The sequence below is a fragment of the Tersicoccus sp. Bi-70 genome (genome assembly GCF_001968825.1).
In the GTDB taxonomy this organism is placed as follows: Bacteria; Actinomycetota; Actinomycetes; order Actinomycetales; family Micrococcaceae; genus Tersicoccus.
In genome coordinates this window covers 451,960-509,297 of record NZ_MIEU01000010.1, presented here as the reverse complement: position 1 = coordinate 509,297, position 57,338 = coordinate 451,960, and the positions used below count along the sequence as shown (strand labels likewise).

The following is a 57,338-nucleotide window of genomic DNA, read 5'->3' as shown; positions in this document are numbered from 1 at the left end:
CCCTGGTCGGCGAGCCGGCAGGCCTGGGCCACCGGGGCCGTCTCGTCCAGGAGTCCGAGCATGACCGCGGTGCTCGATCCGTACGTGTCCACGTCGACGAGATACGCGGTCCCGAGGTCGGACGCGAGTTCGGCGGCCAGATTCACGGCGATGGTGCTGCGGCCCGGGGCGCCGGTGGGTCCCCACACGGCGATCACGACACCCGGCTCGTCACGGGCTTCATCACGGATCTCGTCACCGGGCTGGTCACGGGAGCCGCCGGTGGTTCCGGCGCGGGTGGCACCGCGGACGCCGTCGTGTCCCGAGCGCCCGGCCGCGTTCCCTTCCCCGCTCCCACCGTCCGACGCGTCGGACATCCCGCCGGTCTCGGCGTCCGCCTCGGGTCCCGGACTGCTCACGACCGGTCCGTGCAGGTCCGTCGGACCGTGCGGGTCGGACGGTCCACGCGGGTCGGACGACGTGCGCACATCGGAGAGCCCCGGCCGCCCCGGCGACTCCGAGGTGTCGACGGGCTCGGACGCCCCGCTCCCGGCGGTCGACCGTCCCGTCCGCTCCGGCGGGTTCGCGGCCGCGGTGAGGACGGCGGCGGCCAGATCCGCGGTCGTGATCGCCGGCGGAAGGACGCGCACGCCGAGGGTGGACAGCCATGCCGCCCGCTCGCGGTCCGCGGTCAGCGCCAGCACCGGGATGCCGGACGCGGTCATCCGCTCGAGCAGATGCCCGGGCAGGTCGTCGACCGCGTCGGCGATGAGGGCGACCTCCGCCAGCCCGCTCTCGCAGACCGCGAGCAGATCGGCCGGCTCGGCGCATCGCCGCACCACCGTCACCGGACCGCGGAGTCGTTCGAGCCCGGCGACGTGGTCGGCCGGGGTGTCGCCGAGGATCGCGAGCGGGACGCTCATCGGGCGGCCGGGTTCCAGACCACCGAGATCCTCGCCTGGTTACCCAGGGCGTTGAGGAGCTGCGGCATGGTCGCGTCGTCGACGAGGACCTGCAGGATCGTCTGCCGGGACGCGCCCAGGGCGGAGGTCGTCGTGGTGACCTCGGCGATCTCGGCGCCGGGCAGCAGCCGCACCGGCTTCTGGAAGCTGTTGGGACTGGAGCCGGGCATGGCGACCCACACGTCGACGCGGGCTCCGGCCACCGCCTCCCGGGGAAGGGCCTCGGTGATGGTGATGGCCACCGGCTTGCGCTTCAACGCATCGGGCCGGCCGACGGCGGAGAGGGCGACGAACTCGCCACGGGGCACGTGCCGCGTGACCACCGCGCCGTCGGCGGGCAGGCTGCCCGGAGCCAGGTAGGCCGCCTGCGCATCCCCGAGCCGCACGCGGGTGACGCTCAGGTCCTCGACGCGCAGCGGCTGCCCCACCGTCAGATCGGCGCGGGCCGTGTAGACCTCGGTGCTGCGGTCCAGCCCGGTGACGAGGGCGACCACGCCGGCGACGGAGGCGATCACGAGCAGGACGCCGAGCAGCAGCCGCGGATCCTTCCAGGACGGCCTTCTCAGACGCGGCGTCTCGGACGCGGCACGTGCGGTCACCGTGGTCATCGTTCTCCCCCTGCTGGGCCCATCCCCCGGGCACCGTGGTCCTCACTGTAGACGGCAGCAGCGTCGCAGTCACCGGGTCGGCGGACCTGTGGACAACGCACGGATCGGCCGGCCGGGGATGCCAGAATGAACCCGGAGATGACGACGGCCGGACTGGAGGTGGACGATGCCCCGTTTCCTCACACTCAGCGACGTCTGCGAGGAACTGCAGATCTCGTCCGCGCAGGGGTACGCACTGGTCCGCACCGGCGAGCTGCCCGCCATCCAGGTCGGCGGACGCGGCCAGTGGCGCGTGGAGCAGACCGTCCTGGACGCCTACATCGAGTCCAAGTACGAGCAGACGCGGCAGCAGGTGGCGAGGGACCGCACGCGCTGAGCCCGCATGCTCACCGGGCGAGCGAGCTGATCCTCAGACACCCGGCCGTCGCCAGGGTGGTCGTGACGCCCGTGCGATCCGGCCGCAGCTCGCCGGGGTGGACCGTCGTCAGATCGACGAAGTCGCGGCCCACGCGGTCGATCCGGCCGTGCACCGCCGTCGACCCCGGGCCGACGGCGAGCGCCGCGGTGACGAGCGCCCGGTCCCGGCTCAGTCCTCGCAGCGCTGACGCGAGGCTCAGCCGGTCGCCGACCGAGGACGCCTCCGGAGCGGTCGCACGGTGCAGGCCCTCCCACGATCGGCACCACGACGTCACGACGATGACGTCGAGCGCGCCCGAACGCAGGCACACCCAGGTCGACCCGGTGAACCCCACCGTGCCGTCCACCGTCTCGCCGTCGGCCTGCACCGTCCGTACCCGCTGACCCACACTCGCGCGCAGCCGGCCGGCCAACGTCACACTGCCGTGGTCGAGACGGGTGCGCTCGGCGATCTCGCTCTCCTGCGCACGATCCTGCAGCGCGCTCCACTGACTCTGCAGATCCTCGAAGAGCGCATCCCATCTCATGTCCACACCGTAGCGCCGACCCGTTTACCGAAGACACCCAGAGTGCTACAAATGAGGTCAAACGCTATCAAACGAGACGATGGACGGGTCGTGAGAGCGATGCGACAGCACCACGAGGACCGATGGACCGCCGCGCGGTCGGAGGCACGACGGCCGGCGGGATCGGGGCTGCCGGGGCTCGGCACGGCGGCCGCCGTGCTCGGTCTCGGACTGCTCAACGCCGGCATCGGCGGACTGCTGCTGAACCGGCTGCAGTCCGCACCGGCCGGGACGAGTCCGATCGACCGGGCGCGACCGGGCACCGACGTCCTGGAGGCCGTCGCGTCGGGGAACGCGCCGCTCGAGATCGCCGTCGGCGCCGCGGTATCGGCCATCGGCATCGCGATCACCGGCTGGTGGGTCCTCTGCCTGGTGGTGACGACGGGCGTCGAGCTCCGCCGCCGCCGGGCCGGCCGCGCGTCGGGTGCACCGTCCCTGCTGACGCCGGTGTTCATGCGCCGTCTGGTGGGCGCCCTGCTCAGCGCTCATCTGATGGCAGGGACCGCCGGGACCGCGGGCGCGGCCGTGGACGCCGGCCCGACGATTCCCGTGGTCGCGGCGGCGCCGGTCGCGTCGGCCTCGCCTTTCCCGGCCTCAGCAGTCCCGGCCATGTTCCTGTCGCCCGCAGCCCGGGCCGCCTCTGTCGTGCCGGCGAGCGATCCCGCGCCGGGCGCCGACCCCTGGTTCGTGCCGCGGGCACCGGCGCTCGAGGACGGCGCGCCGCTGGTCCGGCCGCCCTCACGGGATGATGCCGCCCCAGCGAACACGGCGACCGTCGTCGCCGGCGACACCCTCTGGACCCTCGCGGCCCGCCAGCTCGGCCCGCTGGCCACGGACCTGCAGATCGCTCGACTGTGGCCGCGCTGGCACGCCCTCAACCGGGACCTGATCGGAGCGGACCCGGGCATGATCCGACCCGGACAGGTGCTCCGGGTGCCCGCCGTCGCCGGCGGCCCGGAAGGAGCAGACCGATGAGGACCCGGGCGGGCGCCGCGGCGCCGCTGCAGCACGACCATCCGCTCGTCGAGGAGGAGCCGGCCGCCGGGTCGGCACCGCCGCCGATCACCACGCGGTGGGCACCGGCGCAACGGCTCGGCGCTCCCCCGGTCCGCCTCCGCCCCGATCGCCCCGCCTCGCTCCACCCGGTCGAGCTGGCCAGCGACGGCCGGAGCGACGGCCGGAGTGACGTTGGGGACGTTGCGACCCGTGAGCCGGCGCGCGTCCTGCCGCTGGAGGACGAGACGACCCGGCGGGTGATCGCGCAGACCCGCGCGGTGGGTCAGGCGATCCTCGAGGTCCTTGCCGGTGCCCGACCCGCTGGTCAGCTGGTGCGCTGGATGGACCCGACCGTGCACGAGGCCCTCGTGCTGAGGGCGGAACTCGTGCGGGCCAGCACGCTGCGATCCGACCACGCCCGCGGCCCGGCGGGAGCGCCGGGCCGGACCGGGACGACCGAGCCTCGGCGACCGCTGTTCCGTCAGGCCACCGTCCGCTCGGTGCACGCGTGCCGGGTGACGGCACGCTGCTACGAGATGAGCCTGGTGATCAGCGAGCCCGGACGTTGCCGCGCGATGGCGCTGCGCCTGGAACTCCGCCACCTGCAGTGGCGGGTGACCGCCCTGCAACTGGGCTGACGGCCGGATCGACCGTCGGCCCGCACCTCCAGCTGAACCACGGGACGCGAGAACGCAGGAGGGCCCAGCCGATCGGCCGGGCCCTCCTGTGTCTGCGGAACGTCAGCGCCGCTTCTTCTTGCTGGTCTTCCGGTTGGAGCCCTTCTGGGACGCCTTCGACGGCGCCGAGGTGCCGGTGGCCGAGGCAGGGGACCCGCTCGACCCGGAACCGGCCTGCGAGCCGCGCGTCGCGGTGGCCAGCGCCGCGGCGGCCCGCTCGACGTGCGTCTCGACGTCGCCGGTCTCCGTCGGGGCCGAGAGCTGCAGCTGCGCCGGGCGCTCGGGGGCCTCCAGGCCGGCCGCGGCGAGCGCCGCCTGGTCCGGCACGCCGTCCCCGTCCGTGTCGATCTGCTCGACCCGCACGTCCAGGTTGAACAGGAAGCCGATGGTCTCCTCGCGGATGGACTCCATCATCTGCTGGAACATGGTGAAGCCCTCGTTCTGGTACTCCACCAGGGGGTCGCGCTGCGCCATGGCGCGCAGGCCGATGCCCTCCTTGAGGTAGTCCATCTCGTAGAGGTGCTCCTGCCACTTGCGGCCGATCACCGAGAGCACGACGCGGCGCTCGAGCTCGCGCATGTTCTCGTCGCCGATGGCCGCCTCCCGCTTCTGGTAGGCGATCTTCGCGTCGGAGAGGATCTCCTCGAGGAGGAACTCGTGCTTGACGTTGCCCTTCCCGCCGGCCTCCTCGATGATGTCCTCCTGCGTGAGGCCCACCGGGTAGAGCGTCTTGAGGTTGGCCCAGAGCAGATCCCAGTCCCAGTCCTCGCTGTGGCCCTCGGCGGTCGCGGCCTCGACGACGTCCTTGATGACGCCGGTGAGGAAGTTCTCCACCATGCCCTCGAGGTTCTCGCCCTCGAGGATGCGACGCCGGTCGCCGTAGATGGCCTCGCGCTGCCGGTTGAGCACGTCGTCGTACTTGAGCACGTTCTTGCGCTGCTCGGCGTTGCGGGACTCGACCTGCGACTGCGCGGACTGGATGGCGCGGGAGACGATCTTCGCCTCGATCGGCACGTCGTCCGGGATGGCGGAGCTGTTCATCAGCCGCTCGGCCGCACCGGAGTTGAACAGGCGCATCAGGTCGTCGGTCAGCGAGAGGTAGAACCGGGACTCACCGGGATCGCCCTGCCGGCCGGACCGGCCGCGCAGCTGGTTGTCGATGCGGCGGGACTCGTGCCGCTCGGTGCCCAGCACGTACAGGCCGCCGAGCTCGAGGACCTCGGCGTGCTCCGTCTCGACCTCCTTGCCGGCCTTCTCCAGGGCGGCCGGCCACGCGGTCTCATACGCCTCGGGATTCTCGTTCGGGTCCAGGCCCCGCTCGTGCAGCGCCGCGATGGCGTTGAACTCGGCGTTGCCACCGAGCATGATGTCGGTGCCGCGGCCGGCCATGTTGGTGGCCACGGTGACGGCCTTCTTGCGTCCGGCCTGGGCGACGATCGCCGCCTCACGGGCGTGGTTCTTCGCGTTCAGCACCTCGTGCCGGATGCCGCGCTTGGCGAGCAGCTTCGAGAGGTACTCGCTCTTCTCCACGCTGGTGGTGCCGACGAGGACGGGCTGGCCGGCCTCGTGCCGCTCCGCGATGTCCTCGACCACGGCGTCGAACTTGACCATCTCGTTCTTGTAGACGAGGTCGGTCCGGTCCTCGCGCGCCATGCCCTTGTTGGTCGGGATGACGACGACGCCGAGCTTGTACGTGTTGACGAACTCGGCGGCCTCGGTCTCGGCGGTACCGGTCATGCCGGAGAGCTTCTCGTAGAGCCGGAAGTAGTTCTGCAGGGTGATCGTGGCGAGCGTCTGGTTCTCGGCCTTGATCTCGACGCCCTCCTTGGCCTCGATGGCCTGGTGGACGCCCTCGTTGTACCGCCGACCGGCGAGGATGCGGCCGGTGTGCTCGTCGACGATCAGCACCTCGCCGTCGAGCACGACGTAGTCCTTGTCGCGCTTGAACAGTTCCTTGGCCTTGATCGCGTTGTTGAGGAACCCGATCAGCGGGGTGTTCGCCGACTCGTAGAGGTTGTCGATGCCGAGGTAGTCCTCGACCTTCTCGATGCCGCCCTCGAGCACGCCGACGGTGCGCTTCTTCTCGTCGACCTCGTAGTCGACGCCGGCCTCCAGGCGCAGCACGACCTTCGCGAACTCGCCGTACCAGCGGTTCGCGTCGCCCGAGGCGGGGCCGGAGATGATCAGCGGGGTGCGGGCCTCGTCGATGAGGATCGAGTCGACCTCGTCGACGATCGCGAAGTGGTGGCCGCGCTGCACGAGCTCGTCCGGTGCCCACGCCATGTTGTCGCGCAGGTAGTCGAAGCCGAACTCGTTGTTCGTGCCGTAGGTGATGTCCGCCGCGTACTGCTCACGGCGCTGCGCGGGGTCCATGTTGGCCAGGATGCAGCCGGTGGACATGCCGAGGAACCGGAAGACGCGGCCCATCAGCTCGCTCTGGTAGCCGGCGAGGTAGTCGTTGACCGTGATGACGTGGACGCCCTTACCGGTCAACGCGTTGAGGTAGGCCGGTGCCGTGGCGACCAGCGTCTTGCCCTCACCGGTCTTCATCTCGGCGATGTTGCCCAGGTGCAGGCCGGCTCCGCCCATCAGCTGGACGTCGAAGTGGCGCTGGCCGAGCGTGCGCCCGGCGGCCTCGCGGACCGCGGCGAACGCCTCGGGCAGCAGGTCGTCGAGGGTCTCCCCGTCCTGGTACCGCTGGCGCAGGACGTCGGTCTCCTCGCGCAGCTCCTCGTCGGACATCTCCCGGAAGTCGTCCTCGAGGGCGTTGATCGCGTCGACGTACGACTGCAACCGCCTGAGCGTCTTCTTGTCGCCCGTGCGGAGAACCCGTTCGATCAGGGATGGCACAGCTGTTCGCTCCTGCGTGCTCGACTCGTCTGGACAGCGGCAGGCCGTGACGGCCCGCGCGCTGCGCCGAGTCTACGCGAGGCGGCTGGCCGGAAGCTCAGCGTTCGCTCACGGCCCGGGCGAGGCTCGCGGCCAGGTCGCCGCGAGGGGCGACGACGACGTCGCCGAGGCCGAGCCAGCCCGCCATCGTCGCGAGCTCCGCGGCCAGTTCCCTCGCGACCGCTTCCGGGCGCGGGCCGACCCCGGACGCGTCCGGCTCGGCGAAGGCGGCCTGGACGAGCAGGACACCGCGATGCCGGTCGGCCTTCAGGTCGACGCGGGCCACCAGCGCCTCCCCCAGCAGGAACGGCAGCACGTAGTACCCGTGCTCGCGGCGCTCGGGCGGGGTGTAGATGCCGATCCGGTAGTGGAAGCCGAACAGCTCCTCGACGCGTGGCCGGTGGAAGATCAGCGAGTCGAAGGGGCTGAGCAGCGCCCGGGCCTCGACGCGCCGGGGTCGCCGGGCGGCGGTGTGCAGCCAGTGCGGGCGGTCCACCCCGTCGACGCTGACGGGCCGGACGACACCCTGTGCGGCCAGCCGGCCGAGCGACTCCGTGGCGGCCTTGACCGGCAGCCGGAAGTAGTCGGCCACCGAGCGCGCGGTCGCCACGCCGAGCGCGCGGGCCGCCGCCTCGGTGAGCCGGTCGGCCGCCTCCGGCCGGCTGGGTTCGGGTACGTCCCGCAGCGCGGGCGGCAGCACCCGGTCCGTGAGCGTGTAGCGCCGCTCGAACTGCGGCGTCCGGCCGGCCGAGCCGACCACGCCCTGCTCGAAGAGGTGCTCGAGCACGCGTTTGGTCGGCGTCCAGTTCCAGCCCCAGGACACCCGATCCACCGCGTGATCGTGATCCAGCGCGGCGGCCAGGCCGGTCGCGGTCATCGGCCGGGACCGGCCGAGCACGTCGACGAGCCCGGCGGCGATGACCTCGTGCTCCTGCGCGGCCGGGGCGGACAGGCCCACCCACCGGCGCCGCTGCCACACCCGCAGATCCGCGAAGTGCTCGGGCCGGATGAAGCTGGCCTCGTGCGCCCAGTACTCCATCATGCGGCGGGGCTGCCGCTCGCTCAGGCGGGCGAGCAGGTCCCGGTCATAGGGGCCGAGCCGGGCGAAGACGGGCAGGAAGTGGCTGCGACTGAGCACGTTGACCGAGTCGATCTGCAGCAGCTGGATGCGCCGCAGCAGGGCGGCGAGGTGGGCGGTGGTGACCCGGCCGGCGGAGGGCCGCGCGTCGTGCGGCACCTCCAGGGCCTGCGCGGCGATCGCGATGCGTCGGGCGGCGGCGAGACTGAGCCGGTCGGTCACGAGCAGCGCCTCCTGGTGAGGGTTCCGGACGGGGTCCGGGCAGCGGTTCCCGGGTGAGGGTTCCGGACGGGGTCCGGGCAGCGGTTCCCGGGCGGAATCCTCCCGGGCAGCGGAACGGGCCGCGACCCGGAGGGTCACGGCCCGTTCGCCGATGCTACGCCGATCAGGCGGGCGTGCCTGCCGACCGGTAGGTCAGCTCCTCCTCCTGCACGTCGGCGTTCTCGTCGCACGCCTCGTCGAGCGAGATGACCCCGTACGTCCAGCCACGGCGCCGGTAGACGACCGAGGGGGTACTCGTCTCCTCGTCGATGAAGAGGTAGAAGTCGTGGCCGACCATCTCCATGGCGTCGACGGCGTCGTCCAGGGTGAGGCGAGCGGCCGGGAAGACCTTGCGGCGAATGGTGACGGGCGAATCGCCGCTCTGCTGGTCCGGCACGGTGTCGGCGGCACGGCCGTCGACGTCGTCCGCGGTCTGCAGGTACAGCGGCGTGTCCGGGCGGACGACCGGCAGGGAGGCGGTGGCCTCGTGCACGGCGGTGGGGCGCTGGTGGCCCTGGTGGTGGACCTTCTTGCGGTCGCGGGCCCGGCGCAGACGCTCGGCCAGCTTTCTGGCGGCGGCATCGAATGCGGCGAACTTGTCCTCGGACGCAGCCTCGGCCCGGATCACGGGCTTCAGACCGAGCACGGTGAGTTCGATGATGACCTCGGAGGGCTGCTTCGTCACCTTCGCCTCGAGGCGGTGCTTCTTCTCGACCAACGGTTCGATCTTGGCGATCTTCTCCTCCGCGTACTCGCGGTACCGGTCGGACACCGTGACGTTGCGACCGTAGATGGAAAAGTCCATGGTGATCTCCGCTCTGTAGTCGGTGACACAACGGCACCGGCTGATCCGACGGATGCCGTTCAGTGTTGCTTCCAACACCTGGCCCCCACGTTAGTTGAGCGGCACCGCATTTTCATCCGCCGGCCATCTGCCGGTCAGCCGGGAGGGCCCGGCCGCGCCCGGTCGCGGCACGTCCGCCCGGTCGTCCCGGATCCTGGTCGGGTCCCCGCTCGCGCCTCGTCTGCGGGGACGGCACGGCGGCGACGACGGCCGCCCCGTGCACGGCGATCCCGCCCGCGTCCAGGGCACGCCGGGCCTCGGCGAGCGTGGCCCCGGTGGTCAGAACGTCGTCCACGAGCAGCACGACACCGCCGGGCGGCAGCCGCGTTCCCGGCCGGGGTCCGGAGCGCATCCGCATGCTCCCGGTCAGCCGTCGCGCCCGGGCGCGTCGCCCGGCTCCGCGGTGCGCACCGCCGCCGGACACCCGTGGCCGCCACCGGGCGAGCAGGGCGCCCGGGCTTGGCGGGCCCGGCAGGTCCGGGGAGGCGCGGCCCGGGGCGGGCCACCACCGCACGCTCAACCAGGGCGCCAGGACCGTGCCCGGGGGCAGAAGACCCCGCCGCAGTGCCGAGCGCAGCAGCAGGCCGACCGGGTGGTAGCCGCGCCGCCACCGGGCCCGGCGGGAGCTGGGAACCGGGACGAGCAGCAGCGGACCGTCCCGGGGTGCGGCGCCGGGGCCGCCCGTGCGGGCGCGCGCCGCAGCGACCGTGACCGCGCGGGCGAGCGCGGCGGCGGCCGGGCCGGTGAGGTCCGTGCGGCCGTGGTCCTTCAGTGCCAGCAGCACGGCGTCGGTCCCGCCCCGCCGGTAGTTCCCGGCCGCGGTGACGGGAAGGACAGGGTCGACGGGCAGCCCGAGGGCCCCGTCCTCCGCGGCGAACGGCCGGTCCGTGGCGCGCCGCAGCCGGGCGGCGCAGCCCCGGCAGAGCGGGACGTCGATCCGTCCGCAGCCCGGACACCAGACCGGCACGAGCAGAGCCAGGAACGCGAGCACCGCGGCCTCGACCAGGTCCGCGAGCTTCCTCAGATGGCTGAATCGGCCGTGGGGGCCGCCACGGGGAGCACGGTGCCGTGCCGGCGTGCCGTCGTCGATGCCATCGTTCGTGCCATCGTTCGTGCCGTCGCCCATCCGGCCAGCGTGCGCGACCCGGGCCGTCGGGGACAGGTCGGGGAATGCGCCCGTGGACGACGCGCGCCTGGGGAGGGAGAAGCGGTCAGCCGGCGAAGGCGGTGTCGAGCACGCCGGTCGCCTGGTTGGACCAGCTGGTGTCCACCCGGACCAGCAGTTCCTGCCCGAACTGCAGGTAGATCTCCTGGGTGCCGTTGCCGCCGGCCAGCGACGTCGCCCCGCGTACCGGCGCGAGTTCCTGGGCCTGCCCGTCGAGGGAGAGCACCTCGGGGGTCACGCTCGCCTTGTCCGAGGCGCCCATCACGACGATCTCGGTGTCCCCGATCCACACCCCGGTGTTGACCGTGTGCGCGGACCGGATCGGCAGTGCCGAGGTCAGTTCGCGCGGCGTCCCGTCCGCGGCGCGGCGCACGCCACTGATCCAGATCGAGGACTTCCCGTCATCCACCGTGACGATGAGCGCGCGGGCCCCGTCGCGGGACAGGCGCAGGCTCGTGATGGTCCGACCGCGCAGCCACGGCGCGCTGACCTCGTTGACGCCGCCGCCGGGCCGGGCGGCCTGGGCGGTGTAGACGAGGCCGGCGCCGGAGCCGTCGGCGGTCCAGAGCCAGTCGAACGGGTCGAACGACGGGCGGGTCAGCGCGGAGCCGGTGAAGACGGTGCCCCGCGTACCGTCGGTGGACCGGCTGATCAGCCGGCGCCGGTCGGAACTGAGGTAGGCGAAGCGGCGCTGGTCGTAGCTCATCGCCGGATCGATCGGCTTGTCCGAAGCGACCGAGCCGACGCCGTCGATCGGGCGGTAGCCCCCGCCCTGGTAGAGCACCAGCTCGTTGCGCACGACGGCCACCTGACTGGCCGGCACCTGCTTCTCCTTGACCGGGGCGCTGCGGGCCGCCTCCCCGGCGTCGATGTCGAGGGGGCGCTGGTTGATCAGCAGACGGACCGAGCTGATGCTGTCCAGGACGCCCACGAGCGTGCCGGAGAGCTGGTTGAGCATCCGTTCGCGCTGCTTCTGGTCCGACGAGTCGAGCACCTGCTGCGGCAGGTCCACCTCCGCGGCGCCCGAGACGATCGGCACGGACGGCGTGTTCAGGGTGGTGCCCTCGGGGAAGGCGCTGACGACGGCGCCCTTGAGGTAGTCCGCGGGCCCGTTCAGGAGCACCCGCACGAGGGACGTGGTGACGCGGGGGCCCCGGACGAACCAGCGCACGTCCGGCACCGCGTACGTGTAGGTGGGGTCGTAGAAGGCGAGCGAGTAGGAGTCGAACAGCAGACCGAAGTCGCGGACCTGCAGCATGATGCCGTCGGGGATCTTGTTGATCCGCCACTGCCCGTCGACCTTCTGCAGGGTGACGTCGAGCGACTCCGTGGCACCGTCGGCCGCGTTCCGGTAGATGCCCTGGTCGTCGACCGTCGCGGTCACGGCCATGACGATCCGCACGGTGCCCGCGGCCGGGGTGGCGACGACGCGCGGCGTCGACGAGAGGACGAGCGTGCGCTGGTCCGGCTTCCACGTGCTGGAGAGCCCGGGCGTCAGGAAGCTGCGGGCGACCGCGTACTCGTCCTGGCTGCCGACGCCGGCGCGCACGAAGCCCTGCACGATCGCCTGCGGGGACCCGTTGTCCTGCGGCCCGGCGGGGGCCGGGCCCTGCTGGTTCTGCTGGCTGGCGTTGCCCGAGTCCTCGCTGAGCCCGACCGGCCCGTTCGTCGGGATGGAGGAGCACCCCGTCAGCGCCAGGGCGGCGGCGATCGCGAGGGCCAGGACGACGCGGATCGGTGTCGTGCTCATCGCGATACCCCCCGCCCGGTTCCGCCGGCCGGCGTGCCGGCCCGCTCGGCGTCCGCCGGGCCGTCCTTCCCCTGCCCCGCGCCGGCAGCGCCGGCAGCGTCGGCCGCGGCCTCGGGAGCACGCTCGTCGACACCGCGCTCGTCGACACCCCGCTCGTCGACACCGCGCTCGTCGACACCCCGCTCCCCCGCGGCCATCGCCGCGAGGTCGGCCGGGGGCGGCCCGGGACGGGCGTCGACCGTCTCCGCCGCACCGGTGTCGCCCCGGACGACGATGGACGCCCCGGGGTCGGAGGGGTCGAGGATGACGGCGCTCGTTGTGGTGTCCACGGCCGGCACGGGGGCGTCCGGGGGTTCGAGGGCCAGCGGCTCGTCCACCAGCTCCTCCCCGCGACGCCGCGGCAGCAGCACCCGGAAGTTCGAGCCGTGGCCGGCCATGCCCCAGGCCTGCAGGCGGCCCTGGTGCAGGTTGACGTCCTCGGTCGCGATGGACAGGCCGAGGCCGCTGCCACCCGTGGTGCGGGCACGGGCCGGGTCCGCCCGCCAGAACCGGTCGAACACGTGGGCGACGTCCTCGGGCGTCATGCCGATGCCGTGGTCGCGCACCGTCACCGCCACGACGTCGGCGGTCGCGGCGACGTGCACCTGGATGGGCCGGCCCTCCCCGTGCTCGATGGCGTTGACCAGCAGGTTCCGCAGCACCCGTTCGATCCGCTTGGCGTCCATCTCGAGGACGCAGGTCGGATCGTCGAACTGCACCTCGATGGCGGAGCCGACGTTCTCGGCGAGGATCGCCGTGCCGTCCTGGACACTGCGCACCACCTGGTTCAGGTCGGCGTCGCCGATGTCCAGGACCGCGGCGCCGGCGTCGAACCGGGACATCTCCAGCAGGTCCGCGAGCAGGTTCTGGAACCGTTCCACCTGGTGGTAGAGCAGTTCGGCGGAGCGCTTGTTGATCGGGTCGAACTCCTCGCGGGCGTCGTAGAGCACCTGGGAGGCCATCCGCACCGTCGTCAGCGGGGTCCGCAGTTCGTGGGAGACGTCGGAGACGAAGCGCTGCTGCATCCGCGACAGCTCGGCCAGGGCAGTGATCTGCTCCTGCAGGTTGCCGGCCATGTGGTTGAACGACGCGCCGAGGCGGGCGAGCTCGTCCTCGCCCTCGACGTTGATGCGTTCCTCCAGCTGGCCCGCGGCCAGCTTCTCGGCCACGTCCGCGGCGTCGGAGACGGGGGCGACGACGGCGCGGGTGACGAACCAGGCGATCGCGCCGACGGCGAGCAGCAGCACGGCGCCACCGACCCAGAGGGCGCCGTGGATGTAGCTGAGCGTGTCCTGCGCCTCGGAGAGGTTGTAGATCAGGTACAGCTCGTAGTTGGTGCCCGGGGGAACGCGGACGATCCGTCCGACGGCGATCGCGGGCACGTCCGAGGAACCGACCGGCAGGGCGATCGACTGGTAGTACTGCCCGTCGTCTCGCCGGACCGCCTGGCGCAGTTCCTCGGGGATGGTCGCGGACGTGATCTGCGAGTCGTCGCTGCGGGCCGTCTCGACCCAGCGCTGGCCCTGCTCCCCCGGCTTCTGCAGCAGCAGGAACATGCGGCGGGTGGAGCCGCTGTCCCCCTCGAGCACCTTCAGGGTGTTGTAGATGGTCTGCTGGCCGGTGGCCTGGTCGTTCGTCTCGGCCCGGTCGAAGATGGCCTGCACCTCGTCGAAACCACGCCGTGACTCCTGCTCGGCCTGGTAGAGCCGCTCGCTGAACAGGGCCGAGGAGATCTCGTGGGAGAGGAACGCCCCGACCATCGCGAAGGCGATCAGGGTCATGCCCATGGTGAGCAGCACGGTGCGGAACTGCAGGGAGTGCCGCCACCGGGAGACCAGCTTGATGCCGCCGGACCGGGTGGAGCGCCACAGGCGCTCGACGCTCGTGCGGCGGGGTCGGTGGCGGAGCAGCCGGATCCGGTGCGAGCCGGTTCCTTGGGGTCCACGATCGCCGGACCCGGTCGGCAGCGACGGCCGATCCGTTCCGCGGGTGCTCGTCGCAGACACGTTCTCTCCCCGTTCCTTCACGCCGGGTCCGAACCGGCGTGGGGTCACCGCGTCAGCTCTGTCCGGCCTTGTATCCCACGCCCCGGACGGTCAGCACGACCTCGGGAGCCTCGGGATCTCTCTCAATCTTGGACCGAAGGCGCTGAACATGCACATTGACCAGCCGGGTGTCGGCCGCGTGCCGGTACCCCCAGACCTGCTCCAGGAGCTGTTCACGCGTGAACACCTGCCACGGCTTCCGCGCCAGGGCGACGAGCAGGTCGAACTCGAGCGGCGTGAGGGCGATCGTGCGGGAGCCGCGGCGCACCGAGTGGCCGGCGACATCGATCGTCACGTCCGCGACGGTGAGGGTCTCCGGTGCACGGGTGTCGCCCGGCCGCAGGCGGGCCCGGACCCGGGCCACCAGCTCGGCCGGCTTGAACGGCTTGGGCACGTAGTCGTCGGCGCCGGACTCGAGGCCGCGGACGATGTCCGAGGTGTCCGACTTGGCGGTCAGCATCACGACGGGCACGTCGGACTCGCTGCGGATCTGCCGGCACACCTCGATGCCGTCCAGTCCCGGCAGCATGAGATCGAGCAGCACGAGGTCGGGCCGGCTGTTGTGGAAGGCCTCCAGGGCCTGTGCGCCGTCCGCGCAGAAGGACGGGTCGAACCCGTCGTTGCGCAGGACGATGCCGATCATCTCGGCCAGCGCCTCGTCGTCGTCCACCACGAGAATGCGTCCCTTCATGCCCTCCATCCTCACAGACCCGAGGCCGTTTTCCGTGTTCCCGGCCCTCGACGGCGAGGCGTGCGCACGGTCGACGGCGTCCCCCGCGGGACCCGACGAGCGGCCGGAGGGTGCCGGGGGCGACGACGGCCCCGGCACCGGTCGACCCGGCGCGGGTGGACGACGCATCGCTGCAGGTCAGCGGATGCTGGTCTGGCGGTGGGGGGCCGGATACGCTCGGGGCACGGGTCGGCTGCCATGGGCCGGCACCGGACGAGGGGGACATGACGCATGAGCGAGAACGGGTACCGGGACAGCGGCGGTTGGGCCGCTCCCGGTGGGGGTCAGGGGGACGGATCCTCGCGCGCACCGGGCTGGAGCGGAGCACCGACCGGCGAGAACGCCCCCACGGGCTGGGGAGCGGCGCCGGCCGGCTGGAACGCGCCCGGACAGAGTGGGAACGGCCAGGGCTGGAACGGCCACGGTGGGAACGCGCAGGGTGGCGGGCAGGGCTGGTTCGCCCCACCGAAGCCCGGCGTCATCCCGCTCCGGCCCCTGTCCGTCGGCGAGGTCCTCGACGGTTCCCTGCAGGCGGCCCGGCGCAACGCGAAGGCCATGATCGGCTCCTCGCTGCTCTTCAACGTCGTCATGGGCCTGCTCGTCATCCTCTTCGTCCTCACCGCCGGCGCACCCTTCCTGCGGATCGCGTCGATGGGGGCGAACTCCTCGACGTTCTCCCGCTCCGAGGCCTCCTCGCTGCTCGCCTCGATCCCGATCCTGCTGATCGGTGAGCTGCTGATCGCCGTCCTCGCCCTGGTCGGGGGCGCCGTGCTGCAGGGCGCCCTCGTGATCCCGGTCTCGCGCGCCGTCCTGGAGCAGCGCACGGGGTTCCGGCAGATGTGGGGCCTGGTCCGGCCGCGGATCGGGGCGCTCATCGGTCTGGCCCTGTTCCTGGCCGGGATCGGTTTCGGGGCGAGCATCGCCCTGATGGTCGTGCTGTTCGCGGTCGGTGCGGTCATCTCCTCGACGGCGAACGACGCCACGGGCGCCATCATCGTCTTCCTCTTGACCATGCTGGCGCTCGCCGTGCTCGCCGCGTGGGTCGGCACCCGGCTGAGCGTGTGCGGTGCCGTGGTGGTGCTGGAGAAGTGCGGCCCTGGGCAGGCGCTCGCCCGGTCCTGGCGGCTGACGAAGGGCAACTTCTGGCGGGTGTTCGGCACCCTCCTGCTCACGGTCGTCCTCGTCTACGTCGTCTCCGCGATCGCCGGGGCGCCGCTGCAGTTCGCCCTGCCACTGCTCACCGGCGTCCTCGCCCCCACCGGTGCGGGCCTCGGGTCCGGGGCGGTGGGCCTGCTGATCGCCCTGCTGGTCGCCTACCTCGTGCTGACGACGCTCGTCGGGGCCCTGACCACCGTCTTCCTGGTCGGGGTCACCTCCCTGCTCTACGTCGACCTGCGGATGCGCCGGGAGGGCCTGGACATGGCCCTGATGGCCGAGCACGACCGTCTCGCCTCCGGGAGCCACCCGAGCGCGCTGCCCGGGACCGCGTGATCCTCCCCGGGCCGGCGGCAGCCCTGGGCGCGGCGCTCCTGCTGCCCGTCTCCCTCGTGCCCGCTGACGTGCCGGTGGTGCCCGACGACGGCACCGCGCGGCGCTGGGCGCAGGACGAACTGGCCCGGCCCGAGTACCAGGACGCCAAGCCCGGGGTGGTCGAGACGGTCCTCGACGCCATCGGGCGCTGGTTCAGCGACACGGTGAACGGGCTCCGTCCCTCGGGCGCGAACCCCTGGTTGGTCGTCGTCGTGGCGCTGCTGATCGTGGGGATCGTCGTCCTCGTCCTCGTGGTCCGGCCGCGGCTGAACCGGGCGGCCGCCCGCCGCACGACTGTGTTCGACGGGGACCGGCCGATGGACGCCGACGGTCACCGCGCGCTCGCCGCCGCCGCCGCGGATCGCGGCGATCACGCCACCGCCGTCATCGAGGCGTTCCGCGCCCTGGTGCGGGCCGCGCAGGAACGCACGGACCTGCCCGAGGGCGACGGGCGCACCGTCGACGAGGTGACGCGCGACCTGTCCGCGATCTTCCCGGCCGAGCACGACGCCGTCGCCGCCGCGGGGCGCCGGTTCAACGACGTCCGGTACGGCGACGCCCCCGCGACCCGGGAGGACCACGCGCTGATCACCGCGCTGGACGGCCGTCTCGCCCACGCCCGTCCGCTCCGGTCCACCGTCGCCGCCGCACCGGCGGTGCCGCGATGAGCCACCCGGCACCGCCCACCGGCACCGCGCCGGAGCAGCTCGGCGACGACCGCGCGACCGGCGGTGCGGTCGTCCGCAGTGATGCGTCTGCCGGCACCGCGTCCGCCGGCACCGCGCCCGGCAACACGGGCGCCTCCGCCGGTGCCCGGACCGCCACCATGACCGGCGACGGCGTCACCTGGCGCACCACCGCGGTCCGCCGGCTGCGCGCGTGGCGGTTCTGGCTCGTCGTCGCCGCGATCGCCGTCGCCCTGGTCACGGTCACCGTCCTGCTGCGGGGGACCGGCACCGACCGCGGCTCGCTCTCCCCCGACAACCCCGCCCCGGAGGGCGCCCGCGCCGCGTCCCGCATCCTGCAGGCGCAGGGGGTCACCGTCACCCGGGCGGATCACCTGGACGCGGCACTCGACCGCGCGGGCAGCACCGGCGGAGACGGCACCCTCCTGCTCGACGACCGGAACGGCATCCTCTCCACTCGCCAGCTGGACCGCCTGGCGGACCGGGCGCGCACCGCGGGCACCCGCGTCGTGCTGCTGCAACCGGACCTGCGGATCCTCACCGCGCTCGCCGACGGTGTCCGGCTCGGCGGCGTCGTCAGCGACCCGTCGACGGACCGCGCCCTGAGCGCCGACTGCGCGGTGCCGGCCGTCCGTGCCGCCCGGGAGGTCGACCGCACCGGCCGGCTTTACCGCGGACCGGTCACCTGCCTGCGCAACCGTGCGGACTCGACGGCGGACGGCGGCGTGTACGTGCAGAGCGACGGCGGCCGGATCGTCGTCCTCGGCGGCGCGCAGACCCTCAGCAACGACCGGCTGGCCGCCCACGGCAACGCGGCCCTGATGCTGCACACGCTCGGCGCCCGCCCCCAGCTGACCTGGTACCAGCCCACCGTGCGGGACCTTGAGGCGACCGACCAGAGCCGCACCCTCGCCGACGTCACCCCACCCTGGGTCACCCCGGTCTCCGCGTGGCTGCTGTTCACCGCGGTGCTCGCCATGCTGTGGCGGGGCCGCCGCGACGGGCCCCTGGTGCGCGAGCCGCTGCCCGTCGTCGTCCAGGCCGCCGAGACCAGCCGCGGCCGGGCCCGGCTGTACCAGGACGCGGGCGCCGCCGAGCACGCGGCCGCGACCCTGCGGGCCGCGACCCTGGTGCGTCTCGGCGAACACCTGCGGCTGGGCCACGCGCCCGCCGCGGAGGCGATCGTCGAGGCCACCGCCACCGCGACCGGGAGGACCGTCCCGGACGTCGCCCGCCTGCTGACCGGCGAGCTGCCGACCCGCACCGCCGACCTGTTGTCCTACACCACCGCCCTGACCGACCTCGAGACGGAGGCCCTGCGCCGATGAGCGAACACCCGCACCCGCCCGCACCCGACACCACGCCGAGCTTCTCCGCGCCCGACGCCGCCGCGGCCGCACCGAGCACGGCGCCCGAGGTCCCCGGGAACGACCGCCGCGACGGCCACCACCCGGACCCGTCCGGAGACGCCGCGCGCGAGGCCCTGCTCGCCGTGCGCACCGAGGTCGGCCGCGCCGTCGTCGGGCAGGAGGGCACCGTCACGGGTGTCCTGATCGCCCTGCTGTGCCGCGGTCACGTGCTGCTGGAGGGCGTGCCCGGCGTCGCGAAGACGCTGCTCGTGCGGTCGCTCTCCGCCGCCCTGACGCTGCAGACCACCCGCGTGCAGTTCACCCCGGACCTGATGCCGGGCGACCTGACCGGTTCGCTCGTCTACGACGCCCGGACCAGCGACTTCACGTTCCGGCCGGGCCCGGTGTTCACCAACCTGCTGCTCGCCGACGAGATCAACCGGACGCCGCCCAAGACGCAGGCCGCCCTGCTCGAGGCGATGGAGGAGCGGCAGGTCTCCGTCGACGGCGTGTCCCGTCCGCTGCCGACCCCGTTCATCGTCGCCGCCACGCAGAACCCGGTGGAGTACGAGGGCACCTACCCGCTGCCGGAGGCGCAGCTGGACCGGTTCCTGCTCAAGCTGACCATGGACCTGCCCGGCCGGGACGACGAGATCGAGGTGATCCGCCGGCACAGCGCCGGCTTCGACCCGCGGGACCTGGCCGCCGCCGGGGTGCGGGCCGTCGCCGGGGCCGATCAGCTGGCCGACGCGCGGGCCGCGGTCGGCCGGGTACAGGTCTCCCCCGAGGTGCTCGGCTACATCGTCGACGTCGTCCGGGCCACCCGCTCGGCCCCGTCGTTCCAGCTCGGTGTCTCCCCGCGTGGGGCCACCGCCCTGCTCAACACCGCCCGCGCGTGGGCGTGGCTGAACGGCCGCGGGTACGCGACGCCGGACGACGTCAAGGCGCTCGCGCTGCCGACCCTGCGCCACCGCGTGGCCCTGCGGGCCGAGGCCCAGATGGACGGCGTCTCCGCCGACGGGGTGCTCAGCAGCATCCTCGCCACCGTGCCCGTGCCCCGATGACGGGTCCGCTGGGTCCGCGCGCGGTCGACGCGGGTCCCGCCACGCTGCGCCTGATCACGTTGCGCCTCGTCACTCCTCGCGGGATCGAGCACGACGCGGAGGCCGACCCGTGGCCCTGACCGGTCGGTTCATCCTGCTCGCCCTTGCCGGGGCGATCGTCGTGCTGCTCGCCCCGGGTCCGCTCACCCTGCTGCTCCTGGCCGGGGTGCTCGCCGTCATCGCCGCCGTCGATCTCGGCCTCGCCGTCTCCCCGCGCCGCATCACCGTCGCCCGGGAACTGCCCGAGAGCGTCCGGTTGACGGAGACGGCGGTCAGCGCCCTGGTGCTGACCAACCCGACGGACCGGACGCTGCGGGCTCGCGTGCGCGACGGCTGGCAGCCCTCGGCCGGCGCCGTCGACCCGCGGCACCGCGTCGTCATCCCCGCCGGGCAGGCGCGCCGCGTCCGCACCACGCTCGTGCCCGTCCGCCGCGGCGACCGGCACAGCCCGCACGTGACCATCCGGTCCGCCGGACCGCTGGGGCTGGCCGCCCGCCAGGTCACGATGCCGCTGCCGGGGATGCTGCGCGTGCTGCCGCCGTTCCACGCCCGCCGCCATCTGCCGTCCAAGCTGCGGCGGCTGCGGGAACTGGACGGCCGTGCCGCGGTGCAGATCCGCGGCGCCGGCACCGAGTTCGACTCCCTGCGCGACTACGTCCGCGGCGACGACGTCCGGTCCATCGACTGGCGGGCGACCGCCCGGCGGCAGGCCGTCGTCGTGCGCACCTGGCGCCCGGAGCGGGACCGGCGCGTCGTCATCGTGCTCGACACCTCCCGGACCGCGGCCGCCCGGATCGGCGACGAGCCCCGGCTGGACACCGGGATGGAGGCGGCGCTGCTGCTGGCGGTGCTCGCCGACCGCGGCGGTGACCGGGTCGACTTCCTGGCGGTCGACCGGCGGGTGCGGGCCCGGGTCGGCTCCGCCGACCCGGGCGAGCTGCTGCCCTCCCTCGTGCAGGCGATGGCGCCACTCGAGGCCGAGCTGATCGAGGCCGACTTCTCCCGGCTGCCGGGGCACATCGCCGCGGTCAGCGCCCACCGCAGCCTGGTCGTGCTGCTGACGTCGCTGGACTCGGGGGCCGCGGAGGAGGGGCTGCTACCGGTGCTGCCGGCCCTGTGCGAGAAGCACGTCGTCGTGGTGGCCGCGGTCCGCGACCCGCAGCTCGACGAGACCGCCGCCGAGCGCGGCACGATCAGCGAGGTCTACCGGGCCGCCGCGGCCGAGCGGACGCGCCTGGAGCGGGCGGCGATGACGGCGCAGCTGCGGCTGCTCGGCGTCGAGGTCGTCGACGAGTCCCCGGCGCTGCTGCCGCCCCGGCTCGCGGACGCGTACATCCGGCTGAAGGCGGCCGGCCGGCTCTGACCCGGTTGTCCGTATCAAGGTCACTGGGCAGGATGATCCCAGCAGGAGGAGGACGCATGAGCGGATCGCTCTACGAGCAGGTGCTGGGCGAGCGGTACACGGACCTGCACCCGCGCGTGCGGGAGTACTTCGCCCAGCCGGCCGGCACCGCCGTCCGCCACGACGGGGTGTTCGACGTCGCCGGCTGCACCGTGCCGGCGCTGCGGCCCGCGTTCGCCGCGCTGGCCGGCGAACAGATGTTCTTCCCCGAGTACGGCGAGGGTGTGCCGTTCAGCATCGTCAACCGCTCCTACGTGGACGAGGCCGGTGCGCCGTGCCTGGCCGCCGAGCGGATCCTCGACTTCGGTCACCGCACGCGGCGGTTCACCGATCTGTGCCGGCTCGGCGTCGACGGCGTGCTGCTGGACCTCGTCGGCACGCACCACCTGCTCCGCACGGGGCTGCGCCTGTCGGTCACGGACACCGGGGCGATGCGCCTGGCCTCGACCGCGGCGTGGGTGGGGCCGCCGAGCACCGGTTCGTCGACATCGCCGACGCCGACGCCGCGGGGACTGCCCGGCCTGCGGATGCCGCGCGTCCTCGCTGCCGGCGCATACACCGAGCAGGGGTTCGACGACGCCAGCGGCCGCTTCACCATCCAGACCCGGGTGATCCAGCCGCTGCTCGGCACCCTGTTCGTCTACGCGGGCACCTTCGACGCGACCCCGCACCCGGTCCCCTGACGCCCGGTCCTTTCCGCCGGCCCGGCCCGGCCCGGCGAGATGGTCGGCCGCCAGTTCGTCGCCAGCTCGTCAATGGATGTCCTGGAAAGCGCTTCCACGACCCTCCGGTGAGCATCTATCGACGAGCTGGCGGAGGGAGGGACACCGACACCAGTCAGGCGTCACGGGCGGTCGTCTCGAGGGCGTCCGCCGTCGCGACCAGCCGGCGCAGCAGTGCGGGCAGCCGCCCGGCGTCGGGCGCTCCGCCCGGGGACCGCGTGCCGGTCAGGGCACCGGCCGGCGTGCGGACGGTCACCGTCAGCTGGGACAGCCGCGTCGCGGACACGCCGAGACGCCGCCACGGGTCGAGGATCTGACCGGCCAGCTCGCTGACCTCCCGCAGTCCCCGGGTTCCGCGCTGATCGGACCCGGTCGGGTCCAGTCCTGCGGTCAGCGCACCGCCGTCGTCCAGGTACTCGCCGAGGGCGTCCGGCGCGGTGCTCAGGGCCGTTGCCGGCAGGGCCAGCGCGTCCGCCCCGATCTCGCGGGCCAGGGCGAGCGGCAGCGCGGTGGGTTCGACGGCGATCACGACCTGGTCGGCTCCCGCCACGCGCGCGGCCTCGACGGTCTGCTGCAGCGTCTGGCGCACCTCCGACCGGTCCACGGCGCGCAGGGTGCGGAACCCGCTCGCCGTCGCGACGGTTCCGGCGAGCACGGCGTCGAGCGCGGGTTCGTCGATCCGCAGGGTGATCGCCGCGCCCGGCACGGCGGTGCGCAGGGCGGCCAGGTGGGTGGCGAGCCCGGTGGCGAGGGACTCGACCAGGTCGCGGCGGGCGCCGTGGTCGCCGAGCACGCGCTGCCCACCGGCGAGGTCGATCATCGTCGCGAGGGTGACGGGACCGAGGACGCTCACGCCGAACCGGGCGGCCGGGGACTGGTCCGCCCCGGCGAGATCGGCCAGGACGTTGACGTCGGAGGCCAGCAGGGAGCGGGACCGGCGCAGGTCCTCACCGGGCCGTGCGGCCACGCGCCAGCCGTGGGGTCCTGCCTCGACCGGCAGATCCTCGAGCAGGGTCGCGGCCCGTCCGACGGCGTCGGCCCCGGGACCGCGGTCCGGCAGCAGGGGCAGGGACGGGAGGTGCTGGTCACCGAGCTCCCCACGGATGGCGGTCAGCGCCCCGGGCAGATCGGTGCCGGCGACGACGGTCGGACCGGTCGCGGTGACCGTGTCCGGTGAGGCGGCCGGAGTGGAGGTGGGCTCCGGGCTCACGCCCGGAAGTCCGCGTCGGCGGTGCGGCCCGTGGCGGGTGCGTCGGGAGCGGAAGCCGCGGTGGCGGCCCGTCGCGGGATGACCGGCAGCGGCGCGGTGCCCTCGGAGATCGCCTGGTGGTGCCGGATGACTTCCTCGATGATGAAGTTGAGGAACTTCTCGGCGAACGCGGGGTCGAGGTGCGCCTCCTCGGCCAGCCGCCGGAGCCGAGCGATCTGCATCGACTCACGCGTCGGGTCCGCCGGAGGCAGCCGGTGCTCGGCCTTGAGCACGCCGACCCGCTGGGTGGCGCGGAACCGCTCGGCGAGCACGTAGACGAGGGTCGCGTCGAAGTTGTCGATGCTGGACCGGATCTGGAGCAGCTCGTGCATGACCGCCGGGTCCACGTCCTCCCCGAGCGAGCTGGCGGACGGGTCGAACGAATCCATCATGGGTCCAGTCTAGGGGCGCGCAGTCCGGTGCCGGTCCCGCCCAGCGGCCGCCCCTGCACGGGGGCGAGCCACGGCGTCCGGTCCAGCCGGAACTGCCCGCGCCACGCCAGCAGCGCGACCAGCAGCGCCGGCAGCAGCCATCCGGACCACCCGAGGATCGTCGTCGTGAGCGGACTGAACGTCGTCCCGTAGGCGAGGAAGACGAGCGGGAAACCGGCCGCGGCGTTGATGGCGCCATGGGCCACGGCCGCCGGCCAGATCGACCCGGTGCGCAGCCGCAGCCAGCTGAGCACGGATCCGATGACCACCGCGAAGCAGATCATCGCCAGCACGCCGAGCCACGCGGGACCGCCCGGGTAGTTGTAGCCGAGCAGGATCAACGGCGCGTGCCACAGTCCCCACAGCGCGCCGGAGACGACGACGGCGGTCGGCACCCCGGCGGGCAGCAGCGCGGGCAGCAGCCAGCCGCGCCAGCCGAGCTCCTCCCCCAGCGCCGGGACGACGTTGACGAACGCGCCGATCAGCACGTTGAGGAACTGCAGCGCCACGACGGTGCCCAGGCTCACGCGGGACAGCGCCGCCGGGGCCACCTGCTCGAGGTAGGCCCGGAACCCCGAGAAGCCGGTCGGATCGGCGTGGTAGAACCCGAACAGGGCCCCGACGGCGAGCGCCCCGAGCACGAGGACGATCGCCAGCACCACGACACCGAGCAGCAGGAGCACGAAACGCCCGACGGGGCGCACCTGGCTGAGGCCGAGGGAACGCGGGATGGAGTCCGGCCGGTCCACCCAGCGGCTGACGACCAGCGCCGCGATCCCGGGCCCGAGCATGTAGACGAGCAGCAGCACGGACAGGGCGGGGCTGCGCAGGCCGCCGGCCGAGGCGAGGCCGAGTCCCACCAGCCAGGAGAAGCCGAAGGCGATCGCCAGGAAGACCAGGATCGGACGCCGTCGCAGGCGCCCTCCGGTCGAGTACGCGGTCGGGTCCACAGCCATGGATCGAGCGTACCGGCGGGCGGAAACCTCCACGCCACGCCGCGCGATGTTGTCCGCATCGGCTCTCACCCGGCTCCCGCGCGAGTCGTAGGGTCGGCACACCTGCCCGGCAGCGTTCCGGGTGTGCGCGTGCTCCCTGTCCGGGCCGGTCCTCTCCGTGCCCTTCCCCATCACCGCATGCCGTCATCACCGCACGTCGAGAGGTCCGTCATGAAGAATGCCCGCAGGAGAGCCTTGTCCGCCGCCATCGGGACGCTGGTCCTCAGTGGTTCCCTGCTCGTGGGCGCCGCGCCCGCGAGTGCGGCCCTCGCCCCCAGTTGCGTCTACCTGAGCCAGTGGCAGACAACAAGCTGGTACGGCGCCATCACCAGTCACGCCCGCGCGACCAATCATTGCTCCACGACGAAGCGGTTCCGGATGATCTGGGCGTGGGCGAGCGACGGCGACTGCCGTTCGGTCGCAGCCGGGCTGGGATACAGCGAGACCCGCGGCGGATGGCCACCGAAGGTGACCGAGCTGCGCAGCTGCTGAACGCCGCAAGCGACGACAGGGCCCGGGACGACGCATCGTCCCGGGCCCTGTCGCGTGCCGGCGTCGGCCGACACGATGCCGACGTGTCAGGCCGCGGCGAGGGATCGGGCCGTGTCGATCGTCGCCTGCCCGAGCACGCGCGTGCCCTGGTAGAGGACGACGGTCTGGCCCGGGGCGACGCCGCGCAGGGGCGTCGTCAGCGTGACGACGAGGCCGGCGGAACCGTCGTCGGCGATCCCGGACTGCACGATCTGCGCGGTCGCGGGCACCGGGTCACCGTGGGCGCGGACCTGCGCGAGCACGTCGAAGCGGGCGGAGGCACCGGTCCGCGGGTCGACGACGGCGTCCGGGATCGGGCGCCCGGCCCAGGAGATGCGGATGCCACGGATCTCGTCGACGGCGAGCAGCCGCTCGGGGCCGACGGTCACCCGGTTCTGCTTGGGCTCGATGGAGAGCACGAAGCGGGGCTTGCCGTCGGCGGCGGGACGGCCGAGCTTCAGGCCGCGCCGCTGACCGACGGTGAACGCCTGGGCGCCGGCGTGCTCGCCGACCGTCGCGCCGGTCTCGTCGACGATCTCGCCCGGCTGCATCTCGATCTTCTCGGCGAGCCACCCGGCGGTGTCCCCGTCCGGGATGAAGCAGATGTCGTGGCTGTCCGGCTTCTTCGCCACGGAGAGCCCCCGCTCGGCGGCCTCGGCGCGGACGGCGGCCTTGGTGGGCGCGTCGGCGAGGGGGAAGAGGCAGTGGTCGAGCTGCTGCTCGGTGAGCACGCCGAGCACGTAGGACTGGTCCTTGGCCCAGTCGCTCGCGCGGTGCAGCTCGGGGTGGCCGTCGGCGTCGCGGGTCACGCGGGCGTAGTGGCCGGTGCAGACCGCGTCGAACCCGAGGGCGATGGCCTTCTCCAGCAGGGCCGCGAACTTGATCTTCTCGTTGCAGCGCATGCACGGGTTCGGGGTGCGGCCGGCCTCGTACTCGGCGATGAAGTCGTCGACCACGTCCTCCTTGAACCGCTCGGAGAAGTCCCACACGTAGTACGGGATGCCGAGCTTCTCCGCGGCGCGCCAGGCGTCGCGCGAGTCCTCGATCGTGCAGCAACCGCGGCTGCCCGTGCGCAGGGTGCCGGGCATGCGGGACAGGGCCAGGTGGACGCCGACGACGTCGTGCCCGGCGTCGACGGCGCGGGCGGCGGCGACAGCGGAGTCGACTCCGCCGCTCATGGCAGCCAGGACGCGCATGGTCTCCTCAGAATGATCGTTGGGGGGTGGAGTCGGGCTCGGGCTCAGCGGCCGGCGGCCTGCAGGTCGGGCACATGGGCGGCCATGCCGGCAGCGGCGGCCTTCTCGACGGCGCCCGGGAGCACGTCGAGCAGCAGGGCCACGTCGTCCTCCGTGGACGTGTGGCCGAGGCTGAACCGCTGGGCGCCGCGCGCGGTCGCCTCGTCCAGACCGAGCGCCAGCAGCACGTGGGAGGCGCGCGGAACGCCCGCGCTGCACGCCGACCCGGCCGAGGACTGCACGCCGGCCGCGTCGAGCAGGAACAGCAGCGAGTCGCCCTCGCAGCCCGTGAAGGTGAAGTGGGCGTTGCCGGGCAGCCGCTCCCGGCCGGACGCGGGCCCACGCAGGACGGCGGCGGGCACCCGATCGAGCACACCGGCCACCAGCGCGTCGCGCAGGCCCGCGATCCGGGCGGACTCGGCGGCCAGGTCGCCGACGACGGCGGTCGCGGCCGCGGCGAAACCGGCGGCAGCAGGCGCATCGAGGGTGCCCGAGCGGATGTCGCGCTCCTGCCCACCGCCGTGCTGCACAGGGGTGACGGCGACGGATCGCCCGAGCAGCAGGGCGCCGATCCCGAGCGGGCCGCCGATCTTGTGGCTGCTGATCGAGGCGGCGGCCAGCCCGGTGGCGGCGAAGTCGACCGGCACGGCGCCGAAGGCCTGCACCGCGTCGGCGTGCACGGGGATGCCGTACCGCTCGGCGCGGCGGACGATCTCGGCGACCGGCTGGACCGCGCCGATCTCGTTGTTGGCCCACATGACGGTCACGAGCGCGACCGACTCGGGATCCTCCGCGAGCGCGGCGTCGAGCGCGTCGAGGTCGAGGATGCCGCGCTCGTCGACGGGCAGCCACACGGCCTCGGCGCCCTGCGTCGCCTCGAGCCACTCGACGGTCTCCGAGACGGCGTGGTGCTCGATCGTCGAGGTGAGGACGCGGCGGCGGCGCGGATCCGCGGCGTGGCGGGACCAGTAGAGGCCCTTGATCGCGAGGTTGTCGGCCTCGGTGCCTCCTCCGGTGAGGATCACCTCGGAGGGGTGGGCCCCGGCGGCGGCCGCGATCTCGTCGCGGGCGGTCTCGACGACCATCCGGGCGCGACGGCCCGCACCGTGCAGGGCGGAGGGATTGCCGCAGCGGGTCAGTTCGGTGGTGATCGCGGCCAGAGCGGGCCCGCAGAGGGGCGCGGTGGCCGCGTGATCGAGGTACGCGGGCACCGGTCCAGTCTAGACGGTGGCGTCCGCACCGTTCCCGGCGCCGTCATCCGCCGTCGCGGCGGCGCCGTCACGCCTCACCAGCGGCCGCGCACGGGCGTGCGGGTCTCGGGGTCGGTCGGGGTGGGCAGCGCCATCTCGGCACGCACCCCGAGCAGCCGCACCTCCCGGTCGGGCTCCAGTCGGCCGGCCAGGTCGACGGCCGCGGCGACGACGGCGTCCCGGTCCCGGGTCGGCTCGGGCAGCTTGCCGCCGTAGACCTTCGTGAAGAAGGGCGCGTACCGGACCTTGAGCGTGAGCCGGACCACCGGCCGCTCCTCGGCCTCGGTGTCCCCGTGCACGGCCTCGGCCAGCACCCGGATCGCGTCGGCGATCTGCTCGGGCGTCGTCAGGTTCTGCTGGTAGGTGGTCTCCCGGCTGTGTCCGCGGGCCACCCACGGGGAGTCGTCGACGACGCGCGGCCCCTCGCCGCGACCGAGGCCGCCGTACCAGGGGCCCATCCGCGGGCCGAACTCGGTCACCAGGTCCGGTTCGGGGGCGACGGCGAGCTCGGCCACCGTGCGGACGCCGAGCGTGCCGAGCCGTGCCGACACCTTGGCGCCCACGCCCCACAGCTCCCGGGTGGGCCGCTCCCCCATCACGGCGAACCAGTTCTCCGCGGTCAGCCGGTAGTGCCCGCGCGGCTTGCCGAAGCCGGTGGCGATCTTGGCGCGCACCTTGTTGTCCCCGATGCCCACGGAGCAGTGCAGTTCGGTCGCGGCGAGCACGGCGGCCTGGACCTGCCGGGCCACGCCCTCGGGATCGTCGGTCGTCACGCCGAGGAACGCCTCGTCCCAGCCGAGCACTTCGACGACGACCCCGGGCTGCTCGCGCAGGGTGGCCATCACGACGGCCGAGGCGGCCTCGTAGGCGGCGGCGTCGACGGGCAGGAACACGGCATCGGGGATCTTGCGGACGGCGATCTTCATCGGCATCCCGGACCCGACACCGAACGCCCGGGCCTCGTAGGAGGCCGTCGACACCACGGCCCGCTCGGTCGGATCCCCGCGGCCGCCGACGACGACGGGCCGGCCGGCCAGCTCCGGACGGCGCAGCACCTCGACGGCGGCGATGAACTGGTCGAGGTCGACGTGCAGCACCCACGGCCGCACCTCCCCGGCTGTCGGAGCGGCGGCCGTCCCCGCGTCGTCGTCGGTGCTGGTCATGGCTCGATTCTCGCCCGGGCGCCGTGGCCTGTCACGGGTCGGGCCACGGTCCGGGCCGTCCACCGGCGCCACTACACTGGTCGGCGTGTTCCGCATCCTCTTCGACTCCCCCGAGATCCCCGGCAACACGGGGGCGGCGATCCGGTTGGCGGCGCTGACCGGCGCGGAGCTGCACCTGATCGAGCCCCTCGGTTTCGACCTCGAGGAGAACAAACTGCGCCGCGCGGGGCTGGACTACCACGACCTCGCCGTCATGACCGTGCACCCGGACCGGGAGGCGGCGTGGGCGGCCCTGATGCCGGCGCGGGTCTTCGCGTTCACCGCCGAGGGCACCCGGACGCACAGCGACGTCGCCTACGAGCCGGGCGACGTGCTGATGTTCGGCCGCGAGTCGGTTGGTCTGAGCGCGGAGGCGAAGGCGGACCCGCACATCACGGAACTGGTGCGGATCCCGATGCTGCCCGGCCGCCGGTCGCTCAACCTGACGAACGCGGCGTCGATCGCCGTCTACGAGGCGTGGCGTCAGCACGACTTCGCCGGCGCCAGCTTCACCCGCTGACCCATCCTCAGCCGCGGCGGCGGCGGATCTCCTCCGTGGCCTGCGGCAGCACCGTGAACAGATCGCCCACGATGCCGAGGTCCGCGACCTCGAACACGGGAGCGTCGGCGTCCTTGTTGATCGCGATGATCGTCTGCGAGGTCTGCATCCCGGCCTTCTGCTGGATGGCCCCGGAGATGCCCGCGGAGATGTAGAGCTGCGGGGAGACGGTCTTGCCGGTTTGCCCCACCTGGGCGTCGTGCTCGATCCAGCCGGCGTCGGTCGCCGCGCGGGAGGCGCCGATCGCGGCCCCGAGCTCGTCGGCGAGCGCCTCGAGCGGCGCGAAGTCGCCGTTCGTCCCCCGTCCGCCGGCGACGACGACGCGCGCCTCGGTCAGGTCCGGGCGGGCGCTCGCCGGCTTGGGCGACCGCGCGGTGATGCGGGCGGCCGGCCCCGGGTCCGGGACCGTGACCGTCCCGGTGGTCACCGGGGTCGACTCCGACGCGGCCAGCGCGACGACGGCGTTCGGCTTGACCGTGATGATCGGGGTCCCGACGGTGACGGTCGCGCGGGAGGACCACGCCCCGGCCAGCACGGCCTTGGCGGCGGCCACGCCCTCGTCGGTGGCGCTGACCGCGACGGCGTCGGTGATCACGCCGGACTCGACCTTGATGCCGGCGCGGCCGGCGATCTCCTTCTCCTCGAACGAGTTGCCCAGCAGCACGACGTCGGGACCCACCTGCCGGATCGCCGCCGCCAGCAGCGCGGCCTTCGCGGCCACGAGCAGGTCCGGCAGCGGCTCGGCCGGGGTCAGCAGGCCCGTCGCGCCGTGCTCGGCGAGGCTGTCCAGCAGCACGGACTCGACCTCGACCGGTACCAGCACGGTGACGTCGCCGAGCGAGCGGCCCAGGGTCAGCAGCTCGCGCGCCGCCTTCGAGAGGGTGGTGCCGTGCGGGTCGTCCAGGTAGACGAGGGCGGTGCTCATGGAGATCTCCTCAGCGAGACGCGGAACGGGGCTGGCCCGGGACGGGAAGCAGTGCGCCGGTCAGAGCAGCCGGCGCTCGGCGAGGAAGTCGACCAGCTTGACGCCGGCGTCGCCGTCCTCGTCGGTGATCACGGTGCCCGCGGTGCGGGAGGGCCGCTCGGTGGCCTCGAGGACGCGGGTCCAGGACCCGGCGGGGCCGACCGCGTCGGGCTCCAGCCCCACGTCGGCGAGGGAGAGCGTCGTCACCGGCTTCTTCTTCGCGGCCATGATCGCCTTGAAGTTCGGGTAGCGCGGGTCGTTGGCCTGGTCGGTGACCGAGACCAGCGCGGGCAGCGGTGCCTCGATGCTCTCGGCGTCGGTGGTGCCGTTGCGGGTGGCGCGGACGGTGCCGTCGGCCACCTCGAGGCTGGCCGCGAAGGTGATCTGCGCCAGGGACAGGCGTTCGGCGAGCTGCGCCGGGACGAGGGAGGTCTCCCCGTCGGTGGAGGCCATGCCGCAGAGGACGAGGTCCGCTCCCCCGAGGTGCTCGACGACGGCGGCCAGCGCGCGGGAGGTGGCGGCGGCGTCGGAGCCGGCGAGCGCGTCGTCGGTCAGGTGGTAGGCGTCGTCGGCGCCCAGCTGCAGGGCCTTGCGGAGCGCGTTCGCGGCGTCGGCGGGGCCCATCGTCAGCGCCGTGATGCTCACGGTGCCGGCGTCGTCCGCTGCGGCCGCCTCCCGGATCCGGACGGCGGCCTCGAGGGCGTACTCGTCGAGCTCGGAGAGGGTGCTGTCGCCGCGCGCGAGCGTGTGGCCGTCACCACTGAGGTGGCGAGGGAACTGGCTGTCCGGGACGTACTTGACCAGGACGAGGATCTTCAAACCCGAGGTCTGCACGCTCCCTAGCTAATCACAGGGCGGGTCCCCGCACCGGGCCGCTCCTGAATCCCTCCCGGGAATGGATCGGGAACGCCGCAGCGCCGCCCCCGTGGTGGCGGGGACGGCGCTGCGATGACGCGGATCGGCGGGACCCGGGCTACTGGATGGTGGCCTCGCCGAGGGTCACGTCCGCGGTCTGGGTCTTCCCGTCGCGGGTGAACTCGACCTTGACGGTGGCGCCGGCGGCCTGCTCCCGCACCGAGGCGGTCAGCTCCTGGCTGTCCCGCACCGTCCGGTCGCCGACCTTGGTCACGACGTCGCCCTTCTTCAGGCCGGCCTTCTCGGCCGCGCCGCCGGAGACGACGCTCTGGATCTGCGCCCCGTTCGAGAACGCGGCACTCGAGGAGGAGGACCCGGGGGCGTAGGACTGCACGGTCGCGCCGAGCTGGCCGTGCGTGGCCTTGCCGTCCTTGATGATCTGATCCGCGACGCGCTTGGCGTGGTCGATCGGGATGGAGAAGCCGACACCGATGTTGCCCGCGCTGCTGCCGGACTGCGAGGACCCGGACGAGGCGATCGCGACGTTGACGCCGATGATCTTGCCGTTCTGGTCCACCAGCGCGCCGCCGGAGTTGCCGGGGTTGATCGCCGCGTCGGTCTGGATCACGTTCAGGTACACGTTGCCCTGGCTCGAGCTCTGCTGGCTCTGGCCGCCACCCGGAGGGGCGAAGTTCCAGGGGCTCTGCGACTGGCCGTTCTGGTCGCTGCCGGAGTCGCCGCTGCTGTCCTTCGGCACGGCCGAGGACTGCACCTGGATGGTGCGGTTCAGGGTCGAGACGATGCCGTCGGTGACGGTGTTGGCCAGACCGAGCGGGGACCCGATGGCGATGGCCGTGTCGCCGACGTTCAGCGACGAGGAGCTGCCCATCTCGGCCGGCGTCAGGTTCGGCGCACTGATCTTGATGACGGCGAGGTCGGAGAGCGGATCGGTGCCGACGACGGAGCCGGTGAAGATCCGCCCGTCGTTGAGCTGGACCTGGATGGTGGGCTTGGACACCGCGCCGTCGAGCGTGACGACGTGCGTGTTGGTGAGGATGTGGCCGTCGTTGTCGAGGATGATCCCCGACCCCGTACCGGACGACCCGCCACCGGCGACCGAGATCGTCGCGACCGAGGGCGACGCCTTCTGGGCGGACGCGGTGATCGCGTTGACGTTCTTCTGGTTGTTGACGATGACGGTGTTGGTGCCGGACTGCTGCGAGGTGGTCGACGACGCCGCCGTCGCCCCGCCGTTGTCCAGGGTCGCGACACCGGCGGCTGCACCGCCGCCGACGAGGCCCGCGGCCAGGGTGCACGCGATCAGGGTGCCGGCGCCGAAGCGGCGGCGCCGGCCGGCCGGCCGGGTCGCGGTCGCCGTCGTGCCCGCGCCGCCCCAGGCCGCACCGGAGCCGTCGTGCTGGCCCTGCTGGCCGTACTGGTCCTGCTGGCCGTACTGGTCCTGCTGGCCGTACGCGTTGTGCTGCCCGTACTGGTCGTTCGAGGCGTACTGGTCGCCGGAACCGTACTGACCGTAGTCGTGCTGCTGGCCGTACTGGTCGCCGTGTCCGTACTGGCCGTATCCGGCCTGGTCCGACTGGTGTCCGTAGGAGCCGTAGCCCTCCTGACCCAGCGGAGGACGGTCGCCGGACTGCTGGCCGTAGGACTGGGTGTCCTCGGGCCGGGGAATCGGCTGAGTGAAGGACTCACCCGGCTGGTGGGACGGCCGCGGCGGCGCCCCGTCACCCGTGGACCCGCGAGGAGTCGGCTGATCCGACCCGTGCTGCTCTGTCATGATGGGTTCCTTTCTCAACCTGAACCACAACCCTGCTTCACGGACAGTCTGACCTTCAAATCTGTGCCCGGCGGAGTCGTTCCCTGAGCATCGACTGTGAGGCCGCCGAACACGGGACCGCGGTTTCGCTGCCGGCGGATGCGGTCGCCTTCCGCGACGTTTTGTCGCAACCATAGAATCAAGATGATCCCGGCGGCCCGGTCACGAGAAGCGTGGCGGACTGCGCGAGAAGCGCTCCGACCGGGAGATGAGGGGAATTCCATGCGCTCCCGCCACCGACGACCCGTCGCCGCCCTGATCGCCCTGCTGGCCGCGCTCGGCCTCACGGGGGTCCTTCCTCTGACCGCGCACGCCGAGTCCCCGGTGACCTTCAGCTCCAGCCGCACGGTGATCGACTCCGCGGGTGTCCTCGGCGGTGACGCCTCGCGCGTGCAGCAGGCCGTGCAGGACCTCAAGCAGTCCACCGGGCTGAACCTCTACGTCGCCTACGTCGACACCTTCGACGGGGCGAGCACCGGCAGCGAGTGGGCGAAGTCGGCCCTGCAGCGCAGCGGCTCGCCGGCCAACTCGGCCGTCCTCGCCGTCGCCACGGGCTCCCGCAGCGGCGCCCTGATCGACTACAGCACCAACAGCGTGAGCGACAGCGAGATCACCACGGTCAAGAACGCCGTCGGTTCCGAGGTCAGGTCCGGCAACTGGGCGCAGGCCGCCGTGACCGCGGCGGACGGGCTCCGCAGCGCGGCCGGCGGCGGCGCCGTCGAGCGCCAGACCTCCTCCTCGGGCGGCGGCACCGGCATCCTCTCCCCGCTGCTCGGCGTCGGCCTGGTCGCCGCCGCCGTGATCGGTGGCATCTTCTTCTTCGGCCGTCGCCGGAAGAACCGGGACAAGCAGATCGCCGGCACGTACCGGCAGGACGGCACTGGCACCGTCTACGAGAACGAGGGCGGTCAGCAGAACCGTCAGCCCGCCGACCCCTTCGCGGGGTTGACCGTGGACGAGCTGAACAAGCAGGCCGGGGCGGCGCTGATCGCCGCCGACGACGGGATCCGCACCTCGGAGCAGGAACTCGCCTTCGCGCAGGCCCAGTACGGCGAGAAGGAGACCGGCCGGTTCGCGGCCGCGATCGAGGACGCGAAGACGCACCTGCGCGAGTCCTTCAAACTGCGTCAGCAGCTCGACGACGACATCCCGGACACGGAGCAGCAGCAGCGGGCCTGGCTCGGGGAGATCATCAACCGGTCCCAGGACGCGAACCGGGCGCTCGAGCAGCAGAAGGGCGACTTCGACGCGCTGCGCTCGCTGGAGCAGCAGGCGCCCGAGGCGCTGGCCCGAGTCTCCGAGGCCGCCCAGCAGGCCGGGGCCCGGGTCGCGGAGCACGAGCGGTCGCTCGCCTCGCTGCGGGGGCGGTATGCCGACTCGGCGCTGGCCACGATCGCGGACAACATCGCGCAGGCGAACGAACGCCTCGCCTTCGTCACGTCCGCGCAGGAAGCGGCACAGCGCAACCTGCAGGACGCGTCCGGCAACCGGTCCGAGGCGGCGCTGGCCATCCGGGCCGCCGAGCAGGCCGTGCAGCAGACCGATCAGCTGCTCGACGCCATCGACCGGGTCGGTGGTGACCTCGGCCGGGCCGACGAGCAGCTGCGCCGGGCGATGGGCGACACCGCGCAGGACATCGCGGAGGCGAAGGCCCTCGCCTCCAGCGGCCAGAACCCGGAGCTCGTCGGGCAGGTCGCCGCCGCGGAGACGGCCGTCTCCGCCGTCGAGACCGACCTGCGGTCCGGGCGGCCGGACCCGTTCGACCTGCTGCGCCGCGTCGAGAGCGCCCACCGCACGCTCGACGCGTCGCTGACCGGCATCCGTGACGCCCAGTCCGAGTCCCGGCGTGCCCGCGACGCCCTGCAGCAGGCGGTGATGAGTGCGCAGGCGAAGATCTCCGCCGCGTCGGACTTCATCGCCACCCGCCGCGGCGGTGTGGGCAGCGAGGCACGCACCCGGGTCGCCGAGGCCCAGCGCAACCTGGACCAGGCGCTCGCCCTGCAGTCCCGCGACCCGCGGTCCGCCCTGACGTACGCCCAGCAGGCGGAGAGCCTCGCCGACCAGGCGAGCCGCGCCGCCCAGGACGACATCGGCGACTACGCCGGCTGGGGCGGCGGACGCGGCCGCGGGTACGGCGGCGGCGGTGGCTTCGGAGGCGGGTTCGGCGGCGGCTTCGGCGGTGCCATGCTCGGCGGCATCCTGATCGACTCGATCCTGCGCGGCGGCCACGGTGGTGGCGGCTGGGGCGGCGGCGACTCCTGGGGTGGAGGCGGCGGCTGGGACGGCGGCGGTGGCGGAGACTTCGGTGGGGGCGACTTCGGCGGCGGAGACTTCGGCGGGGGCGACTTCGGCGGCGGAGACTTCTGAGCCGGTGCGCCCCTGACCTCCGCGAGCACACGAGCCCCTGACCTCGACTTCCTCGCTGCGGACCTCCAGAATCGAGGTGTCCGACCGGCACCGGTTCGGCGGCCCGCAGCGATGAGCAGCAACGGTTGACATCCACGAAAGGAACCAGCATGGCCAAGCACTCCATCTTCGGGCGCATCGCGCAACTGGCGAAGGCGAACATCAACGCGATCCTCGATCAGGCCGAGGACCCGCAGAAGATGCTCGACCAGATGGTCCGGGACTACACGAACAACATCGCCGAGGCGGAGTCGGCGGTCGCGCAGACCATCGGCAACCTGCGGATGCTGCAGGACGACCACCAGCAGGACATCAAGGCGGCCCAGGACTGGGGCAACAAGGCCCTCGCGGCCAGCCGGAAGGCGGACGAGTTCCGCTCCGGTGGCAACGCGGCCGACGCGACGAAGTTCGACAACCTGGCGAAGGTCGCCATCCAGCGCCAGATGTCCGCCGAGCAGGAGGCGCGGGGCGCCGAGCCGACCATCGCCTCCCAGAGCGAGATCGTCGACAAGCTCAAGGACGGTCTGAACCAGATGCGCGGCAAGCTCGACGAGCTGACCCGCAAGCGCGACGAGCTGAACTCGCGGGCGAAGCTGGTCCAGGCCCAGACCCAGGTGCACGACGCCATGCGCAGCATCGACGTGATGGACCCGACGAGCGACGTCTCTCGGTTCGAGGAGAAGGTCCGGCGCGAGGAGGCGCGGGTCCGCGGTCAGCAGGAGCTGGCCTCCTCCAGCCTCGACGCCCAGTTCGATTCGCTCGAGGACCTCGGCGAGCAGACCGAGGTCGAGGCCCGGCTGGCGGCGCTGAAGGCCGGCACCCGGCCGCAGCAGTCGATCGAGAGCGACACCTCCGACGTCGACTACTCGACCGGGACCCCGACGGGGACCGGCACGGCGGAGCCGAGCCGTACGGAGTACTGAACACGGAATACTGAACGCGGGTACTGAGCCCGTCCGGGTGTTCCACCCTGTCGCCGTCGGCCGCTCCGGCCGGCGGCGATAGTCGTCTCGGGAATCGAGAGACCGGTCGGTAGGCTGACCGCATGACGACCACGGTGGTGTGGCTGCGGGACGACCTGCGGATGGCCGACAACCCGGCACTGCGGCATGCCGCCGACGACGGCGACGTCGTCGTGCTCTACGTGCTGGACGAGGAGAGCGAGGGGGTGCGGGCGATCGGCGGCGCTGCCCGCTGGTGGCTGCACCACTCGCTCACGGCGCTCGGGCAGGCGGTGGAGACGGCGGGCGCCCAGCTGGTGCTGCGCCGCGGGGCCGCCACGGACGTGATCCCCGCGGTGGTGGCCGATGCCGGGGCGGACGCCGTCCTGTGGAACCGCCGGTACGGCGGCGCGGAGCGGGAGATCGATGCGGCCGTCAAGAACTGGGCGGGCGAGCACGACGTCGAGGCGCACAGCTTTGCCGCGAATCTGCTGCACGAGCCGTGGACGATCACGACGGGTGCTGGCGAGCCGTTCCAGGTCTACTCACCGTTCCTGCGGGCCTGCCAGCGCGCCGAGGAGCCCCGCGATCCGCTGCCCCGCGTGCGCAAGCTCGCCGGCCCGCGCATCGCCTCCGACGACCTCGACGACTGGGGGCTCTACCCGGGCGACCCGGACTGGGCAGCCGGCCTGGTGGCCCAGTGGGAGCCCGGGGAGGCGGGGGCCCAGCATCGCCTCAAGGAATTCGTCGACGGCATCCTCGACGGGTACGACGGGAGCCGCGAGCGGCCCGGCGTCGAGGGCACCAGCCGGCTCTCGCCGCACCTGCGCTTCGGGGAGGTCAGTCCGTTCCAGGTGCGCGCCGCCGTCGCCGGCGCGAGCCCCCGGGAGGACCGGGACGCCTTCCTCGCCGAGATCCACTGGCGCGAGTTCAACTGGCACCTGTTGTACGCGAATCCGGATCTGGCGACGGTGAACCACCGGGAGAAGTTCGACGGGATGCAGTGGCGCCGCTCCCCCGGCGACCTGCGGGCCTGGGAGCGCGGCCGCACCGGGTACCCGCTCGTGGACGCCGGGATGCGGCAGCTGTGGCACACCGGCTGGATGCACAACCGGGTACGGATGATCACCGCGTCGTTCCTGATCAAGAACCTGCTGATCGACTGGCGGGCCGGCGAGCAGTGGTTCTGGGACACCCTGGTCGACGCCGACGCCGCCAACAACCCCGCCAACTGGCAGTGGACCGCCGGCTCCGGGGCGGACGCCTTCCCGTACGTGCGCGTCTTCAACCCGGTGACGCAGGGCCGGAAGTTCGACGCCGACGGGTCCTACATCACGCGGTTCGTTCCGGAGCTGGCCGGCCGCACCGGCTCCGCGCTGCACGAGCCGTGGGACAACGACCCGCCCGCGGACTACCCCGCGCCCCTGGTGGATCTGAAGGAGACCCGCCGCCGGGCCCTGGACGCCTACGACCAGATCGGCGCCTCGGGCCGCTGACAGCCGCGTCCGGCGCGGGCCCGGACGGTTCAGCCGCCGGTGATGTCCCGGATCACGAGCAGGAGCTGATCGGCCAGCCGTGCGGTCATGCCGCCGTCGGGCGCAGCGCTGCGCCACCGGCTCCGGCCGTGGTGCACCGTGACCCGGCTGCCGCCGGCCGTCCCCGCCGGTGTCGCGGGGTCGACGATCACCAGGACGTCGACGGCCGCGCGTTCGCGCACGCCCATCGTGGCGGCGTCGACGTCGGACCCGATGTCCCGTTCCAGCTCGACCCAGAGACCGCCGTCGAGGACCCGCAGCTGTGTCGAGACGATCGCCAGCCGCCGCCGGAGCTGCGTGAGCGCCTCGTCGGCGCCCAGCGGACCGGTCCAGGTGCTCGTCCGGCGATAGCGTCGCGTCCCGAGCCAGGTCAACCGCTCGTGCGGGAGGTCCAGGGGCCGGTCGCGGTGCCACCCCGTCAGCACGGCGATGACGATCGACACCAGGATGTAGCCGAGGCCCATGGCGACGAGGACGAACGGGGGATACCAGGCCGAGTCGATGATGTCGGTGCGCAGCAGGACGACGAGGAAGGTGCCGTAGAACGCGACGGCGATCACCCCCGCGGTGGTGATCCGGGCCGCCGGGGTCGGCGTGGCGAGGGCGGCGTGCCGCGCCGTGCGCTCCATCCAGCCGCCTCGTGATCCGGCGCGGCGGTTCGGTGCCGTGTCCGCCGTCGTCATCGTCCGCTCCCGTCGTCGGTGGTGGTTCCGTCGCCCGTCGTTCCGTCCCCCGTCGTTCCGTCCCCCGTGGTCGTGGCGCCGGTCGCGTCCTGGATCGCGATCAGCAGATGGTCGGTCAGGACGGCGGCGTGCCGGTGGTCCTCGAGCATGGTGACGCCCCGGTCCTCCGCCTCGCGGCGCTCGTGGTGCACGGTCACGACCGACCGCTTCCCCGGTCGGTACCAGCCGTCGGCGGTCCGCGGCGCGTCGTCGATGAACACCATCGCCTCCGTCGTGACCGTCATCGCGAAGGTCTGGTCCGGGTCTGTGGGCGAGGTCGTCCACCGGCGCTGGGACAGCTGCAGCCACAGGGCGCCGTCGTAGGCCCGCGTCTGCACCTGGGGGACCTGCGTGCGGCCGACGAGCCGGCCGAACGCCTCCTCGGCACTGAGCGGGCTCGTCCACGACGTGACCTGGGCGTAGTGCCGCGCCGCATCGCGCATCATCCGGGCGCGGGGCAGGTCCAGCGGCTTGCCGGCGTAGCGCCCGCTGGACATCCCGTCCATGACGCGGCCGGCGACGTGCGAGAGCACGAACCAGGCGACGACGAGCAGCACGGACCAGGACCCGTGGGAGCCGCCGGTCGCGCGCAGGATCACGAGGTAGACGACGCCGAGGGCCAGACTCACGCCCACGGAGATCGCGATCCGCTTCTTCCGGCTCGGGTTGATCACGGCCAGCCGCCGAGCCGTCCGTTCCAGCCAGCTCATCGGTCACCGCCCGTGGTCGAGTCGGTGGCGTCCGGTTCGCGGTCTGAGGAGGCGGCCGTCGACGTCACGTACCAGGCCGCGACCATGCCGACGAAGATCCAGTTCCGTCGTCGGGCGGGCAGAAGGAACAACCGCGCCAGCCACGTGCGAACCGTCTCCACCCCTCCCCCTCCGCCGGCCGCTCAGCGGGCCGAGGCCCGGGCGGGAGGCGGGACCGCGGGCACATGCCGGCGCAGGCGCTCCCGGACACCGATCACGTACTGGGCGTGCTCGTCGAGCGCCGCGTCCTCGTCGGACACCGGCTCCCACGTGCGCACCGGGACCTTGTGGTGCTCGTCGTCGAGAGCGACGAAGACGATCATGCAGTGCGTGGTCAGGTTCATCTCGCCCGTCTTCGGGTCGCCGGAGCGCACGTGCACGCCCAGGTGCATGCTCGTCGTGCCGGTGTGCAGCAGCCGGGCCTCCACCTCGACCAGGTCGCCGATCAGCAGGGGCCGGTAGAACCGCACGCCACCCGCGTAGGCGGCGATCGTGGGGCCGCCGTGCCACCCGGACGCGACCACGTGCGCGGCGTCGTCGATCCAGCGCATCACCGTCCCGCCGTGCACCTTGCCGCCCCAGTTGATGTCCGTCGGCGCGGCGAGGAACCGCAGCACGGTACGCGGCGCCGCGCCGGCCTCGCTGTACACCTGCCCGGCGATCGACTCCTCGATGTCGCGGCGCAGGTCGATGCGCTGCCGGGCGGTCTCGTGCTGGTCGCGCTCCCAGTCGTCGGCGGGCTCGAAGGCCGGCACCGGGGTGGGCCTGCCCGTGGTATCGACGGCCACGAAGATGCTCAGGCACTGGGTGGCGACGGTCAGGTCCCCGGTGCGCGGGTCCCCCGAGGCGACCGTGGTGACGATGTGCATGCTGGTGCGGCCCGTGTAGACCAGTCGGCTCTGCACCTCGACGATGTCACCGACGCGCACCGGCTGCGCGAACTTGATGTTGCCGACGTAGGCGGTCACGCAGTACGTCCCGGACCAGCCCACCGCGCACGCGTAGCCGGACTTGTCGATCCACTCGAGCACCCGACCGCCGTCCACGGTGCCGGTCAGCCCGGCGTCCGTCGGCGCGGCCATGAACCGCAGCGTCACCTCGGGCTGTGTCCCCGTCATCGTCCCCCGCCTCCACTCCACCGGTCCCGCCGGTCCCCACCGGCCTGCCGCCCCCGCGGTCAGCATACGGTCAGGTCAGCGCGCTGACCATGGGCACCACCTGTCGTCCCGGCACCAGCGCCGCCACCGGTTGCCGTCCCTGACGTCTACGGGGCGACACCGGGACGGGTGCCCGACTGGCGGGTCAGGCGGACGCGCTCCAGCCCAGCTGCGGAGCGATGGACGTGGCGACGGTCTCCAGCACGCGGGCGTGGGCGGCCTCCCCGCCCGGTGCGGGCAGGGTGACGCTGATGGTCGTGGCCTCGGCCAGCGCGGGGTCGCGGGAGAGCCCGTCGACGATCTCGTCGACCGAGCCGGCATGGATCCGGCTGAACTGGATGGGCGCACCGCCCTGGCGGGGCCGGCCCCGCTCATCCATCCGGCTGGTGTAGAAGTCGAGGAAGCCGCGGTGCGCCTCCCGGTCCGCGGCGCTGAGCAGGGGCAGCACGATGCGCCCGACGGCGATCCGCGGATCGCGCAGGCATCGTCCTGACGCCGCCGCGGCCGCCGCGCGCGCCTGACGGTACGCGTGGACCTGGTCCGCCTGTCCCTCCTCGAAGGTGCTGCCGGTGTCCTCGCTGTTCAGCGTGGACAGCTGCAGGTCCATGCCCTGCTCCCCCGCCCGGCGGGCGCTCCGTACGCTTCCCGGACCGTACCAGACCCGGTCCGCCAGCCCCGGGGCGTGCGGGGTCACCCGCAGGTCGGTGCCGGCGGGCAGCGTGGAGAACGGGCCGGCGGCGTGAGCCACCGGCTGACCGGCCAGGGCACACCGGAAGCGACGGATCCGTTCCTGCGCCTCGCCGTCGAAACCGCGGTGTGTGGTGCCGAACACCTCGTCGAGCACGCCGGCCAGGGGGGCGATGCCGCCGCTCAGGCCCAGCTCCAGCCGGCCGCCGCTGAGCAGGTCCACGGTCGCGGCGTCCTCGGCGGTCCGGATGGGATCCTCGTAGCGCATCGGCAGCACGCCGGTGCCCAGGTGCATTCGCTCGGTGACCTGAGCGACGGCGGTCAGGAAGGTCAGCGGCGAGGAGAGGAACGGCTCGAAATGGCGCACCCGCACCCACCCGGAGTCGTATCCCAGCTCCTCGGCGTGCCGGAACTGCCGGATCCCCCGCCGCAGGGCCTCCCCCGGGTCGCCGTCGTCATCGGGCACGAAGCTGAGGAAGGCGAGCTCGCGGGAGGTCATGGCTTCACCGTAATCGGACGACCACCCACACCCCCGCTCCCCGCGACGGCGGATGACGAGCGACGAGACCGTCGCGCCGACCGCGAGGATCCGGCTCGGGCGGAAGGGGGACGTGTCGACCCAGCGAGCTCTGCGAGCGCCGGGAGATCCAGTCCCCCGTGCCCGAGCCGGACCCTCGCACTCCAGCCAAAGGCACCCCAGCCGAACGGAGCCGAGCCGAGACAAACACCAGGCAAAAGCAAAGGCCCCCGATCCAGTGGATCGGGGGCCTTCTCTCGTTGCGGGGGCGGGATTTGAACCCGCGGCCTCTGGGTTATGAGCCCAGCGAGCTACCGAACTGCTCCACCCCGCGTCGCACTGACAACTCTACCGCGACGCGGGGGACGGACCAAATCGAGCGGCTCCCGTCAGGGGCTGGGCGTGGCCGCGGGGGTGGACGACGCCGACGCGGACGGGCTGGGCGACGCCGTCGCACCGGCCGACGGCGAGGCGGTCGCCCCCTTGCCGAGGTCGTTCTCCGCCTGGATCGCCCGTCCGAGCGCCTCGGTCACCTTCTTCTGCGCGGCACCGTAGGCGGCGAAGTCGCCCTTGGTGAGGGCCTGCTGGCCCTGCTTGACGGCGGCGTCGGCGTCGGCGAGGGCCTGCTTGAGCTGCGCCTGCGCGCTCACGCTCGTCCCGCCGCTGCCCTGACCGGACGAACTGCTCCCGGTACCGCCCGATGTCTTGCCCGCGTTCGCCGAGTCGCCCGCGGCCGCACCGGAGTTGCCGCCGAACAGCTGGTCCAGCGCCTCGTCGAGCGTCGGCGCGAACCCGACCTTCTCGCCGAAGCCCACGAGCACGCGCTGCAGCGACGGGTACGAGGTCTCCCCGCTGGACTGCACGTACACCGGCTGGACGTACAGCATGCCGCCGCCCACGGGCAGGGTGAGCAGGTTGCCGTTGAGCACACTGGAGGCGCCCTGCCGCAGCAGGTTCAGCGTCTGGGACACCGTCGGGTCCGAGTTGAACCGGTTCTGCACCTGGCCGGGGCCGGGGATCGACCCCGACTTGGGCAGGTTGAGCAACTGGAGCTTGCCGTAGTCCGGTGACTTCACGCCCGCCTTGCTGCCGGCGTCACCGTTCGCGGACAGGTACCCGTAGAGCACGTTGCGCGGGGTCTCCCCCGGCCTGGTCTGCGGGATGAACGAGGACGTGAGGCTGAACGACGGCTTGTCGGAGCCCGGGACCTGCAGCGACAGGTAGTACGGCGGCTGCGGCACAGCGGCGGAGCTGGTCGGGTCGTTCGGCACCGACCACACGTCGTTCTGCTGGTAGAAGTCGACCGCGTTGGTGACGTGGTAGCTGGCGAGCAGCCCGCGCTGGACCTTGAACAGGTCCTCCGGGTACCGCACGTGCGCCATCAGCTGGGCCGACATCTCGCTGTACGGCTTCAGCGTGGTCGGGAAGACCTTCTGCCAGGCCTTCAGCAGCGGGTCCTGGTCGTCCCACGCGTACAGGTCCACGGACCCGTCGTACGCGTCGACCGTCGCCTTGACCGAGTTGCGAATGTAGTTGACGTTGTTCGCCGGCAGCGCGGCCACCCGACCGTCCGCGGTCTGCGAGTCGCGGGTGACGTTGTCGAGCTGCTGCTGCTGCGAGTACGGGAAGGCCGAGCTGGTCGTGTACCCGTCGACGATCCACTTGACCCGGCCGTCGATGATCGCCGGGTACGGCTTGCCGTCCACCGTCAGGTACGGCGCCAGCTTCTGCACCCGGTCCCGCGGGTCCCGGTCGTAGAGGATCTGCGAGTCGCCGTTCACGGCGTCGGAGAGCAGCAGGTCCGAGGACTGGAACTTCAGCGAGTACAGCAGCTTGTTGAAGAACGAGCCCAGGCTCGGGCCGCCGTTGCCCGTGAAGGTGTTGAAGGTGTCCTCCGTCGAGCCCTGCTGCTGGGGCCGGTCCAGCTCCCGCGGGGACGAGTTCTCCGGGCCGCCCACGATCGAGTACTCCGGCGAGTTCTCGCCGAAGTAGATCCGCGGCTCGTAGGTCTCGTCGTTGCCCAGGGTGCCGCTGCTGGGGATGCCGGCGAGGAGGAACTCGGGCTTGCCGTCGGCGGCGACCCGGTTGCCGGCCGCGGCGACGACGCCGTAGCCGTGCGTGTAGACGATGTGCTGGTTGTACCAGCCGGAGATGTTGTCCGGGCGCAGTTCGCGCACGGCCACCACGGTGTCCTGCGTCTTGCCGTCCACCGGGTACCGGTCGACGTCGAGCAGGCCGGAGAACTGGTAGTAGGGCCGGAACTGCTCGAGCTGGGAGAAGGCCGCCGAGATCAGGTTCGGGTCGAGCAGGCGGATGCTCGCCGTGGTCTGCGCGTCCTGGCGCAGCGCCCCGGCGCTGGTGTTGGTGGTCGCCTTGTACTCCTCGGACTTCACCGCGTCCAGCCCGTACGCCTTGCGGGTCATGTCGATGTTCCGCTGGATGTAGGGCTGCTCGAAGGTCTGCTCCGACGGGGTCACCTGGAACCGCTGCACCACCCACGGGTACACGCCGCCGGCGAGGATCGCGGTGATGATCAGCCCGACGGTGCCGATCAGCGGCAGCCGCCAGCGGCCGATGACGGCGGCGACGACGAACAGCACGGCCACGATGAGCGCGGCGATCGCGAGCACGGACTTGGTGGGGATGACGGCGTTGACGTCGGTGTACAGCGCGCCCGCGACACGACCGGAGTTGTTCTGCAGGGTGCTGTACCGGTCGAGCCAGAAGTTGGCGCCCTGCAGCAGCAGGAACGCGGCGGCGACGACGGCGATGTGGATGCGCGCCGGGCGGGACACGGCCACGCCGTGCTCGTGCACCCGGATGCCGCCGTAGAGGTAGTGGGTGACGATGCCGAGGACGCCGGCGACGAGGACGACGCTGATCAGCAGGCCGGAGAGGAAGCCGAGGAACGGCAGCGTGTTGAGGTAGAAGCTGTAGTCCAGGCCGAACTGCGGGTCGGTCTGCCCGAACGGGACCTGGTTGAAGAACAGCAGGATCCGCTGCCACTGGGAGGCCGCGGCCGTGCCCGCGAAGATGCCGAAGACGATCGGCACGCCGACCATCGCGAGCCGGCGCACCGGTTCGAAGTTCGCCTGGTAGCGGGCGAGGTTGTCCGGCGTGCTCTCGTCCGGGGCGTAGACCGGGCGGCTCCGGTAGGCCACGGCCATGCTCGCGTACACGCCGATGGCCATCACGAGCGCGGCGGCGAGGAACACGCCGACCCGGGTCAGGTTCTCCTTGAGGAACACCTCGAGGTAGCCGAGCTGGCTGTACCAGAGCACGTCCGTGTACACCTGGCTGAGCAGCACGATGGCCGCGATGACGACCGCGACGATGATGATCGTAGGTATCAGGGCGGATCGGCGCCGCCCGGATCGGGGTCGGCTCTGACGTGGCTGGGGGGTTGATCCGAAAGTCACTGCGATCCTTGATGTCGAGGCGACGCCGGGTTCGGGTCGTCCTGGTCACATTCTGCCCGTGCGGCGGGCTCAGCTCCAAGCCACAGCGACGCCGTCCGCGGTCGGCGGAGACTACCCGCAGCGGGGCAGCGCGTCGACGTCCCCACCGGAAGCCGCCGTCTCGACCGCGCGCACCGCGTCGTCGAGCGTGTCCACCCGCACCACCCGCAGCCCGTCCGGGATGTGCCCGACGACGTCGGAGCAGTTCGCGCCCGGGGCGAGGAAGACCTGGGCGCCCTCGTCGTGGGCGCCCACCATCTTCTGCGCGATGCCGCCGATCGCCCCGACGGTGCCGTCGGAGCTGATGGTGCCGGTGCCGGCGACATGCCGGCCGCCGGTGAGCGGGCCCGGCGTGATCGTGTCGATGATCCCGAGGGCGAACATCATGCCCGCGCTGGGTCCGCCGACGTTGTCCAGGGCGATGGTGACGGAGAACGGGAAGCGGTAGGTGGCCGCGAGCGCGACCCCGAGCTGCCAGTTACCCGACGCCCCGCGGGCCGGGGTGACGCTGACGGTGCGGGTGGTCCCGCCGTTGCGCACCTGCAGGGCGACGGGCTTGCCGGCCGCCGCGCCCACGGCGGAGCGGACGTCCTCGATGCCGTTCACCGCGCGGCCGGCCACCTTCTCCACGACGTCGCCGTCGCGCAGCCGGCCGCTGGCCGGGGTGTCGTCGACGACCTGAGCGACGGTGAGGGTGCGGGTGAAGGCGATCTTCTCGTGCGAGAGCGCCGCGGCGATGGCCTCCTGCTGCGAGCTCGTCATCGCCGCGGAGTTGGACTGCTCGACCTGCTCGGTCGTCACGTCCGGCGGGTAGAGCAGCTCGGTGGGCACCACGGACCGGGTCGGGTCGAGCCACGCGCCGAGCGCGCCCACGGCCGTCAGGGCGCCGTTCGGTCCCCCGTTGACGTACACGGTGGTCAGGTCGAGATTGCCGGTCGTCGGGTAGCTGGTGTGCCCGGACACGGAGATCAGCCGGTGCCCGTCCACGGTGCCGACCGTGTTGAACGTGGGCCCGGGTGACTCGGCGACGAACGGCGCGGGCAGGGCCAGGGCGAGCGCCCCGCAGAGCACGGCGACCGTGGTGCTGACGCCGAGGGTCGTCACGCGCCGCCGCGGCGGACGGCCGTCCGGTCCGGGTGCCGTGGTCCGGGTACGGTTCCGCAGCCCGCGGAGAGGACCGCCGCGCACGCCGTCGGCGTCGTCCGGCGCGGCGGCCGGGCTCGCCCCGGACTGCTGATCGCTGCTCACGGGGGTGGTTCCTCATCTGCGCCGGTGATCGGCTTCCCCGCGCCCGGATGGTCGGCACGGCTGCTCAGCGCACCCCACAGGGTACCGCCCGGATCGAGGAGCGGGCTGGTGGCCGGATCGCGGCGCGGCTCCGCCCGCGGCGAACGGACGCGCGACGGGCAGACACCGTGCAGCGCCGCAGGTAACGTGAACGCATCGGACCCGGGGTGCCGGATGCGGTCGTCCACCCGTCCCGGGCCCACCACCGGCAGGAACCGCCACGGCGTCGTCGACGGCGGAGACCTCCCGGCAGCACCAGATCCCGGTGGGCCGCCGCCCGCCACGACCGGACACGAGGACGGTACCCCCATGAGTTCCCAGCACGGCAACGACGACGACACCCCGCAGGATCCGCTGTCGGAGATGCTGTCCAAGCTGCTCGGCGGCAACCTCGAGGGCTTCGACCCGGCCGAGCTGGCCCGCGCCGCCGGCATGCCGTCCGACCCCAACACCCTGGCCATGATGTTCCAGCAGGTGCAGGCCATGATGAGCTCCTCCGGAGACGCCCCCGTGAACTGGCAGCTGGCACACGAGAGCGCCCGCCGCGGTGCCGCCTCCGGCGCCGACCCCTCCGTCTCCACCGCGCAGCGCCGGGACGTCGAGGAAGCACTGCGGGTCGCCGAGCTGTGGCTGGACCCGGTCACCGACTTCCCGGGCACGGGCCTGACCGGCCGGGCGTGGTCCCGCGCCGAGTGGGTCGAGGCCACGATGGACACCTGGAAGCAGATGACCGAACCGGTCGCGAACAGCATCGCCACCGCCCTGACCCAGGCCATGACGGAGCAGCTGCCCGAGGAGATGGCGGGCATGATGGGCGGCGCCGGCTCCATGATCCGCAACCTCGGTGGCGCGCTGTTCGGCATGCAGCTGGGGCACGCCGTGGGTGAACTGTCCGGCGACGTGGTCTCCGCGTCCGAGATCGGCATCCCGCTCGCCGAGGGCACCATGGCCCTGCTGCCCGCCAACGTGGCCTCCTTCGGAGAGGGACTGGACATCGACGAGTCCCAGGTGCGGCTCTACCTCGCCGTGCGCGAGGCCGCGCACGCGCGGCTGTTCGTGCACGTCCCGTGGCTGCGCTCGCACGTGCTCGGCATCATCGGCAGCTACGCGCGCGGCATCCACATCGACACCTCCCGGATCGAGGAGGCCGCCCGCCAGATCGACCCGTCGAAACCCGAGTCGGTACAGGAGGCGCTCTCCGGCGGCATGTTCACTCCCGAGCGCACCCCCGCGCAGGAGGCGGCGCTGGCCCGGCTCGAGACCGCGCTGGCCCTGATCGAGGGCTGGGTGGACGAGGCGACCGCCGCCGCGACGACGAACCTGCCCGCCGCCGCGGCGCTGCGCGAGGTCGTCCGCCGCCGGCGCGCGACCGGCGGCCCCGCCGAGCAGGCCTTCTCCTCCCTCGTCGGCCTCGAACTGCGACCCCGCCGGCTGCGGGACGCGGCCGCCCTGTGGGCGGCGCTGGCGCAGGAGCGTGGGACCGAGGGCCGCGACGCGGTCTGGGCGCACCCGGACCTGCTGCCCACCCCCGAGGACCTCGACCACCCCGCCGACTTCACCGCCCGCAGCCAGCAGCGTGCCGCGGCCGACGCGGACGTCGACGCCGCGCTGGAGAAACTGCTCGCGGGCGGTTTCGACGAGAAGCCGGCCTCCGCCGACGACGCGGTCGCCACCGACGAGGGCGAGCTGCCCGATCAGGAGTCCCTGTTCGAGGTCGACCCCGACGCCGCGGACGGCACCGACACGAGGCCCGCGACCGACACGGGCGCCGCGGCCGGAGGCTCGGGATCCGGCAGCTCCGGTGACCGCGACGACGAGGACCACGGCAACGGCGACGACCAGGGGAACGGTGGGGACCGGCCCCGGGCCTGACATCACTGTCCTGATGCTCCTGTTCTGACGGTCCTGTTCTCACGGGCCCGGCCGGCATCGCTGCCGGCCGGGCTCCCGCCGACGGTCTCCGGAGATCTGGTGCGATCGACGTTGCCGTCCAGTGACCTCTGGTCAGCGCACCAGATCCGGCACCACCGATCGCAGGAGTGTTCCCCATGTCCGCCAGCCCCGTCGCCACGCCCGCTCCGCCGAATCAGACGACTCCCACCATCCCGGTCGCGGCGCTCACGCGCCTGCTCACCGGGACCGGCGAGTCGGTTGCGGTCCGCGCCCCCGGCAACGACACCGAGCTCGGCGTCGTCCCCACGCAGCGCGAGGACGAGGTGGCGCACGTGGTGGCGAGCGCCCGCGCCGCGCAGCGCGAGTGGGTCCGGTGGCCGGCGCGGGAGCGCGCCCGCGTGATCCGCCGGTTCAGCGAACTCGTCCACCAGCAGCGCGAGGCGATCCTCGACGTCATCCAGGCCGAGACCGGCAAGTCCCGTGTGCACGCGCTCGAGGAGGTCATCGACGTCGTCCTCGGCGCCGCGCACGACGCGCGGACGGCCCCCGCCGCCCTGCGGGACCGGGGACGCGGGGGCGCTTTCCCGGTCCTGACCCGGGCGACGGAGGTGCGCCACCCCAAGGGAGTGGTCGGCGTCATCGCCCCCTGGAACTACCCGTTCACCCTCGCCGCGACCGACGCCGTACCGGCCCTGCTGGCGGGCAACGCGGTGGTCATCAAGCCGGACGCCCAGACCCCGTTCAGCGCGCTGACCGTCCTCCGGCTGCTGCGTGAGGCCGGCCTGCCCGACGGCGTGATGCAGGTGGTGACCGGGCCGGGCGAGACGATCGGACCGGCCCTCATCGACGTCGTCGACTTCGTCATGTTCACCGGTTCGACCGCCACCGGGACCACCGTCGCCCAGCGGTGCGCGTCCCGGCTGATCGGCTGCTCCGCGGAACTGGGCGGGAAGAATCCGCTGCTCGTGCTCGAGGACGCCGACGTCGACCGCGCCGCCGAGGGCGCAGTGCGGGCGAGCTTCTCCAACGCCGGTCAGCTCTGCATCAGCATCGAGCGCATCTACGTGGCCGAGCCGCTCGCGGACCGGTTCACCGCCGCGATGGTGGCGGCCACCTCACGGCTGCGGCTCGGCGTGGGGTACTCCTGGGACCTCGACGTCGGATCCCTGGTCTCGGCCACCCAGCTGGAGCGGGTGCAGCGGCACGTGGACGACGCCGTCGCCCGCGGCGCCAGGGTGCTAGCCGGGGGCCGCGCCCGGCCCGACCTCGGTCCGTACGTGTTCGAGCCCACCGTCCTGACCGAGGTCCCCGAGGACGCGCTGCTGGCTCGCGAGGAGACGTTCGGTCCGGTCGTGAGCATCACCGTCACCCGCGACGACGACGAGTCGGTCGCGCGCGCCAACGACAGCATCTACGGACTCAACGCGAGCGTGTGGGGCTCGGCCCACCGGGGTGAACGCGTCGCCCGGCGCCTGGCCGTCGGCACGGTCAACGTCAACGAGGGCTACGCGGCCGCCTGGGCGTCCCACGCCGCGCCGATGGGCGGCTGGAAGTCCTCCGGCCTCGGCCGCCGGCACGGCCGCGAGGGCCTGCTCAAATACACGGAGGCGCAGACCGTCGCCACCCAGCGGCTGCTGCCGATCGCGCCGTGGCCGGGGATGAGCAACGCCCAGTACGCGCGCTTCATCGGTGCCGCGGCCGGGGTGCTGCGCCGCGTGCGCTGACCGATCCGCTGTCCGACCCCGACCAATCCCGCCCCACCCCGCCCCACCCCGCCCCGCCCGATTGACGGAGGAGACCCATGACTCGAGGCCAGCACCTGGACGGCGGCCGCGTCCTCATCACCGGCGGCGGTTCCGGCATCGGACGCCGGATGGCGCTCGAGGCGGCGCGGCGCGGCGCCCACGTGATCATCTGGGACCTCTCCGCCCCGGCCGCGGAGACGGTCTGCGCGCAGATCACCGCGGCCGGCGGGACCGCCCGGCACCAGACCGTCGACGTCGCCGACCGGGACGTGGTCGATGAGGCCGCCGCGACGCTCATCGCCGACGTGGGCGGCGTCGACGTCGTGATCAACAACGCGGGCATCGTCTCCGGCACCCGGTTGCTCGACACGCCGGCGGCCGCCATCGAGCGCACCTTCGACGTCAACGTGCTCGCCCTCTACTGGGTCACGCGGGCGTTCCTGCCCGGCATGATCGAGCGCCGCCGCGGCACGGTCGTCACGATCGCCAGCGCCGCCGGGCTGGTGGGCGTCGCGCGGCAGACCGACTACTCGGCCAGCAAATGGGCGGCCGTCGGCTTCACCGAGTCGCTGCGCAACGAACTGCGTGCCGACGGACACCCGGTCGCCACCCTGACCGTGTGCCCGTACTACATCGACACGGGCATGTTCGCGGGCGTCACCACGCGCTTCCCGCGCCTGCTGCCGATCCTCCAGGAGGACGACGTCGCCCGCCGCACCATCGAGGCGATCGAGCGGGGCCGCGAACAGCTGATCATGCCGGCGCTCGTGGCGACGCTGCCCGGCCTGCGGCTGCTTCCGACCCGGCTCTTCGACCGGATCAATGACGTCCTCGGCGTCAACGCGACCATGGACCACTTCACCGGTCGCGTCGGCACCCCCGCCCGCCGCGGCTGAGTCGCTCGTCCTGAGTCGCTCGTCCTGCGCGGCTCGGCCTGCACGGGTCAGTCCGGCGCGGGTCAGTCCTGCGCGGCTCAGTCCTCGGCGTGCTCGCCGGTCAGGCCGCGCCGGGCGGCGAAGCTCGCCCCCTCGAGGAACGCCTTCGCCTCGGCCAGCCGCGGGTAGCCGGCCAGGAGCGCCTGGAACCGTGGCCCGTGGCCGGCCTCGATGAGGTGGGCCAGCTCGTGCAGCAGCACGTAGTCGATCACCCAGTCCGGCATGCCCTGCAACTGGGTGGAGAGCCGGATGGTGCCCCGGCTCGGCGTCGCCGATCCCCACCGGGTGCTCTGGTTGGCGACCCACCGGATCGACGTCGGTCGGGCCCTTCCACTCAGGTGCCGACGGGACAGGGCCTCGGCGCGCGCGACCAGCCCCTCGGGCCCGTGCTCGGTGGCCTGCCGGTCGCGCTGCGCGGTCAGCCGCGCCACCATCGTCTCGACCCAGGCCTTCTCCTGCGCGGCCGTACCCGACGCCGGTACGGAGACGACGATCCGGCCGTCCTGCCAGACGGCGCTGATGGTCCGCCGCCGGCGAGCGGAGCGGCGCACCTCGACGGGCGGCCGGTCGGCGCTCGCCCCGGCGGCCGGGGACGCGGAGTCGTCCGGAGCCGCGGACGAGCGACCGGGCTCGCGGGGCGTCGGCGACGCGGGGGAAGGGCGCGGTGGGGTCACAGCGCCACCGTATCGCCCTGTTCCGACCGGTCCCGCCACCCCTGTGGACAAACCCGCGGCCTGGCGGCCGGCCCTGTGACAGGCTGACCGGCACATCACGGGAGCGGCCGATGCGGGCGCCTCCCGGACGGGGGCCGAGCGGGTGATCGGGGGCGGATCGTGCACATCAATCCGGGGCTGCGTGTGCTGCGTCGCGGCCGGTCCAGCATGCAGGTCGGCCTGGACGGCGGCCTCGTGCTGGACGGGCTGACCGACGGGGACTGCGCGCTCATCGCGGGCCTGCGCACCGACCGGGACGGTGCCGCCATCGCCGCCCTCGCTCGCCGGTACGGCGTCGAGCACCGTCGCGTGGCCGAACTGCTGGACGCGCTCGACCCGGTGCTCCTGCCGTCGCCGGAACGGACCGGCGGCCTGCGGGCGGACCGGCTCACCGGGGAACTGGGGCAGTTGCGCGCGATCCACCACCGCCACGCCGCGGCCGTGCTCGCCCGCCGGGCGGCCGCCGTCGTGCGCGTGCACGGGACGGGTGCACTGGCGACGGCGGTGCTGACCGGGCTCGCGGGGGCAGGCATCGGCCGGCTGGTGCACGACGACGGTCCCCCGGTCTCGGCGGCGGAGATCGGTCCGGGCGGGGTCGGCCTGGCCCACCTCGGGCTGGACCGCCGGGTGGCGCTGCGCCAGGCGGTGCGATCGGTCGCCCCGGACGCGGCGATCGAGTGCGTGATCGCCGAGGCGGGCCGGACGGCCACGATGCTGCCGGACGGATCCGTCGACCTGGTGGTGCTGACGGCGGCCGACGCGCTGCCTCCCGCGCTGCTCGACGCCGCCGCGCAGGCCAGCGCGGTCCTGCCGGTGGTCGCCCGGGAGCGTGACCACATCGTCGGTCCCCTCGTGGTGACCGGGGTGACCGCCTGCCTGGCGTGCCAGGACCGGCACCGCACGGATGCGGACCCGGCGTGGCCGTCGATCCGAGACCAGCTGGTCACGGCCACGGTCGGCCCGTCGGCGGCGACGTCGTTCGTCCCGGCCACCGCCGCCCTGGCGGTGGTGCAGGCGCTGGCGTTCCTCGACGGGGAGCACCGGCCGGCCGCCTGGTCCGCCGAACTGGTGCTCCGGGTGGCGGACGGCCGCGTCGGGCGTCACCCGTGCCGGCCGCATCCGGCGTGCGCGTGTTCCGGTGCGCCGGTGGCCGGTCAGGAGGCGGCCAGCACCTCGAGCACGGCCTGGCCGTAGCGTTCCAGCTTGGCAGGCCCGACGCCGGTGATGCCGGCCAGCTCGTCGGCGCTGCTCGGCATCCGCTCGGCGATGGCCATCAGGGTGGCGTCGGTGAACACCACGTACGCCGGTACGGAGCCCTGCTTCGCGGTGTCGCTGCGCCAGGTGCGCAGCGCCTCGAAGACCTTCTCCTCGTACCCGGGCGGGCACGTGGCGCACCGCCCGGTCTTGCGTTCGGCGCCCGTGGTCAGCACCGTGCCGCAGACCCGGCAGTGCAGCACGGCGGGGGCCTTCCGCCGGGGCGCCGAGGCGCGAGCTGCACCGGCCGCGCGGGACCGGGTCGCGGCCGGGGCGAGCCCGTCCAGGAACCGGGACGCCGACCGGTGCCCGCGGCCACCGGGGCTGCGCGCCAGGGACCAGCTCAGGGCGAGATGACGCCGCGCCCGGGTGATGCCCACGTAGAGCAACCGGCGTTCTTCGTCGATCTCGGCCTGGTCCTCCGCGAAGGTGATCGGCATCAGGCCCTCGGTCAGGCCCGTGAGGAAGACCGCGTCCCACTCCAGGCCCTTCGCGGAGTGCAGGGAGGCCAGGGTGACGCCGTCCACGGTCGGGGCGTGCTGCGACGCGGCCCGCTCGTCGAGCTCACGCACCAGGTCACCCAGCTCGAACCGCCGGCCGTGCGCCGCGCGCTCGTCCGCCAGTTCGGTCGCGAGGGAGACGAGCGCGGCGAGGGACTCCCACCGTTCCCGCACGGCTCCGCCCTGGCTCGGCGCCTCGTCCTGGTAGCCCAGGGAGGAGAGCACGTCCTTGACGGTGGCCGGCACGTCCGACGCGGTGCCGGCATCCGTCTCCGCCGCGTCGGGCCCGGCGGTGCCGTCGACGGCACGGGCCGCCGCGCGCAGCTGCAGGATCGCCTCCCGCACCTCCCGTCGCGCGAAGAATCGCTCGCCGCCGCGCAGCTGGTAGCCGATGGACGCCGCCGCGAGGGCCTGCTCGAACGCCTGCGACTGGCCGTTGGTGCGGAACAGGACCGCGATCTGACTGGCGGGCACGCCCGAGGAGATCAGGCTGCCGATCCGGGCGGCGACCCCGGCGGCCTCTGCCTCGTCGTCGGGGTACTCGGTGAACTGGGGGTCCGGGCCCTCCCCCGGCTGGGAGACCAGGTGCAGCGGCTCGCTCCAGGTGCCGCCCGCGGAACCCCCGCGCCGGGCCATGAGCAGTCGGTTCGCGAGGGAGACGACGGGCTCGGTGGAGCGGTAGTTGCGGACCAGCTCGACGACCTGCGCCTCCGGGTAGCGACTGCGGAACTGCAGCAGGAACCGGGAGGTGGCACCGGTGAACGAGTAGATGGTCTGGCTAGCGTCGCCGACCACGCACAGGTCGTCCCGGCCGCCGAGCCACAGGTCGAGCATGCGCTGCTGGAGCGGGGAGACGTCCTGGTACTCGTCGACGACGAAGTGCCGGTACTGCTCCCGCACGGTCGCCGCGACCTTCGCGTCCTCCTGCAGGATGCCGACCGTGATGAGCAGAACGTCCTCGAAGTCGATGACGTTCCGGTCCGCCTTCACGTCCTCGTAGGACTGGAAGAGCCGGGTCATGGTGGTCGCGGAGAAGCCCCCCGGCTCGCCACGCCCGGCGGCGGAGCCCAGATAGGTGTCCGGGGTGAGCATGCTGACCTTCGCCCACTCGATCTCCGAGGCGACGTCGCGCAGGCTCGCCCGGTCCGTCGTCAGCTGCAGGCGGCGGGCCGCCTCGGCGATGAGGTTGGCCTTGTGGTCCAGCAGCCCGGGCAGCTGCCCGCCCACGGCCTGCGGCCAGAAGAACTGCAGCTGGCGCAGGGCGGCGGCGTGGAAGGTGCGCGCCTGCACGGCGGGCACACCGAGCGTGCGCAGCCGGGTCCGCATCTCGGCGGCGGCCCGCGCGGTGAAGGTCAGGGCGAGGGTGCGCTGCGGGGCGAAGGCGCCCGTGTGCACGCCGTAGGCGATCCGGTGGGTGATGGCGCGGGTCTTGCCGGTGCCCGCACCGGCAAGCACGCAGACGGGTCCCTGCAGGCTGGTGGCCACCTGCCGCTGCTCCTCGTCGAGGCCGGCGAGGATCGCCTCCGCCTCCGTGATCTCCGGGCTCTGCGGCACCGCACTCACCAGGAGCCCTCGGGTTCGGTCATCGGCTCGCCGTACCAGTGCTCGATCAGCCGGCGCGCGATGGACACCGTGCCGGGCAGCCGGACCTCGCCGGCGCCGACGGCGGCCGCCAGCTCCTGCCGCGTGAACCAGCGCAGGTCGAGGATCTCGACGCCGTCCGGGACGACGCGGGTGCCCACGGCGTGGGCGGTGTACCCGAGCATCAGGGAGCAGGGGAAGGGCCACGGCTGCGACCCGAGGTAGCGGGGCCGGTCGACGACGATGCCGGCCTCCTCCCCGATCTCTCGCACGACGGCGGCCTCGAGCGACTCGCCGGGCTCGACGAAGCCCGCCAGCGTCGAGAACCGGTTGGCGGGCCACTGGGCGGACCGGCCGAGCAGCAGCCGGTCGTCGTCGTCGATCACCGTGCAGATGATCGCCGGGTCGGTCCGCGGGAAGTGCTGGGATCCGTCGGCGGTGCACCGGCGCACCCAACCGGCCTCGGTGACCTCGGTGGCGGCGCCGCAGCGGGGGCAGTGACTGTGCACCCGGTGCCAGTGGTGCAGGGCGAGGGACTCGACGAACAGGCCGGCCTCGACGGCGTCGAGATCGTCGGCGGCGTCGCGCAGTCCGTGCCACTGTGCCCCGGGCACGATGGAGCCGGCGTGGTCGTCCTGGTACACGCCCGCGTCAGCCGGGCCGGCGGACTCGCTGCCGGGCACCGCGACGAGCACGACGTCGGTGCCGGCCGGGACCGCACCGTCCTCGGTGGTCGCGCCGAGGTAGATCGGCGGCGTGCCGTCACCCGCGGGAGGAGTGTCCAGGAGGACGAGGTGGCCGTCGCGGACCGGGGCCTGCCCGTCGCGCAGCGGCAGATAGCGGGTGGTCGGGGAGGACGCGAGGGTGTCGAACAGGCCCGGGTCGTTGCGGCGCTCCCCGCGCCGGTCCACGCCGACCCGGGAGAGCAGCAGGGTCGCGTTGACGGCGGCGGCCGGATCCTCGGGAGTGTTTCCCGCGCTGGTCGTCGCGGCCGGGGTCGGAGAAGGCTCGCTCGTCGTCATGCTCCTACCGTACGCAGGCACGCCGACAGAACGCATACCGCAGGACCGCCCGGTGGACGGGATCTCGGTCACGCGCAGGGGCGACTCGCCGCTGCTGCGCGTGGGCGTCACCGGCCGGTCGGCATACGGTGGAGGGGTGAGACGTACCCCTGAGCACCTGGCGGCCATCGCCAGCGCTGCCGTGCCCCTGCTGTCCGCGCGTGCGGTGGCGGCGGAGCCGGACGACGCTGCCGACTTCGACGCCGCGCTGATCCAGGACGGCGCCGGCCGCACCTGGCGGGTGCGCTCACCCCGGCACCCCGAGGCGAGCCTGCGGCTGGAGAACGAGCTCACCGTGCTGCGCTCCTTCACGCCGGCCGTGCGCGCCGATCTGCCGTTCGAGCTGCCCACGGTCGCCGGCACCGTCCGGCAGGGTCCGCTGACCACCTTCGTCTACTCCCACCTGCCCGGCGAGCGACTGCGCATCGACGACGTGCGGTCCCGGGTGCTCGCGCCCGCGGTGGGCCGGTCCCTCGCGGCGATCCACGGCCTCTCCCCCGACCTGGTGGAGGACGCCGGCCTGCCCTCCTACACGGCGAACGAGTTCCGGCAGCGCCGCCTGAACGAGCTGGACCAGGCGGCCGGCACCGCTCGCATCCCCACCCGGCTGCTGCGCCGCTGGGAGAATGCGCTCGAGGACGTCAGCCTGTGGCGGTTCGCACCGACCGTCGTGCACGGCGACCTGCACGAGGACCACGTCCTGGTCGACGGCGACCGGGTGACCGCCGTGTCCGGCTGGACCGATCTGCACATCGGCGACCCCGCGGACGACTTCGCGTGGCTCGTGGCGTGCAACGACCAGTCGTTCGTCGACGTCGTGCTCGAGGCGTACTCGATGGCACTGCCCGAGCCGGAGGACCCGCACCTGATGCACCGGGCTGCGCTCTCGGCCGAGTTCGCCCTGGCGAAGTGGCTGGTGCGCGGCGTGACGCTCGACGACGCCGACATGATCGACGAGGCCCGGCAGATGCTCGACGAGCTCGACCACGACGTCGAGCGCACCGGCGGATGGGAGCTGAGCACCCCGCCGCCGGCGCCCGCGAGTGTCGACGCCGGTGCGGGGCCCGGGTCGCCTGATGCCGGCGTCACCTCATCCGATGACGCCTCGGACGACGTCTCCGACGACGAGGTCGCTTCCGCTCGCGACGGCGCGGACGTCCCCGACGAGGGGGTGACGATCGACCGGCGCTCCGGCTCACAGGACGCCGCCGAGCGCCCCGCGCGACCGACGGGTGCGACGCGGATCTCCGAGCCCGACGCGGTGACCACGCGGCACCCGATCATCGCCCACCCGGGG

General features: G+C 73.2%; 49 protein-coding genes and 1 tRNA gene (2 of these 50 only partly in view). 20 read left to right on the top strand and 30 right to left on the bottom strand.

All coding sequences use genetic code 11. The features are described 5' to 3' along the window. A protein-coding gene (locus BGP79_RS06300; RefSeq protein ID WP_076693747.1) for a hypothetical protein crosses the window boundary here: on the bottom strand, nt 1–902 show its 5' portion. The gene continues 682 nt to the left of window position 1, outside the view; the window shows 902 of its 1,584 coding nt (coding positions 1–902); the start codon lies at nt 900–902; the stop codon falls past the left edge of the window. Further along, nucleotides 899–1,549 carry a hypothetical protein gene (locus BGP79_RS06295; RefSeq protein ID WP_076693746.1) on the bottom strand — a complete coding sequence of 217 codons (651 nt, stop codon included), beginning with the start codon at nt 1,547–1,549 and terminating at the stop codon, nt 899–901. Before BGP79_RS06295 ends, BGP79_RS06300 begins: the two co-directional genes overlap by 4 nt. Before the next feature lie 166 nt (nt 1,550–1,715). Here BGP79_RS06295 and BGP79_RS06290 point away from each other — a divergent pair, with 166 nt between their 5' ends. Then, nucleotides 1,716–1,925 (top strand): helix-turn-helix domain-containing protein, encoded by a 210-nt coding sequence (locus BGP79_RS06290; protein ID WP_076693745.1) that lies wholly within the window; start codon nt 1,716–1,718, stop codon nt 1,923–1,925. Nucleotides 1,926–1,935: 10 nt separating this feature from the next. Here BGP79_RS06290 and BGP79_RS06285 read toward each other — a convergent pair whose 3' ends face one another. Then, the gene (locus tag BGP79_RS06285) at nt 1,936–2,493 is read right to left on the bottom strand and encodes a hypothetical protein (protein ID WP_076693744.1); all 558 of its coding nucleotides are present in this window, start codon (nt 2,491–2,493) and stop codon (nt 1,936–1,938) included. A gap of 99 nt (nt 2,494–2,592) precedes the next feature. Between BGP79_RS06285 and BGP79_RS16385 the strand changes: the two genes are divergently transcribed. Both BGP79_RS16385 and BGP79_RS06275 read left to right on the top strand, forming a co-directional pair. Further along, on the top strand, nt 2,593–3,507 hold the full coding sequence (locus tag BGP79_RS16385) for a LysM peptidoglycan-binding domain-containing protein (protein ID WP_076693743.1): 915 nt from the start codon (nt 2,593–2,595) through the stop codon (nt 3,505–3,507). Then, the gene (locus BGP79_RS06275) at nt 3,504–4,166 is read left to right on the top strand and encodes an Rv3235 family protein (RefSeq protein ID WP_076693742.1); all 663 of its coding nucleotides are present in this window, start codon (nt 3,504–3,506) and stop codon (nt 4,164–4,166) included. Before BGP79_RS16385 ends, BGP79_RS06275 begins: the two co-directional genes overlap by 4 nt. Before the next feature lie 102 nt (nt 4,167–4,268). On the opposite strand, the gene secA is transcribed toward BGP79_RS06275, so the two are convergent. From secA to mtrA, 7 genes are all read right to left on the bottom strand, one after another. Then, entirely contained in the window at nt 4,269–7,055 is a 2,787-nt protein-coding gene (secA, locus tag BGP79_RS06270; protein ID WP_076693741.1) for a preprotein translocase subunit SecA, read from the bottom strand. Between the two features lie 97 nt (nt 7,056–7,152). Beyond that, nucleotides 7,153–8,394, bottom strand: coding sequence for a winged helix-turn-helix domain-containing protein (locus BGP79_RS06265; RefSeq protein WP_076693740.1), 1,242 nt, complete (start codon nt 8,392–8,394; stop codon nt 7,153–7,155). 163 nt (nt 8,395–8,557) lie between these two features. Beyond that, nucleotides 8,558–9,238, bottom strand: a complete 681-nt coding sequence (gene hpf / locus BGP79_RS06260; RefSeq protein ID WP_076693739.1) for a ribosome hibernation-promoting factor, HPF/YfiA family — start codon at nt 9,236–9,238, stop codon at nt 8,558–8,560. A gap of 112 nt (nt 9,239–9,350) precedes the next feature. Then, nucleotides 9,351–10,403, bottom strand: coding sequence for a ComF family protein (locus BGP79_RS16875; RefSeq protein ID WP_076693738.1), 1,053 nt, complete (start codon nt 10,401–10,403; stop codon nt 9,351–9,353). 85 nt (nt 10,404–10,488) lie between these two features. After that, nucleotides 10,489–12,192, bottom strand: coding sequence for an LpqB family beta-propeller domain-containing protein (locus BGP79_RS06250; RefSeq protein WP_076693737.1), 1,704 nt, complete (start codon nt 12,190–12,192; stop codon nt 10,489–10,491). Continuing rightward, nucleotides 12,189–14,237: an MtrAB system histidine kinase MtrB gene (gene mtrB / locus BGP79_RS06245; protein ID WP_076693736.1), complete on the bottom strand. Its 2,049-nt coding sequence runs from the start codon at nt 14,235–14,237 to the stop codon at nt 12,189–12,191. Before mtrB ends, BGP79_RS06250 begins: the two co-directional genes overlap by 4 nt. A gap of 52 nt (nt 14,238–14,289) precedes the next feature. Continuing rightward, nucleotides 14,290–14,967 carry an MtrAB system response regulator MtrA gene (mtrA, locus tag BGP79_RS06240; RefSeq protein WP_076693735.1) on the bottom strand — a complete coding sequence of 226 codons (678 nt, stop codon included), beginning with the start codon at nt 14,965–14,967 and terminating at the stop codon, nt 14,290–14,292. Between the two features lie 270 nt (nt 14,968–15,237). Here mtrA and BGP79_RS06235 point away from each other — a divergent pair, with 270 nt between their 5' ends. The 7 genes from BGP79_RS06235 to BGP79_RS06210 are packed head-to-tail and all read left to right on the top strand — an operon-like array spanning nt 15,238 to nt 21,759. Next, nucleotides 15,238–16,497: a glycerophosphoryl diester phosphodiesterase membrane domain-containing protein gene (locus BGP79_RS06235; RefSeq protein WP_076693734.1), complete on the top strand. Its 1,260-nt coding sequence runs from the start codon at nt 15,238–15,240 to the stop codon at nt 16,495–16,497. Beyond that, entirely contained in the window at nt 16,494–17,204 is a 711-nt protein-coding gene (locus BGP79_RS06230) for a DUF4129 domain-containing protein (RefSeq protein ID WP_083701621.1), read from the top strand. The genes BGP79_RS06235 and BGP79_RS06230 overlap by 4 nt, the downstream gene beginning before the upstream one ends. Further along, a complete protein-coding gene (locus tag BGP79_RS06225; RefSeq protein ID WP_083701620.1) occupies nt 17,201–18,550 on the top strand; it encodes a DUF4350 domain-containing protein in 1,350 nt (449 codons plus the stop codon). The genes BGP79_RS06230 and BGP79_RS06225 overlap by 4 nt, the downstream gene beginning before the upstream one ends. Then, the gene (locus tag BGP79_RS06220; protein ID WP_076693733.1) at nt 18,547–19,635 is read left to right on the top strand and encodes a MoxR family ATPase; all 1,089 of its coding nucleotides are present in this window, start codon (nt 18,547–18,549) and stop codon (nt 19,633–19,635) included. Before BGP79_RS06225 ends, BGP79_RS06220 begins: the two co-directional genes overlap by 4 nt. Continuing rightward, entirely contained in the window at nt 19,632–19,754 is a 123-nt protein-coding gene (locus BGP79_RS17025; protein WP_255363062.1) for a hypothetical protein, read from the top strand. Before BGP79_RS06220 ends, BGP79_RS17025 begins: the two co-directional genes overlap by 4 nt. Continuing rightward, nucleotides 19,745–21,037 (top strand): DUF58 domain-containing protein, encoded by a 1,293-nt coding sequence (locus BGP79_RS06215; protein WP_076693732.1) that lies wholly within the window; start codon nt 19,745–19,747, stop codon nt 21,035–21,037. The genes BGP79_RS17025 and BGP79_RS06215 overlap by 10 nt, the downstream gene beginning before the upstream one ends. A gap of 56 nt (nt 21,038–21,093) precedes the next feature. Beyond that, entirely contained in the window at nt 21,094–21,759 is a 666-nt protein-coding gene (locus BGP79_RS06210; RefSeq protein ID WP_076693731.1) for a DUF4166 domain-containing protein, read from the top strand. A gap of 154 nt (nt 21,760–21,913) precedes the next feature. Here BGP79_RS06210 and BGP79_RS06205 read toward each other — a convergent pair whose 3' ends face one another. From BGP79_RS06205 to BGP79_RS06195, 3 genes are read right to left on the bottom strand one after another with little or no spacing between them, the layout of a single operon-like run. Then, nucleotides 21,914–23,008, bottom strand: coding sequence for a hypothetical protein (locus BGP79_RS06205; protein WP_076693730.1), 1,095 nt, complete (start codon nt 23,006–23,008; stop codon nt 21,914–21,916). After that, entirely contained in the window at nt 23,005–23,439 is a 435-nt protein-coding gene (locus BGP79_RS06200; RefSeq protein ID WP_083701618.1) for a chorismate mutase, read from the bottom strand. Before BGP79_RS06200 ends, BGP79_RS06205 begins: the two co-directional genes overlap by 4 nt. Further along, a complete protein-coding gene (locus tag BGP79_RS06195) occupies nt 23,436–24,434 on the bottom strand; it encodes a CPBP family intramembrane glutamic endopeptidase (protein WP_083701617.1) in 999 nt (332 codons plus the stop codon). The genes BGP79_RS06200 and BGP79_RS06195 overlap by 4 nt, the downstream gene beginning before the upstream one ends. Before the next feature lie 234 nt (nt 24,435–24,668). On the opposite strand from BGP79_RS06195, the gene BGP79_RS06190 reads away from it, so the two are divergent. Further along, nucleotides 24,669–24,965 carry a hypothetical protein gene (locus tag BGP79_RS06190; RefSeq protein WP_076693728.1) on the top strand — a complete coding sequence of 99 codons (297 nt, stop codon included), beginning with the start codon at nt 24,669–24,671 and terminating at the stop codon, nt 24,963–24,965. 86 nt (nt 24,966–25,051) lie between these two features. On the opposite strand, the gene mnmA is transcribed toward BGP79_RS06190, so the two are convergent. The 3 genes from mnmA to BGP79_RS06175 all read right to left on the bottom strand — a co-directional run bounded on the left by mnmA (nt 25,052) and on the right by BGP79_RS06175 (nt 28,586). Next, entirely contained in the window at nt 25,052–26,200 is a 1,149-nt protein-coding gene (gene mnmA, locus BGP79_RS06185) for a tRNA 2-thiouridine(34) synthase MnmA (RefSeq protein WP_076693727.1), read from the bottom strand. A 44-nt stretch (nt 26,201–26,244) separates the two neighbouring features. After that, nucleotides 26,245–27,450, bottom strand: coding sequence for a cysteine desulfurase family protein (locus BGP79_RS06180; protein ID WP_076693726.1), 1,206 nt, complete (start codon nt 27,448–27,450; stop codon nt 26,245–26,247). 74 nt (nt 27,451–27,524) lie between these two features. Then, on the bottom strand, nt 27,525–28,586 hold the full coding sequence (locus BGP79_RS06175) for a DNA polymerase IV (RefSeq protein ID WP_076693922.1): 1,062 nt from the start codon (nt 28,584–28,586) through the stop codon (nt 27,525–27,527). A gap of 151 nt (nt 28,587–28,737) precedes the next feature. On the opposite strand from BGP79_RS06175, the gene BGP79_RS06170 reads away from it, so the two are divergent. After that, nucleotides 28,738–29,211, top strand: a complete 474-nt coding sequence (locus BGP79_RS06170) for a tRNA (cytidine(34)-2'-O)-methyltransferase (RefSeq protein WP_076693725.1) — start codon at nt 28,738–28,740, stop codon at nt 29,209–29,211. A 7-nt stretch (nt 29,212–29,218) separates the two neighbouring features. On the opposite strand, the gene BGP79_RS06165 is transcribed toward BGP79_RS06170, so the two are convergent. The 3 genes from BGP79_RS06165 to BGP79_RS06155 form a co-directional block, all read right to left on the bottom strand. Further along, a complete protein-coding gene (locus tag BGP79_RS06165) occupies nt 29,219–30,175 on the bottom strand; it encodes an electron transfer flavoprotein subunit alpha/FixB family protein (protein ID WP_076693724.1) in 957 nt (318 codons plus the stop codon). Between the two features lie 60 nt (nt 30,176–30,235). After that, a complete protein-coding gene (locus BGP79_RS06160; RefSeq protein WP_076693920.1) occupies nt 30,236–31,033 on the bottom strand; it encodes an electron transfer flavoprotein subunit beta/FixA family protein in 798 nt (265 codons plus the stop codon). 154 nt (nt 31,034–31,187) lie between these two features. Beyond that, nucleotides 31,188–32,861: a S1C family serine protease gene (locus BGP79_RS06155; RefSeq protein WP_076693723.1), complete on the bottom strand. Its 1,674-nt coding sequence runs from the start codon at nt 32,859–32,861 to the stop codon at nt 31,188–31,190. Nucleotides 32,862–33,122: 261 nt separating this feature from the next. Here BGP79_RS06155 and BGP79_RS06150 point away from each other — a divergent pair, with 261 nt between their 5' ends. The 3 genes from BGP79_RS06150 (at nt 33,123) to BGP79_RS06140 (ending at nt 37,743) form a co-directional block, all read left to right on the top strand. Continuing rightward, nucleotides 33,123–35,267 carry a TPM domain-containing protein gene (locus tag BGP79_RS06150; RefSeq protein ID WP_076693722.1) on the top strand — a complete coding sequence of 715 codons (2,145 nt, stop codon included), beginning with the start codon at nt 33,123–33,125 and terminating at the stop codon, nt 35,265–35,267. Nucleotides 35,268–35,416: 149 nt separating this feature from the next. Continuing rightward, nucleotides 35,417–36,229: a PspA/IM30 family protein gene (locus BGP79_RS06145; protein WP_076693721.1), complete on the top strand. Its 813-nt coding sequence runs from the start codon at nt 35,417–35,419 to the stop codon at nt 36,227–36,229. 122 nt (nt 36,230–36,351) lie between these two features. Next, complete coding sequence (locus BGP79_RS06140) at nt 36,352–37,743, top strand: deoxyribodipyrimidine photo-lyase (RefSeq protein WP_076693720.1); 1,392 nt, start codon at nt 36,352–36,354, stop codon at nt 37,741–37,743. 29 nt (nt 37,744–37,772) lie between these two features. Here the strand turns inward: BGP79_RS06140 and BGP79_RS06135 are convergent, their stop codons facing one another. The 8 genes from BGP79_RS06135 to BGP79_RS06105 form a co-directional block, all read right to left on the bottom strand. After that, nucleotides 37,773–38,411 (bottom strand): hypothetical protein, encoded by a 639-nt coding sequence (locus BGP79_RS06135; protein WP_076693719.1) that lies wholly within the window; start codon nt 38,409–38,411, stop codon nt 37,773–37,775. Nucleotides 38,412–38,461: 50 nt separating this feature from the next. Further along, nucleotides 38,462–39,214, bottom strand: a complete 753-nt coding sequence (locus BGP79_RS06130) for a hypothetical protein (RefSeq protein ID WP_076693718.1) — start codon at nt 39,212–39,214, stop codon at nt 38,462–38,464. Continuing rightward, on the bottom strand, nt 39,211–39,375 hold the full coding sequence (locus BGP79_RS16590) for a hypothetical protein (protein ID WP_158067145.1): 165 nt from the start codon (nt 39,373–39,375) through the stop codon (nt 39,211–39,213). The genes BGP79_RS06130 and BGP79_RS16590 overlap by 4 nt, the downstream gene beginning before the upstream one ends. Nucleotides 39,376–39,396: 21 nt before the next feature. Beyond that, nucleotides 39,397–40,371 (bottom strand): acyl-CoA thioesterase, encoded by a 975-nt coding sequence (locus BGP79_RS06125; protein ID WP_076693717.1) that lies wholly within the window; start codon nt 40,369–40,371, stop codon nt 39,397–39,399. Between the two features lie 184 nt (nt 40,372–40,555). Continuing rightward, complete coding sequence (locus BGP79_RS06120) at nt 40,556–41,596, bottom strand: LLM class flavin-dependent oxidoreductase (RefSeq protein WP_076693716.1); 1,041 nt, start codon at nt 41,594–41,596, stop codon at nt 40,556–40,558. Between the two features lie 278 nt (nt 41,597–41,874). Continuing rightward, a tRNA-Met gene (locus tag BGP79_RS06115) sits at nt 41,875–41,948 on the bottom strand. Between the two features lie 55 nt (nt 41,949–42,003). Then, complete coding sequence (locus BGP79_RS06110; protein WP_369800164.1) at nt 42,004–45,033, bottom strand: UPF0182 family protein; 3,030 nt, start codon at nt 45,031–45,033, stop codon at nt 42,004–42,006. A 111-nt stretch (nt 45,034–45,144) separates the two neighbouring features. After that, a complete protein-coding gene (locus tag BGP79_RS06105) occupies nt 45,145–46,320 on the bottom strand; it encodes a PDZ domain-containing protein (protein WP_233121189.1) in 1,176 nt (391 codons plus the stop codon). A 348-nt stretch (nt 46,321–46,668) separates the two neighbouring features. Here BGP79_RS06105 and BGP79_RS06100 point away from each other — a divergent pair, with 348 nt between their 5' ends. The 3 genes from BGP79_RS06100 (at nt 46,669) to BGP79_RS06090 (ending at nt 50,893) form a co-directional block, all read left to right on the top strand. Beyond that, nucleotides 46,669–48,231: a zinc-dependent metalloprotease gene (locus BGP79_RS06100; protein WP_076693715.1), complete on the top strand. Its 1,563-nt coding sequence runs from the start codon at nt 46,669–46,671 to the stop codon at nt 48,229–48,231. 176 nt (nt 48,232–48,407) lie between these two features. Then, the gene (locus BGP79_RS06095; protein WP_083701615.1) at nt 48,408–49,976 is read left to right on the top strand and encodes a succinic semialdehyde dehydrogenase; all 1,569 of its coding nucleotides are present in this window, start codon (nt 48,408–48,410) and stop codon (nt 49,974–49,976) included. 77 nt (nt 49,977–50,053) lie between these two features. Then, nucleotides 50,054–50,893, top strand: coding sequence for an SDR family oxidoreductase (locus BGP79_RS06090; RefSeq protein WP_076693714.1), 840 nt, complete (start codon nt 50,054–50,056; stop codon nt 50,891–50,893). Nucleotides 50,894–50,970: 77 nt separating this feature from the next. On the opposite strand, the gene BGP79_RS06085 is transcribed toward BGP79_RS06090, so the two are convergent. Beyond that, the gene (locus BGP79_RS06085) at nt 50,971–51,606 is read right to left on the bottom strand and encodes a M48 family metallopeptidase (protein WP_233121187.1); all 636 of its coding nucleotides are present in this window, start codon (nt 51,604–51,606) and stop codon (nt 50,971–50,973) included. Nucleotides 51,607–51,765: 159 nt separating this feature from the next. Between BGP79_RS06085 and BGP79_RS06080 the strand changes: the two genes are divergently transcribed. Continuing rightward, on the top strand, nt 51,766–52,839 hold the full coding sequence (locus tag BGP79_RS06080; protein WP_076693712.1) for a ThiF family adenylyltransferase: 1,074 nt from the start codon (nt 51,766–51,768) through the stop codon (nt 52,837–52,839). Here the strand turns inward: BGP79_RS06080 and BGP79_RS06075 are convergent. Then, nucleotides 52,800–54,962, bottom strand: a complete 2,163-nt coding sequence (locus tag BGP79_RS06075; RefSeq protein WP_076693711.1) for an ATP-dependent DNA helicase UvrD2 — start codon at nt 54,960–54,962, stop codon at nt 52,800–52,802. The genes BGP79_RS06080 and BGP79_RS06075 overlap by 40 nt on opposite strands. Then, entirely contained in the window at nt 54,959–56,002 is a 1,044-nt protein-coding gene (nudC, locus tag BGP79_RS06070; protein ID WP_083701614.1) for an NAD(+) diphosphatase, read from the bottom strand. The genes BGP79_RS06075 and nudC overlap by 4 nt, the downstream gene beginning before the upstream one ends. Nucleotides 56,003–56,138: 136 nt before the next feature. Here nudC and BGP79_RS16585 point away from each other — a divergent pair, with 136 nt between their 5' ends. Continuing rightward, nucleotides 56,139–57,338, top strand: partial view of a macrolide 2'-phosphotransferase gene (locus BGP79_RS16585; protein WP_083701652.1) — the 5' portion only. The gene runs 186 nt beyond the window's last position; 1,200 of the gene's 1,386 nt are visible here — the first part of the coding sequence; it begins with the start codon at nt 56,139–56,141; its stop codon lies beyond the right edge, outside the window.

Bases quoted from the DNA above. Each gene is read 5' to 3' on its own strand.
- BGP79_RS17025 (WP_255363062.1), top strand. From the start codon at position 19,632: ATGACGGGTCCGCTGGGTCCGCGCGCGGTCGACGCGGGTCCCGCCACG.
- BGP79_RS06090 (WP_076693714.1), top strand. From the start codon at position 50,054: ATGACTCGAGGCCAGCACCTGGACGGCGGCCGCGTCCTCATCACCGGC.
- BGP79_RS06095 (WP_083701615.1), top strand. From the start codon at position 48,408: ATGTCCGCCAGCCCCGTCGCCACGCCCGCTCCGCCGAATCAGACGACT.
- BGP79_RS06130 (WP_076693718.1), bottom strand. From the start codon at position 39,214: ATGAGCTGGCTGGAACGGACGGCTCGGCGGCTGGCCGTGATCAACCCG.
- BGP79_RS06150 (WP_076693722.1), top strand. From the start codon at position 33,123: ATGCGCTCCCGCCACCGACGACCCGTCGCCGCCCTGATCGCCCTGCTG.
- mnmA (WP_076693727.1), bottom strand. From the start codon at position 26,200: ATGCGCGTCCTGGCTGCCATGAGCGGCGGAGTCGACTCCGCTGTCGCC.
- BGP79_RS06210 (WP_076693731.1), top strand. From the start codon at position 21,094: ATGAGCGGATCGCTCTACGAGCAGGTGCTGGGCGAGCGGTACACGGAC.
- BGP79_RS06225 (WP_083701620.1), top strand. From the start codon at position 17,201: ATGAGCCACCCGGCACCGCCCACCGGCACCGCGCCGGAGCAGCTCGGC.
- BGP79_RS06250 (WP_076693737.1), bottom strand. From the start codon at position 12,192: ATGAGCACGACACCGATCCGCGTCGTCCTGGCCCTCGCGATCGCCGCC.
- BGP79_RS16385 (WP_076693743.1), top strand. From the start codon at position 2,593: ATGCGACAGCACCACGAGGACCGATGGACCGCCGCGCGGTCGGAGGCA.
- BGP79_RS06200 (WP_083701618.1), bottom strand. From the start codon at position 23,439: ATGATGGATTCGTTCGACCCGTCCGCCAGCTCGCTCGGGGAGGACGTG.
- BGP79_RS06140 (WP_076693720.1), top strand. From the start codon at position 36,352: ATGACGACCACGGTGGTGTGGCTGCGGGACGACCTGCGGATGGCCGAC.
- BGP79_RS06125 (WP_076693717.1), bottom strand. From the start codon at position 40,371: ATGACGGGGACACAGCCCGAGGTGACGCTGCGGTTCATGGCCGCGCCG.
- BGP79_RS06155 (WP_076693723.1), bottom strand. From the start codon at position 32,861: ATGACAGAGCAGCACGGGTCGGATCAGCCGACTCCTCGCGGGTCCACG.
- mtrA (WP_076693735.1), bottom strand. From the start codon at position 14,967: ATGAAGGGACGCATTCTCGTGGTGGACGACGACGAGGCGCTGGCCGAG.
- hpf (WP_076693739.1), bottom strand. From the start codon at position 9,238: ATGGACTTTTCCATCTACGGTCGCAACGTCACGGTGTCCGACCGGTAC.
- BGP79_RS06120 (WP_076693716.1), bottom strand. From the start codon at position 41,596: ATGACCTCCCGCGAGCTCGCCTTCCTCAGCTTCGTGCCCGATGACGAC.
- BGP79_RS06235 (WP_076693734.1), top strand. From the start codon at position 15,238: ATGAGCGAGAACGGGTACCGGGACAGCGGCGGTTGGGCCGCTCCCGGT.
- BGP79_RS06295 (WP_076693746.1), bottom strand. From the start codon at position 1,549: ATGACCACGGTGACCGCACGTGCCGCGTCCGAGACGCCGCGTCTGAGA.
- BGP79_RS06165 (WP_076693724.1), bottom strand. From the start codon at position 30,175: ATGAGCACCGCCCTCGTCTACCTGGACGACCCGCACGGCACCACCCTC.
- BGP79_RS06275 (WP_076693742.1), top strand. From the start codon at position 3,504: ATGAGGACCCGGGCGGGCGCCGCGGCGCCGCTGCAGCACGACCATCCG.
- BGP79_RS06285 (WP_076693744.1), bottom strand. From the start codon at position 2,493: ATGAGATGGGATGCGCTCTTCGAGGATCTGCAGAGTCAGTGGAGCGCG.
- BGP79_RS06195 (WP_083701617.1), bottom strand. From the start codon at position 24,434: ATGGCTGTGGACCCGACCGCGTACTCGACCGGAGGGCGCCTGCGACGG.
- BGP79_RS06100 (WP_076693715.1), top strand. From the start codon at position 46,669: ATGAGTTCCCAGCACGGCAACGACGACGACACCCCGCAGGATCCGCTG.
- BGP79_RS16875 (WP_076693738.1), bottom strand. From the start codon at position 10,403: ATGGGCGACGGCACGAACGATGGCACGAACGATGGCATCGACGACGGC.
- BGP79_RS06290 (WP_076693745.1), top strand. From the start codon at position 1,716: ATGCCCCGTTTCCTCACACTCAGCGACGTCTGCGAGGAACTGCAGATC.
- nudC (WP_083701614.1), bottom strand. From the start codon at position 56,002: ATGACGACGAGCGAGCCTTCTCCGACCCCGGCCGCGACGACCAGCGCG.
- BGP79_RS06145 (WP_076693721.1), top strand. From the start codon at position 35,417: ATGGCCAAGCACTCCATCTTCGGGCGCATCGCGCAACTGGCGAAGGCG.
- BGP79_RS06135 (WP_076693719.1), bottom strand. From the start codon at position 38,411: ATGGAGCGCACGGCGCGGCACGCCGCCCTCGCCACGCCGACCCCGGCG.
- BGP79_RS06220 (WP_076693733.1), top strand. From the start codon at position 18,547: ATGAGCGAACACCCGCACCCGCCCGCACCCGACACCACGCCGAGCTTC.